The organism is Polaromonas sp. Polasp52, from assembly GCF_059491565.1.
Genome location: NZ_CP168513.1, coordinates 953,703 through 1,009,805 on the forward strand (window position 1 = coordinate 953,703; position 56,103 = coordinate 1,009,805).

The 56,103-nt window shown below is 64.2% G+C and carries 50 protein-coding genes; 27 read left to right on the forward strand and 23 right to left on the reverse strand.

From position 1 onward, the window contains the following. Positions 1–37 precede the first annotated feature (37 nt). Complete coding sequence (locus ACEN9P_RS04525) at positions 38–1,090, forward strand: CDP-6-deoxy-delta-3,4-glucoseen reductase (RefSeq protein WP_495621215.1); 1,053 nt, start codon at positions 38–40, stop codon at positions 1,088–1,090. Positions 1,091–1,221: 131 nt separating this feature from the next. Here the strand turns inward: ACEN9P_RS04525 and ACEN9P_RS04530 are convergent, their stop codons facing one another. Then, positions 1,222–1,590, reverse strand: coding sequence for a hypothetical protein (locus tag ACEN9P_RS04530; RefSeq protein ID WP_477661240.1), 369 nt, complete (start codon positions 1,588–1,590; stop codon positions 1,222–1,224). Positions 1,591–1,755: 165 nt separating this feature from the next. Here ACEN9P_RS04530 and ACEN9P_RS04535 point away from each other — a divergent pair, with 165 nt between their 5' ends. After that, positions 1,756–2,754, forward strand: coding sequence for a Bug family tripartite tricarboxylate transporter substrate binding protein (locus ACEN9P_RS04535; protein WP_477661241.1), 999 nt, complete (start codon positions 1,756–1,758; stop codon positions 2,752–2,754). 276 nt (positions 2,755–3,030) lie between these two features. On the opposite strand, the gene ACEN9P_RS04540 is transcribed toward ACEN9P_RS04535, so the two are convergent. From ACEN9P_RS04540 to ACEN9P_RS04560, 5 genes are all read right to left on the reverse strand, one after another. Then, a complete protein-coding gene (locus ACEN9P_RS04540; RefSeq protein WP_477661242.1) occupies positions 3,031–3,432 on the reverse strand; it encodes a DUF2845 domain-containing protein in 402 nt (133 codons plus the stop codon). A gap of 173 nt (positions 3,433–3,605) precedes the next feature. After that, positions 3,606–4,325: an ABC transporter ATP-binding protein gene (locus ACEN9P_RS04545; RefSeq protein WP_074578237.1), complete on the reverse strand. Its 720-nt coding sequence runs from the start codon at positions 4,323–4,325 to the stop codon at positions 3,606–3,608. A gap of 14 nt (positions 4,326–4,339) precedes the next feature. Then, positions 4,340–5,107: an ABC transporter ATP-binding protein gene (locus tag ACEN9P_RS04550; RefSeq protein ID WP_495621216.1), complete on the reverse strand. Its 768-nt coding sequence runs from the start codon at positions 5,105–5,107 to the stop codon at positions 4,340–4,342. A gap of 11 nt (positions 5,108–5,118) precedes the next feature. Then, positions 5,119–6,237, reverse strand: a complete 1,119-nt coding sequence (locus tag ACEN9P_RS04555; RefSeq protein ID WP_007863161.1) for an ABC transporter permease subunit — start codon at positions 6,235–6,237, stop codon at positions 5,119–5,121. Positions 6,238–6,271: 34 nt separating this feature from the next. Continuing rightward, complete coding sequence (locus ACEN9P_RS04560) at positions 6,272–7,201, reverse strand: branched-chain amino acid ABC transporter permease (protein WP_413329891.1); 930 nt, start codon at positions 7,199–7,201, stop codon at positions 6,272–6,274. 351 nt (positions 7,202–7,552) lie between these two features. Here ACEN9P_RS04560 and ACEN9P_RS04565 point away from each other — a divergent pair, with 351 nt between their 5' ends. Next, positions 7,553–8,446 (forward strand): LysR family transcriptional regulator, encoded by an 894-nt coding sequence (locus ACEN9P_RS04565; RefSeq protein ID WP_495621217.1) that lies wholly within the window; start codon positions 7,553–7,555, stop codon positions 8,444–8,446. A gap of 33 nt (positions 8,447–8,479) precedes the next feature. Here the strand turns inward: ACEN9P_RS04565 and ACEN9P_RS04570 are convergent, their stop codons facing one another. The 3 genes from ACEN9P_RS04570 to ACEN9P_RS04580 form a co-directional block, all read right to left on the reverse strand. Further along, on the reverse strand, positions 8,480–9,478 hold the full coding sequence (locus tag ACEN9P_RS04570; RefSeq protein ID WP_477661245.1) for an asparaginase: 999 nt from the start codon (positions 9,476–9,478) through the stop codon (positions 8,480–8,482). Positions 9,479–9,575: 97 nt separating this feature from the next. After that, entirely contained in the window at positions 9,576–10,715 is a 1,140-nt protein-coding gene (locus ACEN9P_RS04575) for a branched-chain amino acid ABC transporter substrate-binding protein (RefSeq protein WP_477715760.1), read from the reverse strand. A gap of 181 nt (positions 10,716–10,896) precedes the next feature. After that, positions 10,897–12,198 carry a replication-associated recombination protein A gene (locus ACEN9P_RS04580; RefSeq protein ID WP_495621218.1) on the reverse strand — a complete coding sequence of 434 codons (1,302 nt, stop codon included), beginning with the start codon at positions 12,196–12,198 and terminating at the stop codon, positions 10,897–10,899. Positions 12,199–12,328: 130 nt separating this feature from the next. On the opposite strand from ACEN9P_RS04580, the gene ACEN9P_RS04585 reads away from it, so the two are divergent. Then, on the forward strand, positions 12,329–12,709 hold the full coding sequence (locus tag ACEN9P_RS04585; RefSeq protein WP_495621219.1) for a nuclear transport factor 2 family protein: 381 nt from the start codon (positions 12,329–12,331) through the stop codon (positions 12,707–12,709). A 13-nt stretch (positions 12,710–12,722) separates the two neighbouring features. Here ACEN9P_RS04585 and lolA read toward each other — a convergent pair whose 3' ends face one another. The 3 genes from lolA to ACEN9P_RS04600 form a co-directional block, all read right to left on the reverse strand. Then, a complete protein-coding gene (lolA, locus tag ACEN9P_RS04590; RefSeq protein WP_495621220.1) occupies positions 12,723–13,367 on the reverse strand; it encodes an outer membrane lipoprotein periplasmic chaperone LolA in 645 nt (214 codons plus the stop codon). Between the two features lie 5 nt (positions 13,368–13,372). Next, positions 13,373–15,712, reverse strand: coding sequence for a DNA translocase FtsK (locus tag ACEN9P_RS04595; RefSeq protein WP_477661250.1), 2,340 nt, complete (start codon positions 15,710–15,712; stop codon positions 13,373–13,375). Positions 15,713–15,800: 88 nt separating this feature from the next. After that, on the reverse strand, positions 15,801–16,478 hold the full coding sequence (locus ACEN9P_RS04600) for a Crp/Fnr family transcriptional regulator (RefSeq protein WP_007863182.1): 678 nt from the start codon (positions 16,476–16,478) through the stop codon (positions 15,801–15,803). A gap of 174 nt (positions 16,479–16,652) precedes the next feature. On the opposite strand from ACEN9P_RS04600, the gene trxB reads away from it, so the two are divergent. The 3 genes from trxB to rpmG all read left to right on the forward strand — a co-directional run bounded on the left by trxB (position 16,653) and on the right by rpmG (position 18,175). Beyond that, positions 16,653–17,597 carry a thioredoxin-disulfide reductase gene (gene trxB / locus ACEN9P_RS04605; protein ID WP_477701097.1) on the forward strand — a complete coding sequence of 315 codons (945 nt, stop codon included), beginning with the start codon at positions 16,653–16,655 and terminating at the stop codon, positions 17,595–17,597. Positions 17,598–17,762: 165 nt separating this feature from the next. Beyond that, positions 17,763–17,996, forward strand: a complete 234-nt coding sequence (rpmB, locus tag ACEN9P_RS04610) for a 50S ribosomal protein L28 (RefSeq protein ID WP_413329935.1) — start codon at positions 17,763–17,765, stop codon at positions 17,994–17,996. Between the two features lie 11 nt (positions 17,997–18,007). Then, positions 18,008–18,175, forward strand: coding sequence for a 50S ribosomal protein L33 (rpmG, locus tag ACEN9P_RS04615; RefSeq protein WP_007863188.1), 168 nt, complete (start codon positions 18,008–18,010; stop codon positions 18,173–18,175). Between the two features lie 125 nt (positions 18,176–18,300). Here the strand turns inward: rpmG and ACEN9P_RS04620 are convergent, their stop codons facing one another. From ACEN9P_RS04620 to ACEN9P_RS04640, 5 genes are all read right to left on the reverse strand, one after another. Beyond that, the gene (locus ACEN9P_RS04620; protein ID WP_495621221.1) at positions 18,301–18,702 is read right to left on the reverse strand and encodes a diacylglycerol kinase family protein; all 402 of its coding nucleotides are present in this window, start codon (positions 18,700–18,702) and stop codon (positions 18,301–18,303) included. 127 nt (positions 18,703–18,829) lie between these two features. Next, positions 18,830–20,659, reverse strand: coding sequence for a linalool dehydratase/isomerase domain-containing protein (locus tag ACEN9P_RS04625; protein ID WP_495621222.1), 1,830 nt, complete (start codon positions 20,657–20,659; stop codon positions 18,830–18,832). 380 nt (positions 20,660–21,039) lie between these two features. Continuing rightward, the gene (locus ACEN9P_RS04630; protein WP_477661252.1) at positions 21,040–22,239 is read right to left on the reverse strand and encodes a DesA family fatty acid desaturase; all 1,200 of its coding nucleotides are present in this window, start codon (positions 22,237–22,239) and stop codon (positions 21,040–21,042) included. Positions 22,240–22,437: 198 nt separating this feature from the next. Then, entirely contained in the window at positions 22,438–23,691 is a 1,254-nt protein-coding gene (locus ACEN9P_RS04635) for an RsmB/NOP family class I SAM-dependent RNA methyltransferase (protein ID WP_495621223.1), read from the reverse strand. Positions 23,692–23,731: 40 nt separating this feature from the next. Further along, the gene (locus tag ACEN9P_RS04640; RefSeq protein ID WP_495621224.1) at positions 23,732–25,600 is read right to left on the reverse strand and encodes a M48 family metallopeptidase; all 1,869 of its coding nucleotides are present in this window, start codon (positions 25,598–25,600) and stop codon (positions 23,732–23,734) included. A 35-nt stretch (positions 25,601–25,635) separates the two neighbouring features. On the opposite strand from ACEN9P_RS04640, the gene ACEN9P_RS04645 reads away from it, so the two are divergent. Together ACEN9P_RS04645 and ACEN9P_RS04650 are read left to right on the forward strand one after the other, a co-directional pair. Then, complete coding sequence (locus ACEN9P_RS04645) at positions 25,636–25,890, forward strand: DUF1653 domain-containing protein (RefSeq protein ID WP_477661255.1); 255 nt, start codon at positions 25,636–25,638, stop codon at positions 25,888–25,890. A 25-nt stretch (positions 25,891–25,915) separates the two neighbouring features. Next, positions 25,916–27,532, forward strand: a complete 1,617-nt coding sequence (locus tag ACEN9P_RS04650) for a peptide chain release factor 3 (RefSeq protein ID WP_007863198.1) — start codon at positions 25,916–25,918, stop codon at positions 27,530–27,532. Positions 27,533–27,623: 91 nt separating this feature from the next. Here the strand turns inward: ACEN9P_RS04650 and ACEN9P_RS04655 are convergent, their stop codons facing one another. The 5 genes from ACEN9P_RS04655 to ACEN9P_RS04675 form a co-directional block, all read right to left on the reverse strand. Then, complete coding sequence (locus ACEN9P_RS04655) at positions 27,624–28,952, reverse strand: esterase-like activity of phytase family protein (protein WP_495622140.1); 1,329 nt, start codon at positions 28,950–28,952, stop codon at positions 27,624–27,626. A gap of 184 nt (positions 28,953–29,136) precedes the next feature. Continuing rightward, positions 29,137–30,267 carry an ABC transporter substrate-binding protein gene (locus ACEN9P_RS04660; protein WP_477661257.1) on the reverse strand — a complete coding sequence of 377 codons (1,131 nt, stop codon included), beginning with the start codon at positions 30,265–30,267 and terminating at the stop codon, positions 29,137–29,139. Positions 30,268–30,358: 91 nt separating this feature from the next. Next, positions 30,359–31,900, reverse strand: coding sequence for an amidase (locus ACEN9P_RS04665; RefSeq protein ID WP_495621225.1), 1,542 nt, complete (start codon positions 31,898–31,900; stop codon positions 30,359–30,361). A 2-nt stretch (positions 31,901–31,902) separates the two neighbouring features. Beyond that, the gene (locus tag ACEN9P_RS04670; RefSeq protein ID WP_477661329.1) at positions 31,903–32,889 is read right to left on the reverse strand and encodes a Bug family tripartite tricarboxylate transporter substrate binding protein; all 987 of its coding nucleotides are present in this window, start codon (positions 32,887–32,889) and stop codon (positions 31,903–31,905) included. Positions 32,890–32,929: 40 nt separating this feature from the next. Further along, entirely contained in the window at positions 32,930–33,946 is a 1,017-nt protein-coding gene (locus tag ACEN9P_RS04675; protein ID WP_477661330.1) for a 1-aminocyclopropane-1-carboxylate deaminase, read from the reverse strand. Positions 33,947–34,168: 222 nt separating this feature from the next. Between ACEN9P_RS04675 and ACEN9P_RS04680 the strand changes: the two genes are divergently transcribed. Together ACEN9P_RS04680 and ACEN9P_RS04685 are read left to right on the forward strand one after the other, a co-directional pair. Next, positions 34,169–34,633, forward strand: a complete 465-nt coding sequence (locus ACEN9P_RS04680) for an Lrp/AsnC family transcriptional regulator (protein ID WP_477661259.1) — start codon at positions 34,169–34,171, stop codon at positions 34,631–34,633. A 27-nt stretch (positions 34,634–34,660) separates the two neighbouring features. Further along, entirely contained in the window at positions 34,661–36,484 is a 1,824-nt protein-coding gene (locus ACEN9P_RS04685; protein WP_495621226.1) for a sensor domain-containing diguanylate cyclase, read from the forward strand. 29 nt (positions 36,485–36,513) lie between these two features. Here ACEN9P_RS04685 and ACEN9P_RS04690 read toward each other — a convergent pair whose 3' ends face one another. After that, complete coding sequence (locus tag ACEN9P_RS04690; RefSeq protein ID WP_413329932.1) at positions 36,514–36,987, reverse strand: Lrp/AsnC family transcriptional regulator; 474 nt, start codon at positions 36,985–36,987, stop codon at positions 36,514–36,516. 106 nt (positions 36,988–37,093) lie between these two features. On the opposite strand from ACEN9P_RS04690, the gene mdeB reads away from it, so the two are divergent. The 16 genes from mdeB to ACEN9P_RS04770 all read left to right on the forward strand — a co-directional run bounded on the left by mdeB (position 37,094) and on the right by ACEN9P_RS04770 (position 56,052). Next, positions 37,094–39,751 (forward strand): alpha-ketoglutarate dehydrogenase, encoded by a 2,658-nt coding sequence (gene mdeB / locus ACEN9P_RS04695; RefSeq protein ID WP_495621227.1) that lies wholly within the window; start codon positions 37,094–37,096, stop codon positions 39,749–39,751. Between the two features lie 380 nt (positions 39,752–40,131). Continuing rightward, complete coding sequence (locus tag ACEN9P_RS04700; RefSeq protein WP_495621228.1) at positions 40,132–41,823, forward strand: type IV pilus assembly protein FimV; 1,692 nt, start codon at positions 40,132–40,134, stop codon at positions 41,821–41,823. 124 nt (positions 41,824–41,947) lie between these two features. Then, positions 41,948–42,685 (forward strand): type II secretion system protein, encoded by a 738-nt coding sequence (locus tag ACEN9P_RS04705; RefSeq protein WP_495621229.1) that lies wholly within the window; start codon positions 41,948–41,950, stop codon positions 42,683–42,685. Between the two features lie 111 nt (positions 42,686–42,796). Beyond that, the gene (locus ACEN9P_RS04710; protein WP_495621230.1) at positions 42,797–43,531 is read left to right on the forward strand and encodes a type II secretion system protein; all 735 of its coding nucleotides are present in this window, start codon (positions 42,797–42,799) and stop codon (positions 43,529–43,531) included. Between the two features lie 19 nt (positions 43,532–43,550). After that, positions 43,551–45,446, forward strand: coding sequence for a type II secretion system protein GspD (locus ACEN9P_RS04715; protein ID WP_495621231.1), 1,896 nt, complete (start codon positions 43,551–43,553; stop codon positions 45,444–45,446). 14 nt (positions 45,447–45,460) lie between these two features. After that, positions 45,461–46,183 (forward strand): tetratricopeptide repeat protein, encoded by a 723-nt coding sequence (locus tag ACEN9P_RS04720; RefSeq protein ID WP_495621232.1) that lies wholly within the window; start codon positions 45,461–45,463, stop codon positions 46,181–46,183. Between the two features lie 20 nt (positions 46,184–46,203). Beyond that, the gene (locus ACEN9P_RS04725) at positions 46,204–47,889 is read left to right on the forward strand and encodes a GspE/PulE family protein (protein WP_477701100.1); all 1,686 of its coding nucleotides are present in this window, start codon (positions 46,204–46,206) and stop codon (positions 47,887–47,889) included. A 37-nt stretch (positions 47,890–47,926) separates the two neighbouring features. Beyond that, complete coding sequence (locus ACEN9P_RS04730) at positions 47,927–49,132, forward strand: type II secretion system F family protein (RefSeq protein WP_495621233.1); 1,206 nt, start codon at positions 47,927–47,929, stop codon at positions 49,130–49,132. After that, positions 49,119–50,624 (forward strand): hypothetical protein, encoded by a 1,506-nt coding sequence (locus ACEN9P_RS04735; protein WP_477661269.1) that lies wholly within the window; start codon positions 49,119–49,121, stop codon positions 50,622–50,624. The genes ACEN9P_RS04730 and ACEN9P_RS04735 overlap by 14 nt, the downstream gene beginning before the upstream one ends. Continuing rightward, a complete protein-coding gene (locus ACEN9P_RS04740; RefSeq protein WP_495621234.1) occupies positions 50,612–51,286 on the forward strand; it encodes a hypothetical protein in 675 nt (224 codons plus the stop codon). Before ACEN9P_RS04735 ends, ACEN9P_RS04740 begins: the two co-directional genes overlap by 13 nt. Further along, on the forward strand, positions 51,283–51,729 hold the full coding sequence (locus ACEN9P_RS04745) for a hypothetical protein (protein WP_495621235.1): 447 nt from the start codon (positions 51,283–51,285) through the stop codon (positions 51,727–51,729). The genes ACEN9P_RS04740 and ACEN9P_RS04745 overlap by 4 nt, the downstream gene beginning before the upstream one ends. Next, positions 51,726–53,003 (forward strand): hypothetical protein, encoded by a 1,278-nt coding sequence (locus ACEN9P_RS04750; RefSeq protein WP_495621236.1) that lies wholly within the window; start codon positions 51,726–51,728, stop codon positions 53,001–53,003. The genes ACEN9P_RS04745 and ACEN9P_RS04750 overlap by 4 nt, the downstream gene beginning before the upstream one ends. After that, positions 53,000–53,755 (forward strand): type II secretion system protein, encoded by a 756-nt coding sequence (locus ACEN9P_RS04755; RefSeq protein WP_477661273.1) that lies wholly within the window; start codon positions 53,000–53,002, stop codon positions 53,753–53,755. Before ACEN9P_RS04750 ends, ACEN9P_RS04755 begins: the two co-directional genes overlap by 4 nt. Beyond that, positions 53,752–54,567 (forward strand): hypothetical protein, encoded by an 816-nt coding sequence (locus tag ACEN9P_RS04760; RefSeq protein ID WP_495621237.1) that lies wholly within the window; start codon positions 53,752–53,754, stop codon positions 54,565–54,567. Before ACEN9P_RS04755 ends, ACEN9P_RS04760 begins: the two co-directional genes overlap by 4 nt. Then, complete coding sequence (locus ACEN9P_RS04765; RefSeq protein WP_495621238.1) at positions 54,557–55,273, forward strand: hypothetical protein; 717 nt, start codon at positions 54,557–54,559, stop codon at positions 55,271–55,273. The genes ACEN9P_RS04760 and ACEN9P_RS04765 overlap by 11 nt, the downstream gene beginning before the upstream one ends. Further along, entirely contained in the window at positions 55,270–56,052 is a 783-nt protein-coding gene (locus tag ACEN9P_RS04770) for an ABC transporter ATP-binding protein (protein ID WP_495621239.1), read from the forward strand. The genes ACEN9P_RS04765 and ACEN9P_RS04770 overlap by 4 nt, the downstream gene beginning before the upstream one ends. Positions 56,053–56,103: the final 51 nt, after the last annotated feature.

Below are 56,103 nucleotides of genomic sequence, written 5' to 3' on the forward strand. Positions count from 1 at the left end.
GGCCAAGTCGAGAACAGTTACCGCAAGGATACCGAATATGAGCTTTAACGTGACCGTGCAGCCCAGCGGCCGGACTTTCATCGCCCAGGTGGACGAAGCCCTGCTGGCCGCCGCCATACGCCAGGGCATAGGCCTGCCCTACGGCTGCAAGGACGGCGCTTGCGGTTCCTGCAAATCCAAAAAACTCGAAGGCACGGTGACCCACGGCGCGCACCAGGCCAAGGCCCTGTCGCCCGAGGAAGAAGCCGCCGGGTTCATCCTCACCTGCTGCGCCACGGCCCATTCCGACGTGGTCATCGAGTCGCGCCATGTGACCGACGAAAGCGCCTTCCCCGTCAAGAAGATGCCGGTGCGCATCAACAGCCTGGCCAAGGCCTCGCACGACGTGATGGTGGTGCGCCTGCAACTGCCGGCCAGCGACGTGTTCAAGTACCACGCCGGCCAGTATGTGGAGTTTTTGCTGCGCGACGGCGACCGCCGTGCCTATTCCATGGGCAATGCGCCGCACACCCAGGCCGACAACCCGGGCGTGGAACTGCACATCCGCCACATGCCGGGCGGCAAGTTCACCGAGCATGTGTTCGGCCCCATGAAGGAAAAGGAAATCCTGCGCATCGAAGGCCCTTTCGGCAGCTTCTACCTGCGCGAGGACAGCGACAAGCCCATGGTGCTGCTGGCTTCGGGCACCGGTTTTGCGCCCATCAAGGCGCTGATCGAGCACCTGCAGTTCAAGGGCATCACGCGCCCGGCCGTGCTCTACTGGGGCGGCCGCCGCCCGGCCGACCTGTACATGGACGAATGGGTGAAAACCAAGACCGCGGAAATGCCGAATTTGCGTTACGTGCCGGTGGTGTCCAATGCCCTGCCCGAGGACAACTGGACCGGCCGCACCGGCTTTGTCCACCAGGCCGTGCTGGAGGATTTCGCCGACCTGTCGGGCCACCAGGTGTATGCCTGCGGCGCGCCCATCGTGGTGGACTCGGCCCAGGCCGCCTACACCGCAGCCGGCCTGCCGGAAGACGAGTTTTATGCCGACTCTTTTGTGACCGAAAAGGAAAAATCCCAGGCGACCGTTCCCGCGCAAGCCTAAGAACCTGTTTATGGCCTAAACAGGTTCTTGCCCCCCAACAAACAAGAAGAATAAAAGAAGAAGAAAAAGAAACGCCCCGGCTGATGCATCAGCCGGGGCTTTTTTAATGCGCGGGCCAAGGGCGGCGAAGTTCAGCCGGCTTTGGCGGGTGCTGGTGCGACCTGCCGGTCATGCTTCTGGCGGCGGATGGCGGCGCTGGCGCGGTTTTCTTCGTGTTTGAGTTTGCGGCGTTCGGCCTTGGTGACCTTGCCGTCGGATTTGGCGGCCAGCTTGTCGGCTTCGATTTTGGTCTCGCGCTTGTCGAGCTTGGCCGTTTCCTTGGCAGTCAGCGCGCCCGAGCTGACGCCCTGGTCAATGCGCTTTTCCTGGTTGGCCTGGCGCTGGTCGATGCGGGGCGTGGCCAGCGGGTCTTTGGGCGCCGCGGGGGCGGCGGGCGCCTGGGCAAAGGCAAGGCCACCGGTAGCCATTGCAAGGGCGGCGACAAGGGTGTGAATCTTCATGGGGTTTCCTTGAGTTTGAGGTTGAGAAAACATGAAGCGGGCGCCTCATGACCCCCCAACGCGGCGCGGCCGCCGGGCGTCCATGTCTCGCAGGTAAAGATGCTGTAACCGTGATGTTCCAGACCGGGGGCGTGGCGCGTCAAACTTTTTTGCAACAATAGGGCAATGAATATTCGCCCCCTCACCCTCCCCTCCTTGCTGGCCAAAAGCCTGGCCGTTGTTTTCATGGCCGGCGCGGCCCTGTCGCCCGCCGCGGCACTGGCCCAGGCCAAGATCATGCGCATCATCGTGCCCTATGCGGCCGGCGGCCCCATCGACGCAACCGCCCGCCTGATGGCCGAGCGCGTGAAAGACTCGCTGGGCACCGTGATCATTGAAAACAAGCCGGGCGGCGGCGGCAACATCGGCGTCGACGCGATCGCCAAGGCCCAGCCCGACGGCCTCACGGTCGGCATCTCGGCGGTAGCCACGCATGCCATCAACCCCTGGCTTTACAGCAAGATGCCGTACAACGCGGCCACCGATTTCGCGCCCATCACGCAGATGGTGCGTGTGCCCAATGTGCTGGTGATGAACGCCGACACCGCGCGGCGCCTCAATATCAATACGCTGGCCGACCTGATCAAATACGCCAAGGCCAACCCGGCCAAGCTCAACTACGCCAGCGGCGGCAACGGCAGCGCGGGCCACCTGGCCGGCGAGATGTTCAAGGCCCAGGCCGGCATCTTCGCGCTGCACATCCCCTACAACGGCGGCAACCCGGCCCAGCTGGCGCTGCTCAGCGGCCAGGTCGACTACAACTTCGACAACCTTGCCACCGCCTCGGCCAACATCAAGGCCGGCAAGCTCAAGGCCCTGGCCGTGACCACGGCCAAGCGCAGCGCCATGCTGCCCGAAGTGCCGGCGGTGGCCGAGACGCTCAAGGGTTTTGAGATCGACACCTGGTGGGGCCTGGTGGCGCCCGCGGGCACACCCAAGGACGTGGTGACCAAACTCAACCATGCCTTTGTCGCCGCGCTGAACTCCCCCGAAGCCAAGTCTCGCTTCGCCACGCTGATGGCCGAACCCGTGGGCAGCACGCCCGAGCAGTTCGGCGCCTTCATGAAAAGCGAGCTGGCCAAGTATGAAAAAGTGGTGAAGGCCTCCGGCGCCAAGGTGGATTGATCCGAGGCGTTGAGCAATCCACCGCCTATGAAAAAGGCCAGCTCCCAGAAAGGGAGCCGGCCTTTTTTAATTGCCTTCGCTACGGACTCTTAAACCAGCAGGGGCCACGGAACCGGCTTTGCCGGGCCGTAGGCGCAGCGGCCCCCGAGGGGCTGGAGCCCGCGGCTCCAAGCCTGCCCGCGCAGGCCTGGACGGGCGACAGAGGTGAAGCGTCTCGCGAGCCGCGGCCTGCAAGGCCTCGGAAGCTACACGCAGTGAGCGACCGTGGGGGCCACGTTATCGGGTCACACGATCACCGTAACGGATGCTTTTGAGGGAGCCGCCCTCAAACAACAGCATGGTCATGAACTGCCCATAACCGGGGTTGTAAGTCCATTCCTCAACCTGCTGGCAGGTGTTGACCGTGACGTTGGCGGTGGCGCTGGCCGTTGCGCTGCCGGAGGTGCTGGGCACCGTCGGCGTGGTGACGGGTGCGCTGGAGACGGTTTCCTGCACGGGCTTGCAGAAGCTGTCTTTCATGACGGGCTCACCGCATTTTTGCAAAATGGTGCCCTTGGAGTTGCCGATCTGCGCAAGGTCGCCCTTGCAGCGCAGCGATTGGGCAGAGACGCCGGTGAATGCGGACGAAGCCAGGAAAGCCAGGGTGAAGGCGGCGGCGCGGACAATGATTGGATTCATTTTTTGTTTCCCAGGGTTCAGTAAAGATGCGCGTGCGGCGCACCCTTTGAACTTTATGCGCAAAGATTTGGCGCCGCAAGGCATTTGTGGCCCCGGGCCGGCCTGCCGGTGTTACGGCTGTAATGCGCGTCCCGCGGCGCCTTGCGGCGCGCGGGCTGGCGCAAAACAACGGCTTACTCGCCGAGGTAGGCGGCGCGCACGCGCGGGTCGCTGAGCAGCTGCTTGGCGTCGCCGTTCATGGTGACGTTGCCGGACTCCATGACGTAACCGCGGTTGGCGATGCCCAGCGCGCGGCTGGCATTCTGCTCGACCAGCAGCACCGTCACGCCGCGCGAAGAGACATCCTTCACGACCTCGAAGATCTTGTCGACCATGATGGGCGACAGACCCATGGAGGGCTCATCGAGCAGCAGCACCTTGGGCCGGCTCATCAGCGCGCGGCCCATGGCCAGCATCTGCTGTTCGCCGCCGGACATGGTGCCGGCCAGCTGGTCCTTGCGCTCACGCAGGCGCGGGAACAGCACGAACATCTTTTCGATGTCTTCGGCGATGCCGGCCTTGTCGCTGCGGATGTAGGCGCCCATCTGCAGGTTTTCGGTGATGGTCATGCGGGTGAACACGCCGCGGCCCTCCGGCACCATGGCCAGGCCTTCCTTGACCAGGTCCCAGGCGCCGCGGCCCTTGATGCTTTTGCCCAGGTATTCGATGTCACCGTCCAGCATCGGCAGGGTGCCGGTGATGGCCTTCATGGTGGTCGTCTTGCCGGCGCCGTTGGAGCCGATCAGCGTGACCAGTTCGCCGTCGTGGACTTCGAAGTCCACGCCCTTGACCGCCTGGATGCCGCCGTAGGCGACTTTCAGGCCGGTCACTTTGAGGAGTGTGTTAGCTGCCATGTTGTTGTTTTCCTTCAATGACCGGTGCCCAGATAGGCGGTGATCACTTTTTCGTCTTTTTGCACTTCGGCGGGCGCGCCTTCGGCAATCTGCTTGCCGTAGTCGAGCACGGTGACGCGGTCGCACAGGCCCATGACCAGCTTGACGTCATGCTCGATCAGCAGGATGGTGCGGTTGTCCTTGCGGATACGGTCTATCAGTTCGCGCAGCTGCACTTTTTCGGTGGCGTTCATGCCGGCGGCCGGCTCGTCGAGCGCGATCAGTTGCGGGTCGGTGGCCAGCGCCCGGGCGATTTCCAGGCGGCGCTGGTCGCCGTAGCTCAGCGTGCGGGCCTTGAAGTCGGCATATTTGCCGATGCCCACGTAGTCGAGCAGTTCCTGCGAGCGCTTGGCGATGGCGGCTTCCTCGTGCTTGAAGCCGGGCGTGCGGAACACCGCGCCCATGAGGCCGGACTGCGTGCGGATATGCCGGCCAACCATCACGTTTTCCAGGGCCGTCATGTCGGCGAAGAGCCGGATGTTCTGGAAGGTGCGGGCGATGCCGGCCTTGGCGACTTCATGCACGGCCGTGGGCTTGTAGGCCTTGCCGGCAAGTTCAAAAGTGCCGCTGTCGGGCGTGTAAAGGCCGGTCAGCACGTTGAAGAAAGTGGTCTTGCCGGCGCCGTTGGGACCGATCAGGCCGTAAACCTGGCCGCGCTGGATGTGGATACCGACATCGCTCAGGGCTTGCAAGCCGCCGAAGCGCTTGGAGACACCGGTGACTTTAAGAATGGTTTCGCTCATGTCCATTCTCCTTAGGGGTTGATTGACTGGATGGGGTCTTTGCCGACGACCTTGTTCAGCGACTTGCCGTGTTCGGCGGAGGGCCAGAGGCCGCGCGGACGCATCAGCATGATGGTGATCATGGCCAGCGCGATCAGCAGCTGGCGCAGGATGGCGGAGTCGAGGCGGCCGTCGGTCATGGCCTGCAGCGGGCCGGCCACATGGCGCAGCACTTCGGGCAGGGCGGCCAGCAGCAAGGCGCCCAGAATGACGCCGGGCAGGTGGCCTATGCCGCCCAGCACCACCATGGCGACGATCATGACGGATTCCATCAGGCTGAAGGATTCGGGCGACACAAAGCCCTGGAAGGCCGCGAACATCGAGCCGGACACGCCGCCGAAGGTGGCGCCCATGCCGAAAGCCAGCAGCTTCATGTTGCGGGTGTTGATGCCCATGGCCTTGGCGGCGATCTCGTCTTCGCGGATGGCCATCCAGGCGCGGCCTATGCGGGAGTTTTCCAGGCGGTGGCAGATGACGACCGAGACGATCACCAGCACCAGGAACAGGTAGTAGTACATGGATACCGAGTTGACCTCGATGCCGAAGAACTCATGCGGCTTGCCCAGGTCGAAGCCGAAGAACTTCATCGAGTCGATCTGGTTGATGCCCTTGGGACCGTTGGTCAGGTTGATGGGGCGGTCCAGGTTGTTCAGGAACACCCGGATGATTTCACCAAAGCCCAGCGTCACGATGGCCAGGTAGTCGCCGCGCAGCTTGAGGGTCGGGGCGCCCAGCACCACGCCAAAGAAACCGGCAAGCGCCGCGGCGGCCGGGATGATGGCCCAGATCGGCAAATGCAGCCCGTTCGGGAACTGCGCCGCGATCCAGGGGAAGGCATCGGCCAGGTGGGGTGAACCGAGCAGCGCGAACAGATAGGCGCCGACGGCGAAGAAGGCGACATAGCCCAGGTCCAGCAGGCCGGCGTAGCCGACCACGATGTTCAGGCCCAGCGCCAGCAGTACATAGAGCAGTGCCATGTCGACAATGCGCACCCAGGCATTGCCGCCCTGCTGCAGGATCAGGGGCAGCACCAGCAGCGCCGCCGCGACGACCAGGAAGGTCACCAGTTTTTTCGATTGTGTGGAATTCATCAATATTCTCCTTGTGTACCGGATGGCAGGGCCTTCAGGCCCGGTCCGCCACACGCTCACCGAGCAAGCCCGAAGGCCGCAGCGTGAGGACAAAAATCAGCACGATAAAAGCGAAGATGTCGGAGTACTGGCTGCCCAGCACGCCGCCGGTCAGCGGCCCGATATAACCCGCGCCAATCGACTCGATCAGGCCCAGCAGGATGCCGCCCAGCACCGCGCCGCCGAGGTTGCCGATGCCGCCGAACACGGCGGCCGTGAAGGCCTTGAGGCCGGGCAAGAAACCCATGGTGTGCTGCACCGTGCCATAGTTGGAGGCGTACATCACACCGGCCAGCGCCGCCAGGACGGCGCCGATGATGAAGGTGGCGGAGATGACGGTGTCGGGCTTGACGCCCATGAGCGCCGCCACGCGCGGGTTCTCGGCGGTGGCCCGCATGGCACGGCCCAGCTTGGTGTAGTGCACCAGCCACATCAGCACGGAGAGGGAGACGGCGGTGGCGCCCAGGATGAAGAGCTGGGTCACCGTGATGACGGCGCCGCCGACCTGGAAGGGCTCGGTGGGCAGCAGGGTGGGATAGGGTTTGTAGTTGGGTTTCCAGATGATCATGGCCAGCGTCTGCAGCAGCAGCGACATGCCGATGGCGGTGATCAGCGGGGCCAGTTTGGGGGAGTTTCGCAGCGGCCGGTAGGCGATTTTTTCAATCGCGAAGTTCAGGGCTCCGCAGACGACAAAGGCGATCAGCAGCGATATCAGCAAAATCAGCCAGCCCGGCGCGCCCGGCATGGCCTCCTGCATCCAGCGGATGATGGTCCAGCTGGTCAGCGCCCCCACCATCAAAACCTCGCCGTGCGCGAAATTGATCAGGTTGATGATGCCGTACACCATCGTGTAGCCCAGCGCGATCAGGGCATACATGCTGCCCAGGACCAGACCGTTGATGATCTGCTGTAGCAATACTTCCATAACTCACTCTCCCATGTAAATGAAATGCCAACTCAGTCTGGCGGCACCTGCCGCCGGGATCACCGGTGGCTGGCGCGAGTTAACAAAAAGCCCGCCCATCAAAGCCGGTTGGCTGCTGAATGGCGAGCTAATCCGCAAATTGTAGCCATCGGTGTTAAGCGAGAATCGGGCCAAGCAGGCGGTTTTCGCGGGGTTTACCCTTAACATTTGGTGAAACATCGATTTTTAACTTTTCATTAGTCAGTCTTATGTTGGTTACTCTTTGAAAATCCCACCTAATGCGACATCGAGCCGCGCCCCATTGCGGCAAACCCCTGATGCCCCGCAAGCCGTCCATTTTTAAAATCCGACATGCGATTCCATAAATACGAGGCCATCAACGCGGTATTTCTTTGCGGCACCGTCACCGGCGCGGCAAAGATGCTCAATCTCTCCCAGCCGGCCGTATCCCGCCTGATTTCCAGCGCGGAAACTGAACTCGGCTTTCTTCTATTTCACCGCCAGCAAGGACGCATGGCGCCGACCGACGAAGCCCAGCAGCTGCGCCCGGCGATCCTGAAAATCATGGAATGCATGAGCCATGCCTCCTCGCTGGCAGCCGGGCTGCGCAACGGAGGCATCAAGCAGTTGAGGATCGCAGCCGTGCCCTCGCTGGCCACAGCCGTCTTGCCCAGCGCCGTGAGGTCCTTCATCGAGCAATATCCCAAATGCAAGCTGACGCTGGAAACCTACCACTACGACTCTCTTGTCGAGGCGCTTCTGGCCGGCCAGGTCGATATCGGGTTTGTTTATGAACCGGTCGCGCACGCGGCGCTCGACACCACGGACCTGCTCCAGGCCCACTTTTGTTCAGTCTCCACATCGGGTTATTTTTCCAAATCCAAAAAATCCATCTCCATCCAGGACCTCGGCTCCTGCAACATCATTGGATTGAGCAAGGATGACCTCGTGGCCTCGCTGATTGCCCAGACGGACGGGATGGCCGACATTGCGCTCACCCGCAATGTTTCGGTCGAAACCAGCGTGGTCGCCATGCACCTGGCCATGCAAGGCCTGGGGGTGGCATTGGTCGACTCCCTGACCGGTGCGCTGGGCAAGGTGCTCGGAGCGCAGGTTTTGCCCTTTGCGCCTGAAGTACCCATCAGGGTCGCCGCGATGCGACTGGTCACACACCAGGCTGGCCTCCATGAAAGAAAGTTTATGGAACACTTCAAGGCCCAGGCGAGTCTGATTCACGGTGGCTGAATGAGCTGAGATGGTTGCCGACATCGGGGCGGGTCAGTAGCTGTCGAAATAGCGCTGCAGCTGCACCGCATCCTGCGTCAAGGTCAATGCCAGGCAGAGCAGCACGCGGGCTTTTTGCGGGCTGAGCGTGTCGGCGCCAACGCTGCCAAAGGCATCATCGTTCATCGCGCCATTGCGCGAGACAAGGCCGCTCCCGGTGCGGGAGCTCCGTACCACAGGTATGCCCCGGAGAATCGCCTCGCGATAAGCCGCCTGGTGAACACTGGAGATGGAACCATTTCCAGTGCCCGCATGCACCAGGCCGCGCGCGCCGTGGTTCAGGAATGCGCGAATACTTTCACAGCCGGCGCCGGCGTAGGCATAAACAATATCCACCTTCGGCAGGCTGCGCAGGCCGGCCACGCTGAAAGGCGAATCCACCGTGTGCTGACGCGACGGCATCCGGTGCAGCTTGACCTCGCCGTTTTGCATATAGCCGACGCAACCAAATTCCGGGCTCCCAAAACTGTCAATCGAGGAGGTGTGGGACTTGGTCACTTCACGGGCCGAAAAGATCCGCTCGTTTGCAACCACCATCACACCCAGGCCTCGCGCAAGAGGGTTGGCGGCCAGTTGCACCGCTCGCAAGAGATTCAGAGGACCATCCGCACTGAGGGCCGTTGCCGGCCGCATGGCCCCCACCACCACGACCGGCTTGGGCGTCTTGATCGCCAGGTGCAGAAAGTAGGCGGTCTCCTCCAGCGTATCGGTCCCTTGCGTCAGCACAAAGCCATCGGGAGCTTCGGTTTCCTCCAGCCGGGTCATCGCGTCAGCCAGGCCGAGCCATGTATCGGTGGAGAAGTTTTCGCTGCCCAGCTGGCTGATCTGGATCACGAGCAGCTCGACGTTCCCGGGCAAATAAGGCCTCAAAGGCGCCAGCGTGTCGGCCGCGGAGAGCTGTGAATCCTGGTAATTGAGTACGTCCGCCGCGGAATCGGCTTCGCCCGCGATGGTGCCCCCAGTTCCCAGAACGGCAATTTTTATTTTTGGCATCAATGTTCAGCAATTGCGTTAAGCGCACCAGGAAGACGGCGGCGAAATCGGCGCCGCAGTCTTTCAGGGGTGCGGGGACTTTCCGGGCACAGGCGCGTCACTTCATCGTGACAAGCGTGGTCTTGATGCCCTGGGGGTAGGTGGACAAGGTGACGGCGGCATTCTTGCGCTGGCCGGTTCCGTCAAACTCGATATGCCCGGTGATGCCCTCGTGCTTTGTCTTGCCGACATACGCCAGGTATTTCGCGGGCTCCGCCGAACCGGCCGCACGCATGGCATTGGCCAATATCATGACGTTGTCATAGGCATAAGGCGCATACACCACGACCTCGGCACCGTAAGCAGCCTTGTAGCGTTTTGCAAAACCGGGGCCGCCTTTCATATCCATCAAGGCCTCGCCGCCGTCGCCGCAAATAACGTTCTTCCCGACAGCCTGCGCACCCAGCTTGGGCAGATCGCCGGTGCAGACGCCGTCACCGCCCATGAAAGGAAGTTGCCCCATTCCCAACTGGGCCATCTGGCGAAGCATGGACCCAGCCTGCCCATCAAGCCCGCCAAAAAACACAGCCTGGGCTTTCTTGCCTTTGATCGTCGTCAGGATGGGCGAGAAATCGCTTGCCTTGTCATTGGTAAATTCACGCGCGACGACTTCACCGCCCAGCGATTTGAAGGTTTTTTCAAACTCATCCGCCAGGCCCTGGCCATATGCCGTGCGGTCGTCAATCAACGCGACTTTTTGAAGCTTGAGTTTGGTCGACGCAAACACAGCCAGGGCGCTACCGATCATCCCGTCATGGGCAATGGTGCGGAAGGTGGTTTTGTAGCCCAGCTGGGTGAGCTTCGGGTTGGAGGCCGCCGGGGTGATATGCGGAAGGCCCGCTTCGCTGTAGATGCGGGCGGCGGGAATCGTGGTGCCGCTGTTGTTGTGCCCCACAACACCGTTGACGCCGCTGTCCACCAGTTTTTGTGCAACGGCGGTTCCCTGCTTCGGGTCGGCCTGGTCGTCTTCGGACACCAGTTCAAACTTTACGGCCTTGCCGCCGATCTTGAACTGGCTGGCGTTGAGGTCGTCAATGGCCAGCTGCGCGCCACGCTCGTTGTCTTTTCCGTAGTTCGCCGCCTGGCCGGACAAGGGTCCGACGATGGCAATTTTGATTTTTTCCTGGGCGAAGGCCGAAGTTGCCGAAACAACTGCCAGCACCGAAAGAATGCTTTTTATGCAAGAACCTGACGACATACCGACTCCTGATGAATTGATGAGTTGGTAGTATCAAACGGGGATTTCTCCTCACGCATGCGCAGACGGGGCACGCCATGCAGAAAGCGTATGCGCTGTTTTGGGGAGCGCTGATCCGCATCGGCTGAGCCGCACCTCGCTGCCCGCCGGCAATCCTCCACCTCAACCCGCCGCGCGCGGCTTATTTCTTAGCGTCGTTCCTTGCCCGCAGCTGCTCGAGCTTTTCAGCGATTTTCATTTCCAGCCCCCTGTTGACCGGCCGGTAAAAGCCCGGGGCCTGCATGCCTTCGGGAAAGTAGTTTTCGCCGGCGGCGAAGCCGTCTTCCTCGTCGTGGGCGTAACGGTAGTTTTTGCCGTAGTCGAGCTGCTTCATGAGCTTTGTTGGTGCATTGCGCAAATGCAGGGGCACCGGGCGGGTGCCGTCCTTGCTGATAAACGCCTTGGCTTCGTTGAAGGCCTTGTAGACCGCGTTGGACTTGGGCGCCACCGCCAGGTAGATCACGCACTGGGCCAGGGCCAGCTCGCCTTCGGGGGAGCCCAGGCGCTCATAGACCTCGGCCGCGTCCAGTGCCAGGCGCAGCGCGCGCGGGTCGGCCAGGCCTATGTCCTCGCTGGCCATGCGCACCAGCCGGCGCGCCATGTAGCGCGGCTCGGCGCCGCCGTCGAGCATGCGCATGAACCAGTAGAGCGCGGCGTCGGGGTCTGAGCCGCGCACCGACTTGTGCAGGGCCGAGATGGTGTCGTAGAACTGCTCGCCGCCCTTGTCGTAGCGGCGCAGGCGCTCGCCCAGCACCTTGAGCAGCCAGGCGTCGGTGACTTCGGTGACCTTCTCGGCCTCGGCCGCCACGCTGAGCGACTCCAGCGTATTGAGCAGGCGGCGCGCATCGCCGTCGGCATAGGCCACGAGGCGGTCCACGGCCTGCGCATCGATGGCGGTGATGGCCGGCAGCGCGTTTTCGGCCAGCACCTTGTCCACGATCTGCTTCAGGTCGGCCTCCCCCAGCGGCTGCAGCACGTAGACCACGGCGCGCGACAGCAGGGCCGAGTTGACCTCGAACGAGGGGTTTTCGGTGGTCGCGCCTATGAAGGTGAAAAGGCCGCTCTCCACATGCGGCAGGAAGGCATCCTGCTGGCTTTTGTTGAAGCGGTGCACCTCGTCGACAAACACGATGGTGCGCCGCCCGCCCTGGGCCTGCCAGATGCTGGCCTGCTCCACCGCCTCGCGGATGTCCTTGACGCCGCCCAGCACGGCCGAAATGGTGATGAAGTGCGCGTCAAAGCTGCTGGCCATCAGGCGCGCGATGGTGGTCTTGCCCACGCCGGGCGGGCCCCAGAGGATGCAGCTGTGCGGCTGGCCGGACTCGAACGCGATGCGCAGCGGCATGCCTTCGCCCAGCAGATGCTGCTGGCCTATGACTTCGCCCAGGTTTTGCGGGCGCAGGCGCTCGGCCAGGGGCTGGTGGGTGGAGGACGCGGCTTTCACGGGCAGGTGGGAAACGGGAGATCAGGGGGTGGGGAACTGGGATGCCATGAGTCTAAGCCACGCGCGGGACCGGCTGCAGGCTTGGGGTAACTCGTGTACAACCCCATCACACCCTTTCAAAGGAAACCCCATGCCAAGCCGCGAAACCCTGGAACGATTTATCGCCCGCGTTGAAGAAAACGCCCATGCCCAGGCCATTGAAGAGTTCTACACCGAGAACGCGTCCATGCAGGAAAACCAGGCCGCGCCGCGCGTGGGGCGCGCCAACCTGGTTTTGGGCGAGCAGAAGGTCATGGAAAGGGCGAAGTCGTTGACCTCGACCTGCGTGCGCCCTGCCCTGCTCAACGGCGACCATGTGGTGATCCGCTGGATCTTCCGCTTTGAATGGCAGGACGGCAGCCGCACCGATATGGAAGAACTCGCCTGGCAGCGTTGGGAGGGCGAGCGCATCGCGGAGGAAACGTTTTTCTACGATCCCGCGCAGCGCCTTCCCAAACCCCCGGTGGCCTGAGCCCCGGCCTGGTTTACTGCCGGATCACGTCCGCGCCCTTGGGCGGCGTGAAGCGGAAGGTGTCCGCGGGCAGGCTGGGGTTGACCTCGACCTTGCTGAAACTCAGCACCGAGCGCTGGCCGAAGCTGTCGGTGATCTCGAGCGCGGCCAGGCCGGAGGATTTTTCACCGGGGCGAAAGCCCACGCGCACGGACTGCAGCTGGCCGTCCTTGCTCTTGGGCGTGGCCACCACCCATTGCAGGCCGTCGGCATCGGGCGCGGCGGCCAGCGTGAAATCGGCCTGCAGGGCGCGCAGGTCGGGCGCCGCGGCAATCAGCGCTGCGGGGGTGGAGCCCAGCACGCTGGACTGCTTGCGCGAGGTGACCTGGTTCAGGTCCACGTCGTGCAGCCACAAGGTCTGGCCGTCGGCCACGATGCTTTGCTCAAAGGGCTTCTTGTAAATGAAGCGAAAGCGGTTGGGCCGGGCAAACTCGAACGTGCCGGTGGAGGTCTTGCTGCGCGCGGCCTGCCCGTCCCTGGCCGGCGCGGTGACGACCTGGGTGAATTCAGCGCGGCCGCTGCTGACGGTCTTCACGAAAGCCTCCAGGCTGTCCAGGCCGTCGGCCCAGGCGGGGTGGGCGCAAGCCGCCACCAGCATCATTGCAAGGTATTTCTTCATGATCGTCACTCCGCCCTCGCGGGCACCAGGATGTCGCGCTGGCCGCTGCCGCTCATGGCGCTGACCAGCCCGGCTTTTTCCATGTCCTCGACCAGCCGCGCGGCGCGGTTGTAGCCGATCTTGAGGTGACGCTGCACCAGCGAAATGCTGGCCTTGCGGTTCTTCAGCACGACCTCCACGGCCTGGTCGTACATCGGGTCTTTCTCGCCGCTGCCGCCGTTGCCGCCCTCGCCCAGCAGGTCGCCGTCTTCCCCGTCGACCGTGCCGCCTTCGAGCACGCCGTCGATGTAATTGGGTTCGCCCTGCTGCTTGAGGTAGGCCACCACGCGGTGCACTTCGTCATCACTCACAAACGCACCATGCACCCGGATTGGAAAGCCTGTACCACTCGGCATGTAAAGCATGTCACCCATTCCTAACAAAGCCTCGGCGCCCATCTGGTCCAGGATGGTGCGGCTGTCGATCTTGCTGCTGACCTGGAAGGACAGCCGGGTCGGGATGTTGGCCTTGATCAGGCCGGTGATCACATCCACGCTGGGGCGCTGCGTGGCCAGCACCAGGTGGATGCCGGCGGCCCGGGCTTTTTGCGCCAGGCGGGCGATCAGTTCTTCGATCTTCTTGCCGACCACCATCATCAGGTCGGCCAGCTCGTCGATCACCACCACGATGTAAGGCAGGCGTTCCAGGGGTTCGGGCTGTTCGGGCGTGAGGCTGAAGGGGTTGTAGATGAATTCGCCCTTGGCCTTGGCTTCGTCGATCTTGGCGTTGAAACCGGCCAGGTTGCGCACGCCCAGCTTGCTCATGAGCTTGTAGCGCTTTTCCATCTCGGCCACACACCAGTTCAGGCCGTGGGCGGCCTGTCGCATGTCGGTGACCACCGGGGCCAGCAGGTGCGGAATGCCCTCGTAGACGCTCATTTCCAGCATCTTGGGGTCTATCAGCAGCAGGCGCACGTCGCGCGCATCAGCCTTGTAAAGCAGGCTCAGGATCATGGCGTTAATGCCGACCGATTTGCCCGAGCCGGTGGTGCCGGCCACCAGGCAGTGCGGCATCTTGGCCAGGTCTGCCACCACGGCGGCGCCGCTGATGTCCTTGCCCAGGCCTATGGTGAGCAGGGACTTGGCCTCGTTGTACACCTGCGAGCCCAGGATTTCGCTGAGCTTGATGGACTGGCGCTTGGCGTTGGGCAGCTCCAGTGCCATGTAGTTCTTGCCCGGAATGGTTTCGATCACGCGGATCGACACCAAACTCAATGCGCGCGCCAGGTCCTTGGCCAGGTTGACGACCTGCGAGCCCTTGACGCCGGTGGCGGGCTCAATCTCGTAGCGCGTGATGACCGGGCCTGGCGCGGCGGCAACCACACGCACCTCGACGCCGAAGTCCTTGAGTTTTTTCTCGATCAGGCGCGAGGTCATCTCCAGGGTTTCGGGAGCCACGGTCTCCTGGCGGCTCAGCGCGCCGTCGAGCAGGTCGACCTGCGGCAGCTTGGAGTCGGGCATTTCGCTGAAAAGCGGCTTTTGCCGCTCCTTGGCCACGCGCTCGCTTTTGGGAATGTCGACCAGCACGGGCTCGATCAGCACCGGCACCGGGTGGTGTTCCTCGATTTCGATGCGTTCGTCGATCAGGGTCTCCTCGCGCTCGCGGGCGGCCAGCTTGCCGAAGGCCAGGTCCTGGGCGATTTCGCGCTTTTCGCGGCGCGAATCGATCAGGTTGTCTATCCAGGCGCCTACACGAAGCGCCACATGGGCCCACGAAAAACCGAAGACCGCCGACACGGCAATGACACCCAGCGCGATAAACACCAGGCCGGAGCCGGCAAATCCCAGCCACTTCTCGCCCTGGGCACCGGCCAGGTAGCCCAGCACCCCGCCGGCATGGCCGGGCAGCTTGAATTCAAAGCGGTAAAGCCGCGACCACTCCAGCGCCGCGCTGGCCAGCAGCAGCAGCAGCAGGCTGAGCCAGAAGCGGATGCGGTGGGACTCCCCGGCCGCCAGGGGTTCGCCGCGCAGCCAGCGCGCCAGCGACCTCAGCCAGGCCTGGCCGCCCGCGGCCAGCGCCCACCAGACCGAAAAGCCCAGCAGGTAATAACTGGCGTCGGCCAGCCAGGCGCCCACGCGCCCGCCCCAGTTGAGGGTCGCGGCATGGCCGCCGGCCACGGCTTGCGCGGTGCCGGAGGTCGACCAGGCCGCATCCTGCGGCGAATAGCTGAGCAAGGCGGCCAGCCAGAAAACCAGGCCGAGCAGGCCCAGGATCAGGCTGACTTCATGGGCAAAGCGTTTGATGCCGCCGGGCGCGCCCGTGGCGGGGGAGTTTCTGGAGTTCAGAGTATCGAGTGAGTAAGTCATGGCTCACTTGAAGCTTACCGCAGTTGAGTGCAAGCCTTGAAGGAGCGCCACGGGCGCCAAATGGGTGGCGGGCGATCGGCCGGGCGTGTTAACCCAGGGTATGCAGGCGCTCTTTCACGAGGACGGAGCCGTCGTCCCGGGTTTCGATGAAGCCGCGCTCTTCCAGGTCTTTCATGACCCGGCTGACCATCTCGCGCGAGGCGCCGACCATCTTGGCCAGGTCCTGGCGCGAGACCTTGTCGCGGATCACGGTGTTGCCGGTGCCGTCGTCGCTGGCGAACTCCAGCAAGGCCCTGGCCACACGGCCGTACACGTCCATCAGGGCCAGCGATTCGATCTGCCGGTCGGCGTGGCGCAGGCGCTGCACCAGGCCCTTGAGCACGGCATAGGCCATGGAGCTGTTCTCGGGCAGGCAACGCGCGAATTCGAGGCGGCCCAGGATCAGGGCGTCGGTCTGGATCTCGGCGCGCACCGTGGCCGAATGCGGTTCGTTGTCGATCAGGCTCATCTCGCCGACGTAGTCGCCGGGGTGCATGGTGGCCAGGATGACCTCGCGCCCGCGGGCATCGGTGGTGACGACGCGGGCCCGGCCCGTCAGGATGATGGACAGCGCGTTGGACTTCTTGCCCTGCTCGACGATGGGCTCGCCGCGCTTGAAGCGGCGCTTGACCACCGTATCGGCGACGGAGGCGGCCTGGGCGGCCGTCAAAACGGAGAAAAGGGGTACCCGGCGAATCAATTCCAGGTTGGACACCATCGTCGTCATATCTGATATCTCCCAACCTCACAAACAACGGGACGTCGCGTGAGTTCTTACAATGGCACGTAATTTATAAAACCAAATGCCGCAAAAGTACTACCTCGACGGTTTTACCTTGCGCTGCGCTTATGCGGCACGACTCTACCCGAGTTCTTACACTTTCCCAATCAGTTTTTCAACATGAAACATTCAAGCGTCTTAATCCTCGGTTCGGGGCCTGCCGGCTACACCGCGGCCGTCTACGCGGCACGCGCCAACCTCAACCCGGTGCTGATCACCGGCATCGCGCAGGGCGGCCAGCTCATGACGACCACCGAGGTCGACAACTGGCCGGCCGACGTGCATGGCGTGCAGGGGCCGGATCTGATGCAGCGCTTTCTCGAGCACGCGGAACGCTTCAAGACCGAGATTATTTTTGACCACATCAACAAGGTCGATTTCAGCAAGCGCCCCTTCACCCTCACCGGGGACAGCGGGACCTACACCTGCGACACGCTGATCATCGCCACCGGCGCCTCCGCCAAATACCTGGGGCTGGAGTCGGAAAGCGCCTTCATGGGCCGCGGCGTTTCCGGCTGCGCCACCTGCGACGGCTTCTTCTACCGCGGCCAGGAAGTCTGCGTGGTGGGCGGCGGCAATACCGCCGTGGAAGAGGCGCTGTACCTGTCCAACATCGCCAGCAAGGTCACGCTGGTGCACCGCCGCGACAAATTCAAGGCCGAAGCCATCCTGATCGACAAGCTGCACGAGAAGGTCAAGGCCGGCAAGATCGAGCTCAAGCTGCACCACACGCTGGACCAGGTGCTGGGCGACGCCTCGGGCGTGACCGGCGTGCGCCTCAAAAGCACCCAAAGCGACGCCACGCAGGATCTCACGCTCAAGGGTTGCTTTATCGCGATCGGCCACCAGCCCAATACCGACATCTTTGCCGGCCAGCTGGAGATGAAGGACGGCTACATCATCACCAAAACCGGGCTGCAGGGCTTTGCCACCATGACCAGCGTGCCCGGCGTTTTCGCCGCCGGCGACGTGCAGGACCATGTCTACCGCCAGGCTATCACCAGCGCCGGAACCGGCTGCATGGCGGCCCTGGACGCCCAGCGTTTCCTCGAACAAGCAGAGTAAGCAAAAAATCCCTTATAATTCAAGGCTTTGCTAAATTTGACCCCAAAAGGGCCGGTTTGGCAGTCTCGGGTTACCGCCACCCTATTCTGGCGAGGTGAGGCAGGAATGACGACAGGCAGCAAGTGCCTTGCGACATGACTGCTGTTGAAAAGTACTGGAGTGCATATGGCACGCGTATGTGAAGTAACGGGCAAAGGCCCAATGGTCGGAAACAACGTTTCCCACGCCAACAACAAAACCAAGCGCCGGTTCCTCGTGAACCTGCAATACCGTCGCTTCTGGGTCGAGAGCGAAAACCGCTGGGTCCGCCTGCGCGTTTCGAGCGCTGCACTGCGCCTGATCGACAAGAAGGGCATTGATACCGTGCTCGCAGACCTGCGCGCACGCGGCCAAGCTTAAGGAGCACCATCATGGCAAAAGGCGCACGCGAAAAAATCAAGCTGGAATCCACCGCCGGCACCGGTCACTTCTACACGACCACCAAGAACAAGAAGACCACGCCCGACAAGATGCTGATCATGAAGTTTGATCCCAAGGCACGCAAGCACGTGGAATACAAGGAAATCAAACTGAAGTAATGGCTACGAATCCGTGCGTAGCCAAAAACTACCAGCTCGGTCAGTACATCCAGAAAAAGGACACCTCGGTGTCCTTTATTTTTTGAGGGCTTAGAAAGCAGAACTCCCGCAAAACAAGCAGGTTGCTACGCGGCTTGCCTGAATAAATAGGGCCAGAAGGTTATGACACCGGTTGCCGCTGCCGCACAAGCCGCAATTAACACGCCGCCGGCGGCAAGATCCTTTGCGCATTTGACCGCCAATGAATGTTGTGGCGACACAACATCGCAGAGCGACTCCACTGCTGTGTTCATGGCCTCTGCCATCCAAACCATGGCCATCGCGCCGATCAACCAGCGCCAATCGCCGGCGTCCACCCGGCACCAGCCGGCCAATCCCGTCACCAGCGTTGTGGCGATTAGATGCAGCCATGCGTTGTGCTGGGTTTTAAGCATCAAAGCCATCCCCTCGAAGGCATAACCAAAGCTCTTAAGGCGTGCGGCCAAAGTGAATCGCCGCGGAGCGCAGGCACGAGGGGCTTGTTTCATTTCCCATCCTTCTTATTTACCAACCGCCAAGCCTGGGCAAGACATGAACGTCGAGCAGTGCACACCTGCATAGCCTGCAACCCATACAAGCAGCCCCATACCGTGGCCATCAAAATACAGCAGCCCATCACAGTGCACCGGCCGGCTCTAGCGTCAAACAGGCGCGTCCAGCAAGCGGAACCTGCAAGCACACCTTTCCCAAATCGTCAGCCAGGACCTGCGTCAGACATGCACCTGTGACCCGATAGCGTGCTAACGGGCGCAAGCCCGACACGCTCAAGCTCTTGATGCCGTCGCCGGCTCCGCCGTACAGCACCGCTTGCAAAGAACTGCTTACAGCATCGGAGTGCGCGGCTGCAACCAGCACATCGGGGTAGGAATGGAGTTCCAACCTGGGACCTTGTGATGAAAGCGGGTGACTGGTCAAGTTTCGAAAACTGTCGCGCCCTCCGGAGCGCGCCATCAGCTCGACACCATGCGCCCATACCGAGGCCTTGCTCCTGTGGGCGACCCCATGACTGAGCGTAGTTGGACACTCGTGCTCCAGGGCATCCATGCAGTTTTGATACACACACTCATCGCCTAACTCTGCCGCCGCCAAGGCCGTCGCCGCGTAGGCACTGCCTCTTGAGAAACCATAGTTTCCTGTGTCGATGGGCCAGAATTCACTGCGTCGAAGTCGCTCACGGCTATCGAACAGCTGACGTCTCAACAACAGCCATTGGCGACGCGCCAAGTCAGGTTCCAACGCATTCAAAAAGTAGCACGGCATCGCCAGGGGCATTGCGCCACCAATGGCGGGTAAGGCCAATCCCGTATACGTAGAACGGCATGGCACATAGCGACCCATACCATCCAGAAACTCCGCGTCCAGATGCCGGCGAAACTCCGGCGCGTGACCGGCCCATTTCATCTGACCGTACTGCGCATCGTGGGCACGCAGCGCCGCAGCTCCCATTGTGTTGCACAGGGGGTAGACCCAGTTGGGCTCGCAGGCCATCAAATAGAAGGGTGAGCGTTCGTATTCTTTTTCCAACCTGGACAGCAAGGACTGGAAACTGTGTTCGTAGCGTTTCCCGTTCGGATGCACCAGCGTGAAGGCACCTTTTTTCGAAAATTCCTGACTTCCCGTGCTGGCCTGGAACAGGGCTATCTGCAGCGCCACGAAGCCCGTGTACATGATGTTTTCACGGGCCGTAGGGTCGGGGCTCCACCGGAAATTTCCCCACAGATTTTCCAGCGACCAGTAGGCCCACGCGCGGTGCTGTGCCTGCTTGTTCAGTAACCTGCTTTGCGCATCACTCATGTATCCGCCTAACGCGGGCGTGAAGCGTGCCTGCGTCAAGGCGATGCCATAAGCCAGAAAGTTGATTTGATACCGAAGTGCCGCCGTCTGAAACTGGTCGCGTTGCTCGAAGCCCGAAAATTCATCGAAAGGTTGTAGAGCTCGATCGAGTGCGAACCTCACACGATGCAGATGCGCCAACGACATCTCTGGTTTTTGCCTTGACGGTTGGGCTGTGAAGATAGTGCCCAATCGAGCCGTTTGTCGGACCAAGTAATCGTTATCGATGCGCCTTTGCCGGCCTGAAAACATGAACCAGGCCAGCATCGACAGGCAGCCCACTGCAGCAAACAGCGCGAGCACGCAGTACACATTGAGTACCACGCCTGGCTGAATTGCACCATGGTTCATGCTCGCGGCCCAAAACGCCGAACCAAGCCATACAAACGGAGGCAGCAACACATTGCCCGTGCCAAACCAGACCAACAGCGCAAATGCCAAGGCACCCACCGAACACAGCCAGGCGGCTACATGTCCTATGCCACTGCCTGTGCAGATATCAGCATGCGCCAGAAATCCGCCGCCCGGCACCATCAACCCCAAACCGAAAATCTGCAAGGCATCCTGATGCGCGAAAAGCAGCAAAACCGAGCCGCCCGCAACGAGCAGCATGTACAGCGTTAAAAGTCGGACAGTCTTTCTTGTCGTTACCGGACCGAAAATTCGCGTGTATGGCGGAAGAGTAGCGACGCTACGGATTGAACTCACAGACCGACCTTTCTTCGAAATGAAAACATCGGATTGATGCACCCGGATTTCGATAGGTGCAGTCTGATACGCGCCTGTGAGGTCTTGATGAGCTATATGAAGTTGGCGTGAAGTCGCCTGCTGGACGACCATTTACGTTGCGGAACATCGACCCGATAGCCCGTTTTGAGTTGCGGGCGGAGCTCGTACTTTGCGCCGAACAATAAAAAACCGCTCTCGGATTTCTCCGGAGCGGTGTTTTGAAGAGGTATCGGCCTGAGATCAGGCCGACATGTAACGCCAGATCAGGCGCGGGCGGCGCGCAGCTTCAGCGAGAACTCGCGCAGCGCGGCAATGCCGCTTTCTTCCGCGCGGTGGCACCAGGCCTGCAGGTCGGTCGCGAGCTGTTCGCGGGAGGCCGAGGTGCTCATCCACATCTGGCGCAGTTCTTCACGCATGGTGACCATCTTGTCGAGCACGGGATGCTCGGCGCGGGCCTGGGCCAGTTGCGGCTTGGCGGCCGCAGGCACCTTGTCGTCGTCGCGGTGCAGCCAGCGGTTGGCCGCGCGCAGCACGGACACGTCGGCTTTTTTGGCCTTCAGCACTTCGATTTCGGCCTTGCCGGCACGGCGCAGTTCGCGCGCAAAACCGGCCATCACTTCGTAGCGGTGGGCGATCAGGGCTTCCAGCGTTTTCTCGTCAGCCACGGGCTGGATGGAACCCAGCTGGAGCTTGGGCGGAACCTTCTTCACGGCGGCCAGGCCCATTTTTTCGAGGGCGCGGATGTAAATCCAGCCGATGTCGAACTCATAGGGCTTGACCGAGAACTTGGCCGAGGTCGGGTAGGTGTGGTGGTTGTTGTGCAGTTCCTCGCCGCCGATCATGATGCCCCAGGGCGAGATATTGGTGCTGGCGTCGGGCGCCTCAAAGTTGCGGTAGCCCCAGTAGTGGCCGATACCATTGATGATGCCGGCCGCCGTCACGGGAATCCAGGCCATCTGAACCGCCCAGACCGCCAGGCCGGCCGCGCCGAAGAAGGCCAGGTCGATGATCATCATCAGGCCCACGCCCTGCCAGCTGTAGCGGGTGTAGACATTGCGTTCCAGCCAGTCGTTGGGCGTGCCATGGCCGTACTTGGTCATGGTTTCCTTGTTCTTGCTTTCGGCGCGGTACAGCTCGGCGCCTTCCCAGAACACCTTCTTGATGCCGTGGGCTTGCGGGCTATGCGGATCTTCCAGGGTTTCGCACTTGGCGTGGTGCTTGCGGTGAATGGACACCCATTCCTTGGTCACCTGGCCGGTACCCAACCAGAGCCAGAAGCGGAAAAAATGCGAGGGGATCGCGTGCAAGTCCATGGCGCGGTGCGCCTGGTGGCGGTGCAGGTAAATCGTCACGCTGGCGATGGTGATGTGGGTGGTCACCAGGGCGTACAACACGATTTGCCACCAGCTGGCGGCGAGCAGGCCATTTGCCAGCCAGTCGAGGGCGGCATCAAACAAAATCATAAAAATCCTTTAAACAACCTGCACCAGCCGCCCATCCAAATTTGTCTCCAGGCGCTGCACCAGACAAGGTCTTATTGTAAGGCGAAGCCCTGCAAACACCAAGTCACCAGAGGTACAGGCGAAGGGGCAAATCAGTGCGAAAAATCACGAATAAATATGTAACATCAGCCTATCTGTCGTCTTTTGCTGGCAAAAATATCAGGACTTTTGCCATACTGCGGCGAAAAACCCGTCAGTCTGGTGCAAGTAGGGCCAGAGGCGAAGGTAGGGGCCGCGGCAGAGTTTTTCGGCATGTTCCACCCCCAAATGGGTCAACAAGGGCCCGGTTTCAAGGACGTTAAACCCTGTATTGGCCGCGCTGAAGGCTTCGGCAATCGCCTCGTTTTCTTCGCGCAGAACGCTGCAGGTGGCATAAACCAGCCGGCCGCCGGGCTTTAAAAGCCGCGCGGCGCTCTGCAAAATCGCGGTTTGTTTGGCCTGGAGCTCTTCGATGGCCTTGGGTGTCTGCCGCCATTTGAGGTCGGGGTTGCGCCGCAAAGTACCCAGGCCCGAGCATGGCGCGTCGACCAGCACCCGGTCTATCTTGCCGGCCAGGCGCTTGATGCGGTCGTCGCGCTCATGGGCGATGGCCACGGGGTGCACATTCGACAGCCCGCTGCGCGCCAGCCGGGGCTTGAGCGCATCCAGCCGGTGGCCGGAGGTGTCAAAGGCGTACAGGCGCCCGGTGTTGCGCATGGATGCACCCAGGGCCAGCGTCTTGCCGCCGGCGCCGGCGCAAAAATCGACCACCATCTCGCCGCGTTTGGCATCCACCAGCAGGGCCAGCAGCTGCGAGCCCTCGTCCTGCACCTCGATGGCACCGCGCGTGAAGGCGTCCAGCTTGGCCAGCTGGGGCTTGCCGTCTATGCGCAGGCCCCAGGGCGAATACGGCGTGGCAACGGTCTTGATGCCCGCCTTGGAGAGCTCTTTCTGGGTTTCGGCGCGCTTGTCCTTCAGCGTATTGACGCGCAAATCCAGTCCGGCCGGCGCATTGAGGCTTTCGACCAGCGGCCAGAAATCGTCACCCAATTGCTCCTTGAGCGGCTCGACCAGCCACTGGGGCAGGTTGTGGCGATGCAATTCCATCAGGTCGCCCGGCTTCACCTGGTCGCAGCGGGACAGCCAGTCTTTTTCCTGCTCGGTCAGCGCGCCCAGCAAAAAGTCGCGCTCGGCGGCAAAACCCAGGATCGCCAGGCGCCGCTCCAGCGGGCCGCTGCCGTGCTGGGCCAGGTAGGTATAGAGGTTTTTTTTGCGCAGCACGCCGTAGATGGTTTCCGCCACGGTGGCACGCTCGCGCGGGCCGAGCCGGTAGTCGCGGAAGTAGCGCGAAACCACCATGTCGGCGGGATGATCAAATTTGAGAACCTGCTTGAGAAGCTCGGAACAACTGTCGAGTAAGGCTTTGGGGTGCATGGCCCCATTGTCCCATCCTTGCCGCACGGCTCAATCCGGTTCAGTCCATGGTGCGCAGGTAGACGGCCTCAAAAGCGTTGCGTTCGATGTCCCCCAGCGTGGGCGAATAGCCGGCCCACAGGACCAGCACAGGGCCCGGCAGGTCCAGCGAGCGCTCCAGGTCACGGCACAGCACGTAGCGCGATTCATCGTCCAGACCCGGCAGTTCCAGGAACAGCAGGTAGCAGCGCCTGTGCGCAAACTCCTTGAGGTTTTTGCGCACCAGCCAGGCCCGCGCCACCGGCTTGCAACGCGCAAGCTGCGCCTGCAGCTCGCCCTGTTCAAAGTTGCTGAGGTCATGGCGCCCTATGGCCTGGAAAAACGGCGTTTCGGTCAGTTCCTCCCAGGCACGCCCCTCGGCTTCTTCCGCCTGCTTGAGCCGCTCGCGCCACAAGGCCAGGGCCTTTTCGTCAAAACTGCCGTCGACCGCGGGCTGCTCCATCTCGGCCACCGCCACCCGGCAAGCCCACCAGCGGTTGGCCGCGCTGTGCTCGAACAGCTGCCCCAGGCAATCCATGCGCAGCGCGCGTTCGGCGGCCGGCAGGCATTGCGCCAGGCCGCGCAAGGCCCCGGCATGGCCGGGCGTCATCTGCAGCGCGCGCTCATAGTGGCCGCGCACATCGGCCCGCGCGTCCAGGCGGCGCCGCAGGTTGCCCAGCTCGACCATTTCCTCGGCGTTGTTGCGCTTTTCGCTGGAAGCCAGGGCTTCGGCTCGGGCCCGCACCCGCCCCAGGTAGGCGTGGTGCTGCTTCCAGTCGCTGGCGTTGTCCCTGCACCATTGCTTGTCGAAATGCGCGATCCATTTGGCACCGCCGTCGCCCAGCAGCGCCAGCGCGGAGCGCGAAGAAGCAGACCACGCCGGCAGGTTTTTGCCGGCTTTCAGCGCCTCCAGCCGGTCGCGCAGGCCCGGGTGGGTGTCGTCCACATCGCTGATGCGGCGCAGGGCCTGACGCAGCGACTCGCGGGCGAAATCCCCGGGCGGCGCCAGTCCCAACAGGGGCCGCATGGCCGCGTACGGCCCCACCGGCAAGGGCTGGGCCGCGGCGGCGCTCCAGTGCTCAGGCCAGAACTCCCTGGCGACCCAGTCGCCCTTGACGGCCAGTTCGGTCAGCGCCGCGGCGGCCACATCCTTGCCCAGCAGCTTTCCGGAGATGCGGTCGGCCTCGTATTCGTCCTGGCGGGCCAGTGCAAAGGTCTTGGCCGAAAACCGTGGAAAGTACCAGCGCAAAAAGGCCTGCGTAGCCGCCGCCACCGGGCCTTCGTCGTTGCGCAGGCCGTGGTTGAGCATGGCCCAGCTCAGGCGCGTGCGGTAAATCCAGGCGGCGAAGCGGCCGTGGTCGCCGCGCAAATGGCCGTACTCATGGGCCAGCACGGCCAGAAAGCGCGGACGGTCCAGCGCCATCAGCAGCGGCAGGCCGATATTGAGGTAGTTGACGCCGCCGCCGAACAGGCCAAAGCGCGGGTGCTGCCGGATGCTGGCGTTGAAGTCCGCGTCCAGCCGCACGCGGTGTATGGGCGGGCCCTTGATCTTCTTGCGGATACGCTCCAGCGCCTCGAACAGGGCCGGCGCGTCGGCCGGCTGCAGCACCACGCCTTCCGGCTCGTCAAAACGGCACCACAGCGCCCGCAGGCAGGTCCAGAGCAATCCCCCGGCCGCGACGACCAGGGCGACATAAAAGCCCTTGATGCGCCCATGCATCATGGCGCTGGCGACCCAGGCCAGGATGCCGGCGGACAGCAGCAGGCAAGCGACGACCCAGGCATAACCGAGCGCCGCGAAAGCCGCCACGCTGCGGCGGTAGGCTTTGCTGTCGTCGGCGCTGGCATGCTCGCTCAGGCGCACCAAATGGATGAAATCTGCCCGCTCCATCAGCCCTCCCGTTTTTGTTGGCGACAATCTTACCCATGAACCCAGACCCCAACCTGCCGCCCCTGATTGAAACCCCGCCGGGCCTCTACCGCCACTACAAAGGCATGCTTTACGAGGTGGTCGGCACCGTACGCCACAGCGAAAGCCTGGAGCCCATGACGTTGTACCGCGCGCTTTACGGCGAAAAAGGCCTGTGGGTGCGGCCCGCCGCCATGTTCAATGAAGAGGTGGTGATAGACGGCGTCAGGCAGCCGCGTTTCGCGCTTCAACCCGGCCCGGCGCCCGAATAAGCGCCGTCACCGATAATCGTGGGTTATGTCCGAATCCACCGAAATCGAAAAACAGGTCAAACGCCGCCGCACGTTTGCCATCATCTCCCACCCCGACGCGGGTAAAACCACGCTGACCGAAAAGCTGCTGCTGTTCTCGGGCGCGATCCAGATCGCCGGCAGCGTCAAGGCCCGCAAGGCCGCGCGCCACGCCACTTCCGACTGGATGGAAATCGAAAAGCAGCGCGGCATCTCCGTGGCCAGCTCGGTCATGCAGATGGAATACCGCGACTGTGTCATCAACCTGCTGGACACCCCGGGCCACCAGGACTTCTCGGAAGACACCTACCGCGTGCTGACCGCCGTGGACGCGGCGCTGATGGTGATCGACGCGGCCAACGGCGTCGAGCCGCAGACGCGCCGCCTGCTGCAGGTCTGCCGCGCGCGCAACACGCCCATCCTGACCTTCGTCAACAAGATGGACCGCGAGGTGCAGGACCCGATGAGCGTGATGGACGAGATCGAGCGCGAACTCGGCATGACGGTCATCCCCTTCACCTGGCCCGTCGGCATGGGCAAGCTGTTTCACGGCGTCTATGACAGGCGCGAGGACCGCATGCGCGTCTTCAGCCCCGGCGAGGAAAAAGCCGGCGGCGACGACGAAATCCTGGCCGGCCTGGACAACGCCGAGGCCGCCAAACGCTTCGGCGCCGAATACGCCCAGGCCCAGGGCGAGATCGAACTGGTGGCCGGCGCCACGCCCGAGTTCGACCGCGCCGAATTCCTGGCCGGCAGGCAGACGCCCATGTTTTTCGGCTCGGCCATCAACAACTTCGGCGTGCAGGAAGTGCTGGACGCGCTGGTCGACCTGGCGCCCGCGCCCGCCGAGCGCGGAGCCATCCAGCGCGTGGTGCACCCCGAGGAGAAAAAATTCTCCGGCGTGGTGTTCAAGATCCAGGCCAATATGGACCCGGCCCACCGCGACCGCATCGCCTTCCTGCGCGTGGCCAGCGGCGAGTTCACGCGCGGCATGCGCCTGAAGGTGGTGCGCAGCGGCAAGGAGCTGCGGCCCAACACCGTGGTGAGCTTCATGAGCCAGCGCCGCGAGCTGCTGGACACCGCCTTCGCCGGCGACATCATCGGCATCCCCAACCACGGCGTGCTGCAGCTGGGCGACACGCTGACCGAAGGCGAGGCCCTGCAGTTCACCGGCCTGCCCTTCTTCGCGCCCGAAATGTTCCGCGCCGTCGAGGTGGCCGACCCGCTGCGCAGCAAGCAGCTGCGCGCCGGCCTCACCCAGCTCGGCGAGGAAGGCGCGATCCAGGTGTTCCGGCCGATTGCCGGCTCATTGCTGCTGCTGGGCGCGGTCGGCCAGCTGCAGTTTGAAGTGGTCGCCCACCGCCTGGAGCACGAATACGGCGTCAAGGCCCGCATCATGGGCAGCAACTTCAACCTGGCGCGCTGGGTCACCAGCGACGACGCCAACGAACTCAAAAAATTCATGGACGCCAATGCCCACCGCGTGGCACTGGACGCCGTTGATGCGCCCACCCTGCTGGTGGACCACAGCGCCACCCTGCGCGCCGTGGAGCAGCAATGGCCCAAGATCAAGTTCCATGCGCTGCGCGAGCACGCCGGGCTGGTGTTCCAGTCCAAGATGTAAGCGCTTTTCCGCTCACCTGCCCCAGACGCAAAACGGGCGCCAGAAGCTATCCGGTGGATAGCTTCTGGCGCCCGTGGCTTTTTGCGCTGCTTTATTTGGCGTTCAAAAGCTCGCCGACTTCGAGCAGGACCAGTTCGTTGTCGTCGGCCTTGTTAGGCTCGCGGCTGCTCGAAAACGGCAAGTTGTTGTCGTTGCCGACCACGATGTGAGTCGCATCCACCACGTCCACGTTCTCAATCGTGAAGAAAGGGAACTTGAGCACGCCGTCGTTCAGCGGTTTGCGCGCCAGTTTGTGGGGGTCGGCAATGTTGAGCAGGTCGATGTAGCCAATCTTGCGCACCGGCCCGCCCACATTGGCGTCCGTCATTTCAATCTTGTAGACACGCTTGAATTTGGCAATGTCGTGGAAGCAGTCTGTGCGCTTTTGGCCCTCGGGGCAGGCCTTGTCGGCCGTGCCTTCGCCGTTGTCGCGCTCGATGACCAGGCCCGTGGTGGCGTCGATCATGTTGAAGTCGCCGATGGCATTGCCGTTGGCTTCCAGCGGGTACATCCATGAGCGGCCGCTCCACTTGCCTGCCTGCACGTCGAACTCCAGCACGCGCAAGGCCTCCTTGCCGGCCACACGCTCATAGTCTTTGGCCTCGGCATTCCACACCGGGCCTTCGAGCAGCGCGTAGAGCTTGCTGCCGTCTTTCGACGAGGCCATGCCTTCAAAACCCTTGGAGCGTTTGACCTGGAAGTCGACCGTGCCGCCGGGCGCGGCTGGCGTGGTGACGGCGGGGTGGTCGGGTGAACGCACGACCTTGCCGTCCACCAGGGTTTCAAACACCGCCAGCACCTTGCCCTTGAGGTCGGCCTTGATCAGGAAGGGGCCGAACTCGTCGCCAATCCACAGCGCACCGCCGGCGAACTGAAAGCTCTCGGTGTCGAAGTCGCTGCCGGTCAGGTAGCGCTTCTTGCTGCCTTCATGGACGATGCGAAACGGCACTTTGCGGTCCGGGTCGTGCAGGAAAACCGTTTCCAGCCGCTTCATGCTGCCGCCCTTGAAGTCGACCTTGTAGCGGTTCAGGTAGAGCATGGCGTCGGGCGAGTTTGCCTTGGCGCCAAAGCCGTTGTCCGTGATGATCCAGAACGTGCCGTCTGCCATTTTTTTGATGCCGGAATGGCCTTGCAGCGGCTGGCCCTTGAAAGGCAGCGACATGCCAGTGGGGCGGCCCGCCGACAGGCCCGGCACCGTGCCCAGTGCCTCGGTGCGCTGGCCGTTGGTGAACTTGCCGCTGACCTGCAAGTCCTGCGGCGCATCCTTGGGCGCGGGGATAAAGGATTGGGCGGGCAGCACCGCGTGGCCTGCCAGCGTGGCCGGAAATGCCGCGGGCGACTGTGCCAGCGCGCACAAGGGGGAGGCCAGCAGCACCAGCATCAGGGAGGAAAGAAGGCCGGTCGGGCGCTTTGGCAAGGAACAGGCAGTGGCGCCAGAATCAGATAAGAACATGTGTCATCCGTGGTTAAAGGAAGACGCATGGTCGCCAACCGGTGTGACGTCGCGATGACACAGGGTGCTCGCCCCCCGGCCTCGGCAAGCGGGAAATCGCCCCTGCTTTGCCCTATTGCCGGATTCTTCCGTTCCCGCTGACGATGGTCATCTCCACGAAGCGCGAACCATTGCGCATCCCCGGGCGAAATCCGACGACATATCCTCCCAGGTCAAAACTGTCCAGTCCATCCAAAGCCGTGGCAAAACCTTCACGGGTCACACGCGGGCCCTGCCGCCGGGCGGCTTCAACAATCACCTTTGCCGCGATGAAGCCTTCCATCATGGCGTAGCTGATCGGAACGTCCTGCGCTCCGGCCGCTGCCGCGATGTCGTTGAACTCCTTGGAAAGCCGGTTTGTCAGTTTGTAGGGGCTGGGCGTGACCTGGGCGATCGCGATGCCTTGCATCTGCTCTTCAGAAAGCCGTTTCGCCATCTGCTCGATGTCCGCGCCTGAATGCGCAAACAGTTGGGCCGTTCCTCCGCCTGAACGGTATTTCTCAATAAAGCTGGAAGCAGCGCCCCCGCTCGCAATCATGATGATCGCCTGCGGTGATGCCTGCAGCATGGCGTCGGCGGCGGCGCTCACGCGGCTGGTTCCAGCGTCATAACCCGCCGTTTGGATGATCCTGGCCTTGGCGTTCGCCGCCGCTTCCTGTGCCGCGGCGATGAGCGGCGCGGCGCCGGGGCCATTTTCGTAAAACAAGCCGAGCCTGGTGATTCCGACCGTCGCCAGGTGCGCCGTGATTCTCGCCAGCTCGTCCCGCAGCGTGGCGCGTACGCCGTAAAGCTGCGGGGCTTCCAGATTCAGTTCGGTCGCGCGGAAGCCGACCAGTGCGATGCGCTCGCGTTCCAATACGCCCGCACTGACCAGCTGGGAGATATTGCGGCCTCCAAAGTAGCCGGCAAGCACCACGGGTTTGTCCTCGGCCAGAAGCGCGCGCGTTTGGGTGAGTGTTTCATCGGGTCGCCCGGCGTCGTCGCGGCGCGCCAGGATGAAGGTGTTTCCATTCACGCCGCCCGCCTTGTTCACGGCGTTGAAATGCAACTGCATCCCCGCCGCGTAGGCGCGGCCCTGGCTCGCGTCGATACCGGTCAAGGGCGCCACCTGGCCGACCACAAGCTGCGCGGCCAGTACGGATGACGTGATACCGCTTGCGATAGCCAGGCCGGCCAGGCGGCCGATCCATTGATTTTTTCTCATCTTCGCCCTCATCCTCGTTCTTATCTTCGTTGTTATCCTCGGTCCTCAACGACATCCAAATCGCCTGGACCGGCCATTGATTTTTCTTTGTTCACGCACCGGCACTGATGCGATGTCCGGCGCCGCCTGCCGTCGTCGGCGAGCCGACGGGGTGCGGCGGGGCCGAGACGATCGATGTCAGCGCCGGCTCGACGGCCCGCAGGCGGTCCAGCGCGGGACGCGGCCGCCGCAATTCATCAGAGCCGGCAAAAGCCTGCTCCAGGGCCGCCGCCACGCCAAGCACATGCTGGTCCGCGCGGAAGTGGCCGACGATTTGCAGGCCGAAGGGCATGCCCGCGTAGTCGACTCCGCAAGGCAGGCTGAGCGCCGGCAAGGTGGCCAGCGTCACGACATAGGTCAGGGCCAGCCAGCGGTAGTAGTTGGCTTGCGGCTTGCCGGCGATGGTGTCCGCGTGCAGCGTCGTCCAAGGGAAGGGCGACAGCGGCGTGGTCGGCGCCAGGATCACGTCATAACCCGCCATCGTGGCGTTGAAGCGGGCCAGGATGCGTGTCTGCTCGGCCTGGGCCCAGGCGCTGTCCAGCAGACTCATCGCCGCGCCTATCTCGTAGTTGGCGCGCGTGTTGGGCCCCAGGCTGGCGGGGTCGCGTGCGTAGGCGTCGCGGGTCGCGGCCACAAAGGCCTCCGCGCGCAGCACGTCAAAGCAGCGGTGCACTTCACCCAGGTCGAACTCCACCTTTTCACAACTGCGAAACAGGTGGGACATGGCGCGGACCTTGCGGCCGAAGGTCTCCCGTATCAGGGGATCGACATCGCAGGCGCCGAAGTCCTCGGTCCAGCCTACGCGCAGGCTACCGAGGTCCAGCGGCGGCGGATTCAGAAAACCGGCCGCATCCACTGGATAGCTGAGCGGGTCGCCCACGGCGGCGCCGGCCGAGGCGGCCAGTTGCTGGCAGGTGTCGGCGACGGTGCGGCCCATGGGGCCCACCACGGAGATCGGCGTCCAGCCCAGCGGCTTGCGCGAACTGGGCACCAGGCCCGGCGAGGGCCGAAAACCCACCACGCCGCACAGGGCCGCCGGTATGCGCAGCGACCCACCGGTGTCCGAACCGGTACATACCGGAAGCATGTCGCAAGCCAGCGCCGCCGCCGAGCCGCCCGACGAGCCGCCGGCATTGAGCCGGGGGTCAAAGGGGTTGCCGGTGGCACCCCAGACCGCATTGCGAGTGTTTGCGCCGGCCCCCAGCTCGGGCACATTGGTCTTGCCGACCACGATGGCACCGGCGGCGCGCAGCCTCGCCACGAGCACGTTATCGGCCGCGGGCACATGGTCGCGGTACAGCGCCGAGCCCAGGGTGGTCAGCAGGCCCTCGGTGGCCTCCAGGTCTTTCACGCCCATGGGCAGGCCGTGCAGCAAGCCCAGCGGGCGGCCCTGCATCACCGCGCGCTCGGCGTCCTTGGCCTCGGCGCGCGCGCGTTCAAAGCAGGTAGCCGTCACGGCGTTGACGAAAGGGTTGACCGCCTCGATGCGCTCGATGCAGGCTTCCAGCAGTTCGACGGGCGATACCTGCCTGGCCTCTATCAGGCGCCGCAGCTCCACCGCCGAGAGAGCTACCAGTTCCTTGCGGCTCGCCACCGTCAATCAATCCGGATGTTGGAACGCAGGGCGATCACGCGCATGCGGGGCAGCTCGTTTTCGATGCGCGCGGCGACCGCGGCAGCGGGCTCCCAGGCGGACTCGAGTCCGTTCGCGACGAGTTTTTCGCGAATTTCCGGGTCCTTCATGGTGTCAGCCAGCGCCTTCTGCAGCTTGGCTTTGACATCCGCCGGCACCCCCTTGGGCGTGGCAATGGCCAGCCAGGAATCGGCCGAGAAACCTTTGAAGCCGCTCTCCGCCACGGTCGCCACCGTGGGCATTTGCGTCGCGCGGCTCTCGCCGGTGACGGCGATGGCCTTGATCCTCGGCTTGGCCGCCTTCAGCTGCGGTAGCGCCGCCGCGACGGTGTCAATGGTGAAAGGGATTTGCCCGGCCATCAAGTCGTTCATCGCCGGCGCGCTGCCCTTGTAGGCGATGTGCTGCAGCTTGATGCCCGTGGTGCTCCACAGCATTTCGCCTGCGAAGTGCCCTGTGGTGCCGTTACCGAACGAGCCATACATGTATTTGTCCGGTGCGGCGCGCACTGCCGTGATGAGTTGCTTCAGGTCGTTGATCGGGACATCGACGTTGGCCAGCAAAACAAGGGGAACGCGTGCCACCATCCCGACAGGCTCAAAACTCTTGATCGGGTCGTAGGGCAGTTTGGGCATGAGCGCTGGATTCACCGTGAAGGTGGAACCAGAGCTGATCAGCAGCGTGTAGCCGTCCGGCGCGGCCTTGGCGACAAAGGCCGCACCGACGACGGTGCCGGCGCCCGGGCGATTGTCGATGACGATCGGCTGCCCCAGGCGCTCGGCCAGTTTCTTGGCGACCAGCCGCCCGGCGATGTCGGTGGCGCCACCCGGCGGAAACGGGATGACCAGCTGGACCGGCTTGGACGGATAGCCCTGCGCATGGACGCCGGTCCAGGGCGCCAACAAGGCCAGCGCCATGGCCAGGAAGAAGCGCTTCTCATACCTTGGTTTCATCATCGTAGTTCCCTCTTTGTTGCAGCGCGAGCCGCGTTGATCAACCGTTGCGAAACAGGAAGCTGTAGGCATTGAGCGCCGGCACGCCACCCAGGTGCGCGTACAGCACGCGCGAGCCGGCCGGAAACTCGCCGCGCCTGACCTTTTCAATCATTCCGTGCATGGACTTGCCCTCGTACACCGGGTCGGTCAGCATGCCCTCCTGCCGCGCGCACAGGCGGATCGCCTCCAGCGTGCCTTCATTCGGCAGGCCGTACTCGGGGCCGCCGTAGCCGGTGTCCAGCACCACGTCTTTTGCGGTGATGGGGCGGCCCAGCTCCACCAGCTTGGCGGTGTTCTGCGCGATGCGCAAAATCTGCGCATGGGTTTTCTCGGGCTTGGCCGACGCATCGATGCCGATCACGCGGTCGGCCCGGCCGTCGGCGGCAAAGCCCACCACCATGCCGGCCTGCGTGCTGCCCGTGACCGAGCAGACCACGATGTAGTCGAACTGGAAGCCGAGTTCGGCCTCCTGCGCGCGCACCTCTTCGGCAAAACCGACAAAGCCCAGGCCGCCATAGGGATGCTCCGAGCAGCCCGCCGGAATCGGGAAGGGCTTGCCGCCGGCCTTGCGCACGTCGTCCATGGCCTGTTCCCAGCTGGGGCGTATGCCGATGTCAAAACCGGCCGCGTCCAGGCGCACATCGGCGCCCATGATGCGCGACATCTCGATATTGCCCACACGGTCATACACCGCGTCGGAATAATTGACCCAGTTCTCCTGCACCAGCACGCACTTCATGCCCAGGTGCGCGGCCACCGCCGCCACCTGGCGCGTCTGGTTGGACTGGATGCCGCCTATGGACACCAGCGTGTCGCAGCCCTGGGCCAGGGCCTCGGGAATCAGGTATTCCATCTTGCGGGTCTTGTTGCCGCCGAAGGCCAGGCCGCTGTTGCAGTCTTCGCGTTTGGCAAAGAGTTCGACCTTGCCGCCCAGGTGGGCGCTCAGGCGTTTGAGCGGCTGGATGGGCGTGGGGCCGAAGGTCAGCGAATGCCTGGCGAACTTCTGGAGCTGCAGCGGGTGTTGAAGAGGATGCTTGAGCGAAGTGGACATGAAGGGGGTTCCCGGTTGAAAGTGAAACTGAAGCTTGAAGCGACGATGAATCAAATCGTAGCCAGGCCCTCCTGCAATGAGTTGCTTAAACACCCCATCAAACGGACTCAATAATCTTCCTTTCATGAATTTATGTAATTAATTCCATAAATTCGCCTTTCTAAGCAATATTTGTAGAATCCTCCCATGGAACACACGCTGGACCGCATTGACCGCAAGCTCCTGAAGCTGCTGCAGCAGGACGCCTCCCTGCCCAATATCGAGCTGGCCGAAAAGACCAGCCTGAGCCCGCCCGCCTGCTCGCGGCGGGTAGCCAGGCTCAAAGAGGCCGGCCTGATCCGCAAGACGGTGGCGCTGGTGAACCCGCGCGCGCTGGGCTACAACGGGCTGGTCATCATCGGCGTGGTGCTGGACCGCTCCACCACCGACTCCTTCGCGGCGTTTGAAAAAGCCGCGGCCGGCCTCAGCGGCTGCCTGGAAGTGCAGCTGGTGACCGGCGAGTTCGACTACTTCGTGAAGCTGCGCATCCAGAGCATCGACTCCTTCAACGAACTACATGCGGCGCAGCTCATAGGCCTGCCCGGGGTGCGGCAGATCCGCACCTTTGTCTGCCTCAAGGAGGTGTTCGAGACCACGGTGATTCCGGTTTAGGCCGGGCTTTTGCAATAAGCTATGCGCATGTCGCCCAAAGCCAGCCTGTGTCGCCGTTTCTTCCTGATGCTGCTGTGCGCCTTCTGCGGCGCAGGCCACGCACAGGTGTTTGATCGCCTGTATGAAAGCAGCGCCCAGATCACCCTGGCCCAGCCGCTGCAATGGATCGCGGTGCCCAGGGATTCCATCGCATCGCCCGATGCTTTCGCCACGGGCGAATTCGCGGCCACCGCAAAACGCGCCTTCCAGCCTTACACCGACGACACCATTCTTCCCACTTCCGATACGCAGGAAGTCTGGGCCAGCTTCGCCCTGCCCACCACGGAAACCCTGCAGACCTGGTACATCCGGCTGGCGGGCCAGGCGGTCTACAAGGTAAGCCTTTACTCGCGCGACGCGCAAGGCGGCTGGCAGGTCCATTCCGCCGGCGAGGCGATCGCCCCCGCCTACTGGGCGCTGCGCACCCGCGTCCCGAGCTTTGAGCTGCAATCGCACACCGACCAGCCGCAGACCTACTACCTGCGCTTCGAACACCGCCGGCCCATCACCGAGCGGCCCATGCTGCTCACGCCCGTCGAGTACATCGACGGCGCCTCGCGGGTCGGCGTGGTGATAGGCCTGATGTGGGGCATGTTCAGCGTGCTGGCCGTGCTGTGCCTGGCCGCTTTCAGCATGTCGCGCAGCAAAGTCTTCCTCTGGTTCGGCGCCGTGGTGGTCACGCTGATGTTCACGCAACTGGTGCTGATCGGCTACGGCGGCTGGCGCATCTGGCCCTACAGCGTGCACCTGAACCAGGTCATGGGCTGGGTGTCGGCCACGGTGACCATGGCCGCGGCCGCCTGGTTCTGCGCCCAGGCCAGCTATGCGCGCGACGGCCATCCGCGCGTGTACCGGCTGCTGGCCGGCGTCACGGCGGGCAGCCTGCTCATGGCCTGCGCGTTCATGGTCCGCCTGGACTTTGTGCCGCGCGACCTGCGCAACCTGTGGCTGGCGCTGGCCACCGTGGCGATACTCGCGAGCCTGGTCTGGATATCGCTGCGCGGCCAGGCCTGGAACTTTCTTTTATTGATAGGCGCCGCGCCCATAGGCGGGGCCGCGCTGGCCCGGCTTTCCTATAACGCCGGCTGGGTGCTCAATGTGGAATCGGCGCAGGCCGCGGGCGTGCTGTCGGCCATGGTCGGCCTGCTGTGGATTTTCGGGGTGCTCGCCTGGCGCAGCCGGGCGGCGCTGTTTTCCAACCACCGCGGCGCGGCCCTCTCGACCTACGATGCGGCCAGCGGCCTGATGCTGCCGCGCATCATTGAGGCCAGGCTGCCGGCAATGCTGCTGCGTGGCCGCCGGCAAAAGCTGGCCTGCGGCGCGATGATGCTGCACTGGCTCAACCAGGCGCCCAGCCATGACGAGGTGGGCGACCTGAAACGCGGCGCCGCACTGTCGCGCATCGGCGAGATCCTGCGCCGCGCCGCGCGCGACGTGGACACCGTGGCACGCTGCGACGAAAACCATTTCATGGTGCTGGTCGAAGGCCCCGTCAGCCGCGCCGTGCTTTCCGAAATTTCCACCAAGATCCTGGCGGACTGCATACGCGCCTCCGAAAAGCAGGGCGAGGGCGACGCTTTCACCCTGCACATCGCCATATGGCACGACACGCCCCGCGCGCAAACCGCCGCGGAGGTGACCGACCTGCTCAAGATACGCCTGCACCACATGGCCTCCGGCACCAAACGGCCCGTGCAGTTTGTCGACTCGCCGCTGGAGCCGGGCAGCGCCGCGGCCGAAGAAGCCAGCCGGCGCGAAGACCTGCTGGCCAAGATCAACGCGATCGAGACCTCGCATCCCACGCTGGGGTGACGGCAGCCCTCGTTGAGGCGCCGCGCCGGTCAGCGGCCGGGCAAAGGCAAGGGCAAGGCTGTCTTGTACCGGACCTGCTTGAGCGCAAAACTCGAGCGGATTTTTTCGATCCCCGATATCGGTGACAGCTGCTCGAGGATGAATTTTTCCAGCGCGCCTATGTCGGCCACCGCCACGCGTATCAGGTAGTCGCTGTCGCCCGACATCAAATAACACTCCATCACCTGGTCGTGCTCGGCGATGCGCCGCTCAAAATCGGCCAGCGACTCCTTGCTTTGCGTACGCAGGCTGATGGAGATAAACACATTGAGGCCCAGGCCCAGGGCCGCGGCATTGGCAATCGCCACATAACGGTCAATCACGCCGCCGGCCTCCAGCGCCTTGACGCGGGCCAGGCAGGGCGAAGGGCTCAGGTGCACACGCCGCGACAGCTCCACATTGGACAGCGAGCCGTCGCGCTGCAGTTCGTCGAGGATCTTTAAATCGAGGGCATCAAGCTGCATCATCTGTAAAAACCGGTTTTCACAGAATTTTATGCCTCTTAACGGCCAAATACCACGATATTGAGGCTACAACTTCTGGGCAAACCTGCGTACAGTCATTTTTGCCATGAACCATTCCACCCCCCATCATTTGCTGGCGCAGGCCGACATGCCCGCCGATACCGATCCGCAGGAAACCGCTGAATGGCGTGAAGCGTTCGAAGCCCTGGCCCTGACCCACGGCCCGGCCCGCGCACGCCACATGCTGGGCGAATTGAGCCGCGTTGCGCGCAAGCAGCGCATAGGCTGGCAGCCCGAGCTGGCCACGCCCTATATGAATACCATCGCGGTGGACGAGCAGCCCGTGTTCCCCGGCGACCTCGCGCTGGAAGAGCGCCTGGCCTCGCTGATGCGCTGGAACGCGCTGGCCATGGTGGTGCGCGCCAACCAGGCCGAAACCGGCGGCTCGGCCGAACTCGGCGGCCATATCGCCAGCTACGCCAGCGCGGCCGACCTGTTTGAGACCGGCTTCAACCATTTCTTTCACGCGCGCGAAGGTGTGGCTGAAGGCCAGCACCGCGGCGACCTGGTGTTCTTCCAGCCGCACAGCGCGCCCGGCGTCTATGCGCGCGCCTACCTCGAAGGCCGGCTCAGCGAAAAAGACCTGGGCTTTTACCGCCAGGAACTCAGCGCGCCCGGCCAGGGCGCGCAAGGCCTGTGCAGCTACCCGCATCCCTATTTGATGCCGGATTTCTGGCAGTTCCCGACCGGCTCCATGGGCATAGGCCCCATCAGCTCCATCTACCACGCACGCTTCATGCGCTACCTCACGCACCGGCGCTTGCTCGACTGCGCGGGACGCAAGGTCTGGGGGGTGTTCGGCGACGGCGAGATGGACGAGCCCGAATCCATGAGCGCGCTGACCCTGGCCGCACGCGAAGGCCTGGACAACCTGGTCTGGGTCGTCAACTGCAACCTGCAGCGCCTGGACGGCCCGGTGCGCGGCAACGGCCGCATCATCGACGAGCTCGAAAAGCTGTTCGCCGGCGCCGGCTGGAATGTCATCAAGCTGGTCTGGGGCAGCGACTGGGACGGCCTGTTCGCGCGCGACCTCACCGGCGCGCTGACACAGGCCTTTGCCCAGACGGTGGACGGCCAGATGCAGACCTTTGCCGCCAAGGACGGGCGCTTTAACCGCGACAACTTCTTCGGCCAGAACGCCGAACTCGCGCGCCTGGCCCAGGGCATGACCGACGAGCAGATAGACCGCCTCAAACGCGGCGGCCACGACCTCGTGAAAATCCATGCCGCCTACGCCGCGGCGGCGAACCACCAGGGCCAGCCCACCGTGATCCTGGCGCACACCAAAAAAGGCTATGGCATGGGCAGCGCCGGCCAGGGCCGCATGACCACGCACTCGCAAAAGAAGTTCGACGGCGAGGACCTCATCGAATTCCGCAACCGCTTCAACCTGCCACTGTCCGACGAGCAGGCCAAAAACCTGGCCTTCTACAAACCCGCCGCCGACAGCGCCGAGATGCAGTACATGCACGCCAGGCGCGCGGCGCTGGGCGGCTATTTGCCGCGCCGCGAAACCGCGGCCGATGCCGTGGCCATCCCCGCCCTGCCCTCCTACGCCCAGTTCGCGCTGGCGGCCGACGGCAAGGAGATGAGCACCACCATGGCTTTTGTGCGCATGCTGGGCGGGCTGCTCAAGGACACTGCGCTGGGCCCGAAGATCGTGCCCATCGTCGCCGACGAGGCGCGCACCTTCGGCATGGCCAACCTTTTCAAGCAGGTCGGCATTTATTCCAGCGTGGGCCAGCGCTACGCGCCCGAAGACATAGGCTCGGTGCTGAGCTACCGCGAGGCGCTGGACGGCCAGATCCTCGAGGAAGGCATCAGCGAGGCCGGCGCCCTGGCCAGCTGGACGGCCGCCGCCACCAGCTACAGCGTGCACGGCCTGGCCATGCTGCCCTTCTATATCTATTACTCCATGTTCGGCTTCCAGCGCGTGGGCGACCAGATCTGGGCCGCCGCCGACCAGCGCGCACGCGGATTCTTGCTGGGCGCCACCTCCGGCCGCACCACCCTGGGCGGCGAGGGCCTGCAGCACCAGGACGGAACCAGCCACCTGGTCGCCGCCACCATTCCCAACTGCAAGGCCTATGACCCGGCCTTCGCCGGCGAACTCGCCGTGATCCTGGACCATGGCATGCGGGAAATGATGGTCGAGCAGAAAGACGTCTTCTATTACGTCACGCTGATGAACGAAAACTACGCCCAGCCCGACCTGCGGCCCGGCGCCGAGGCCGACATCATCCGCGGCTGCTACCGCTTTGACAGTTTCCTGCCCGACGGCAGGAAGGCCGAGGGCGAAGTGACCCTGATGGGCTCGGGCGCCATCCTCACCGAAGTCATCAAGGCCGCGCGGCAGCTCGCCCAGCAGGGCATCGCCGCCACTGTCTACAGCGTGACCAGCTGGAGCGAACTCGCGCGCGACGGCGCGGCCTGCCAGCAAGCGGCGCTCAACGCTGAAGCGCATGCTGAAGCCTTCGTCGCGCAGCAGCTGAAGGCCAGCACCGGCCCCATCATCGCCGCCACCGACTATGTGCGCGCCGTGCCCGAAAGCATCCGCGCCTTCCTGCCCGAAGGCCGGCGCTACCTGACCCTGGGCACCGACGGCTTCGGCCGCAGCGACACGCGCGCCGCGCTGCGCGCGTTTTTCAGCGTCGATGCGCAAAGCATCGCCAAGGCCGCGCTGCACCTGCTCAAGCCGGCCTGAGGCTCTTCGCCGGACAGCCGGGCGGCCGGGCCATAGCGGCCGCCCCCGCGTGCTTGCGGGCACGCTTTCACGCATCCACCCTTCTTCGCGACTTCGCGCGGGCTTAAGCCTGCCCGCAACGAATGCTTGCGCCTCGCATAGGGTTCATGGATACAAACAAAAGAAGTAAGAACATCACACAAAGATTGTCCGCACAAAGACTATCTCTCCCCTCTTCGAAGGAGGTGCTCAGTAAGCTTCAAAACATTCTGTATCGCGAACTACTACTGGCTGCTGATCTCCCTCATCACCGCAACATGAATTGCCCCCGAGCCACGCCACCCAAGATGGCACTTTCCCACACCATCACGCTGACGGCGGCTGGCAACAGGGCCTGAACCATGATCGCTGGCAACATCAGCTACAGCCACGGCGCCGCCATCGGGTTTGAATGCTCCGCCGCCATGATGACCGTCCTGATGGTGTCCCGGCGCTGGCCCTGCCGTTCAGGGTTCGACAACCCCAGCCAGGCCCGCCTCGCCCATCGCTCCCGCCAGATCATCCGCATGATGCTTGTCGCGCTGATGGGTTGCTCGCTGCCTTGCGGCGCGGTCAGCCTCGGCGACGCCACGCTGCTGTCCGGCCCGGCCCAGCCGCTGCGCGTGGAAATTGAACTGGCGTCCGACATCCAGTCCGGCTTTCAGGTCAGGCTGGCCTCCGAGCAGGCCTTTCGTGAAAACGGCATCGCCTACCCGGCCTGGCTAGGCAATGCGCAAGTCTCCCTGCTGCAGGCGCAGGGCTTGCGCCGGCGCGCCGCGCTGCTGCTGCAAGCCCCACAGGCAGTGCAAGCGCAACTGGTCGAACTGGTGCTGGAATTTTCCTGGCCTGCCGGCAGCAGCCAGCAACTTTACGTGCTGATGCTGGACGCCCCGGCCCAGTCGAGGGACAAAAAAGAAGTTGCCGACGTACCGGTCACCGCAGTCACCGCCGCACTGGCGGACAACACCGCCGGACCTGTTCCCGACAGCGCTGAATCCACCCCGGCTGCCGATGCAAGGCCGCCCGGCCTGCCCAAAGGCATGACGTTCGAAACGGCGCTGCGCTTTCCTTTCAAAAATCGCGAGCATGCCGGCGTAGTCTCGGCGCGCAACGGCAAACCATCCTCTTCCCGGCCAAAACAAGACCGGCTGCGGCTCGAAAAAGCCAAATCCGCCCAGGCCGACCGCATCGCGCAGGAGCGCCGTGAGGCCGACCAGCAAGCGCGCTTGCGGGAGCTGGAACTCAACGCGCGGCAAATGCGCGAACTGGCCGACCAGGTCACGGCCGCAGCGCCGAAAGCCACGGCATCCGCCGCGGAACCCGCACCAACCCCACCCGCATCAGTCGCAGCAAGCCCATCGGCCGTGACGACTGCACCCAAAACCGCAAGCCCGCCACCCAAAATCCCCACGCCCCATGACAAGCGAAGCTCCGTCTGGCTCTGGCTGCTTGCAGGGATCACCGTGCCGCTGTTTATCGTCTGGGCCCTGCGATTTTGGCTGGCCCGCCGCCGCCCTGAGTTCACCGACAGCATGGGCGCAGCGGCATCGGTCTTTGAACTCAGCCCGGCGGAGGCCGAGCAGGCCTACACCAGCTATATGCAACATCGGCAGGTGCCGGCGCGGTCGGATGCGCCGAATGTGGAAGATGCCCGCGCCCTGTTTACCCTCGGCCAATTCGCCGATGCGCAGCAGCTGCTGGGCACATTACTCAACGAGAACCCCCGCAGCCATGAAGCCTGGTTCCTGCTGGCACGCGTGCTGTGCGCCCAGGGCGACAGCACCGGCCTTGCGCGGCGCATGCCCCAGCTGCGGGAACTGACCGGCGCAACCGGCGAGCTGTGGGAGCGCGTGCTGGTGCTCGGCCACGAACTCGACCCCGGCAATCCGCTCTACCAGGCGGCCCTGCTCCAGCAAGCGCCAGAACATCCCGCGGCACCCGCAACGCAGCCGTCGCCACCAGGCATTCACAAACCGCCCACGCCATCCACCGCCAGCAGCGCCGTCGACGACGCACTGCGCATGGCCACGGCTTATGGAGCACGCCCGGCATGAACCGCGCCCCTCCTCCCTGTCCACATCGGGCGCGCGGCCCGGCTTGCCGCCGCCTGAGCATTTTCCAGTCTCTGGTTTTCCCGTCAGCCCCTTTCTAGGCAAATATTTATAGGAGCCAAGCATCATGAGACATCAAGCCAATACCCGCCACCAACGCGGCTTTACCCTCGTCGAAATCGCCATTGTGCTGATGATTGTCGGCCTGCTGATAGGCGGGATACTGCGCGGGCAGGAGTTGATCCAGTCGGCGCGCGTGCGCAACATCGTTGACCAGAAGTCGGCCGTCCAGACGGCTTATATCGGCTTTTTAGACCGCTATCGCATGCAGCCAGGAGATTTATCGGCGAATCAAGCTGCGGTCGTCGGAAACAATGCGGTGCCCACGACCCTGAACCCTGTAGGTGATGGAATCATCACCTGGGACAGCGAGGGAATATTGTTTTTTCAGAATCTCACGGCAGCAGGGTTTCTTTCCTGTGGTGCTTGCATGACGGTGACGGCTGCGACAGGAAACGGCGCCGCAAACGTCACCAACAGTCCTACCAACGTATATGGTGACTTTCTCAATATTGGGTTTCAGGCTAGCACCATCGCAGGCAACGGTACTTCCTGGTTCGACCCAACAACTGGCGGCCTTAACCGATTGGTGATGACCACAGGAGGCACCGTTCCTTCGCAGGTTTTGGCTGAAGTTGATCGCAAGGCCGACGATGGATCGCCTGGAACTGGCCAGCTCCGGTTTTCTGTTTCAGCTAATCAAACAGCGAACCTTGCCACCTGCGCCCCTATTCCTACGGGTGGCACCGTCAATACCTGGGCCAATCCTAGCCAGAGCAATTGCCAGGGCTCCTGGCTGTTCTGATCCTCAGAAGATCCGCACTGAACATTCGGGAGATGTGGGCGTCGGAATGGCCCTGCCGCCCCATTGACCGCCTTCGTCATGGATATATCAATCAACAAGGAGCCCAGAATCATGAAATCCAATTCAAATATCCACCGCCAGCGCGGCTTCACCCTCGTCGAAATCGCCATTGTGCTGATGATTGTCGGCCTGCTCATTGGCGGCATCCTGCGCGGCCAAGAATTGATCCAGTCAGCGCGTGTACGCAACCTTGTCGACCAAAAATCGGCTATTCAGACCGCCCACATCGGCTTCCTGGACCGTTACCGCATGCTACCGGGTGACTTGACAGCGGCCCAAGCCATCGTCGTCGGAAACAATGTGGTGGCGGCTACGGTTGGAGGTAACGGACTGATTGCGATCGGTACCGACTCCACGGTGTTCTTTCAGAACCTCACGGCCGCGGGCTTTATTTCATGTGGTGCTTGCATGACCGTGGTAGCGCCCGCAGGGGCAAATATCGGCAACAGCCCGAGCAACGTCTATGGCGACTTTCTCACGGCCGGCCATGTGAACAGCGACCCAACCGCAGCTGCACGCTGGTTTGATCCAGCCCCCGCCCCCGGCATCACCCGCATGGTGATACACACCGGAGGAACCATTCCTTCGCAGGTGCTGGCGGAACTGGACCGCAAGGCCGACGATGGACTTCCCGGCACCGGCCAACTTCGTTTTGGCATGGGCGCTGGCGGAGCCGTTAATGCAGGCACAGATGCAACTTGCGCGCCCGGAATGGTCGGAACCCCGACCACAACAGGCTGGGCCAACCCAAGCCAGGCCAATTGCCAGGGCACCTGGCTGTTCTGAGCATCGGGACAGATTCGCCATGACAGCCGCCCGCATCAAAACTGCCAGTTTGGCCGCTGCGCTGCTGGCCGGCTGCACCGTGGCACCGCCGGCCCCCAGCACACAACACATAGGCATGGCCGAACCGGCGCGAGCGCCGGCCCCTGCGGCCCTACGAGTGGTGCGGCTGCCGGCCCTGCCGGCGGCGCCGCAGCCACAAACGCAGCAGGAATTGTTCAGCGTGGTGGTCAGCGATGTGCCTGTCAAAACCCTGCTGTTCGCGCTGGCGCGCGACAACCGGCTCAATGTGGACGTCCATCCCTCCATCGCAGGCCAGGTCACGCTCAATGCGACCGACCAGACCCTTCCGCAGCTGCTTGAGCGCATTGCGCAGCAGGCCGACCTGCGTTATGAAATGATGGGCAACACGGTTCGCCTGCAGCGCGACACGCCCTATCTGGCCCACTACGCGGTGGACTATGTCAACCTGAAACGGCAATCGTCCAGCCAGACTTCCGTGTCCTCGCAGCTCGGCACCGGCAACACGGCAGGCTCCTCGAATGCCAATATCAGCAATGCCACCGACAACCAGTTCTGGGACACGCTGATCAATAACGCCTGCCTGATCGTCGGTGCGGCGAATCTTGAGTTCAAGCAAAAAGACGACGTGGCCCAAAAGCAGGACCGCGAGCGCGAGCGCGATGACAGGCTGCGCATCGCCATGGAGCTGTCCCGCGCGGCACCGGCCAGCGCCACCGGCACGGCGGCTTCAACACCCTTTATGACCAATGCCGGGACCCCGGACCTGCTGAAACAGGTCCTGGCCACCAAGGATGCCGTGGACAAGGTTGAATGCGGCAGCGCTTCATCGGGCTCGGCCACAAGTTCCTCTACATCCAGCTCTGGTTCCAGCGCCAATAACATCGTGGTGAACCGCGAAACCGGCCAGCTGGCTGTCTACACCACCTCACGCGGCCATGAGCAGTTCAGGCAGTTCCTGGACCGCATCAGCGCCAGCGCGCGGCGCCAGGTGCTGATAGAGGCCACGATTGTCGAAGTGACGCTGTCCAACGCCTCCCAGCAGGGCGTCAACTGGCAAAAAGTGGTGCAGGGCGGGCTGCTGCGCGGCTTGAGCTTCCAGATGCTGCCCTCGGGCACGGGCGCGTTTTCGGGAACTCAGGACGCCGCGCTGCTGCGCATGAGCTACACCAGCGGCAGCGGCGACTGGAGCGGTATCCTCACCTTGCTCGAATCCTTTGGCCAGGCGCGCGTGCTCTCCAGCCCCAAGGTCTCGGTGCTCAACAACCAGACGGCGGCCCTCAAGGTAGTGGACAACTATGTGTATGCCACCATTACTTTCACGCCAGGCACATTCGCACCCAATGCCGCTGGTCAGTTGGCGCGGGCCTCGCTCGACAGCTACACAACCAACCTCAATTCAGTGCCCGTGGGTTTTGTGATGACCGTGACGCCGCAGGTGGCCGAGAGCGGCGAAGTGACGCTCAATGTGCGGCCAACGATCAGCCGCGTGGTGCGCGAAATCATAGACCCCAACCCGCAGTTGCTGGGCGCGACGCCGCCCATCATCAACCGCATTCCCGTGGTGCAGTCGCGCGAACTCGAGTCCGTGCTGCGCGTGCAAAGCGGCGAAATCGCCGTGCTGGGCGGCCTGATGCAGGACGCCAGCAACGACGGCGAAGACGCGGTGCCGGGTGTCAGCCGCATCCCGCTGCTGGGCGAAGCCTTCAAGCAGAAACAGCAAACCCGCAGCAAAACCGAGCTGGTGGTGTTTTTGCGGCCTGTGGTGGTGGGCGATGCCTCGCTCAACGGCGACTACAAGGCCTACAAGCCGCTGCTGCCTACATCCAGCTTCTTCAAGGATGCGGCACCGGAGGCCCTGGGCCGAAAACCGCTTGATGCCTCGCCAACCCGCTAATCCGACGGAAACCCATGAAACCCCTCCTTAGCGTTCTACCCTTGCTGCTCTGCGCCGCCACCCTGGCATGGGGCCAGGCCAAGCCAGGCGCCGCCGCGCCGGCCCAGGCCGCGGCCGCGTCGCGCGAACCGGACATCCGCATCACCCGCCGCAAGCCCGCGCCCGTGGTGGACGTGGACGTCAAGCGCGGCTACGAAGCCCTGCAGGCCGGGCGCTACGGCGAGGCGCGCAGCGCTTATGAGCAGGCCTTGAAGCGCGACGGTGCCCTGCGCGACGCGCTGATAGGCCTGGCCTGGTGCCTGGAAGGGCTGGAAGACCACCAAGGCGCGCAGGCAGCGCTGCGCCGCCTGCTGGAGCTTTATCCGCGTGACGCCGAGGCGCTGGCCGCGCAGTACCTGGTAGGCGGCGGCATCCCCGGCGATGCCGCGGCCCGCTTCAAGCAGCTGGCAGAGCGCAGCGAGCGCAACGCGCCCTTGCATTACACGCTGGGCGTGATCCATGCCGAACAAGGCCGCTGGGCCGAGGCGCGGCTGGCCTTTGAGCGCGCGGCGGCGCTGGAGCCCGGCCAACCCGACTACCTCTACAACTTCGCGCTGTCGCTGGACCGCCTGGGCCAGGGGCCCGAAGCCATGCGCCAGTACGTCAAGGCCTTGAACCTCTCTTTCCGCCAGCCTGCGGCCTTCAACCAGGAAGCCGTGCGCAACCGCCTGCGCGCGCTGGCCGCGCCGGCCTCTTGACCTCAGGACGATAGCCGCCCATGTCCCTGGCACCACCTCCCCATCTGCAGGACCCGCCGGTGGCCATGCGCAAGGCGGAGCGCGAACTGGCCGAAGCCCTGCTCCAGCAGCGGCGGCTCACCTCCTCCCAGCTGGCCATCGCCCTGGCCGAAAAGCGGCTGCGCGGCGGCAGCCTGCATGCGCAGCTGGCCGGTTTGGGTTTTGTGGGCGAGCTCGAGCTGCGCGCCTTGCGCGCGCAGCTGCACCAGCTGCCCGAAGTCGACCTGCTGACCCGCCGGCCCGACCCGACCCTGCTGCAACTGCTGGCCGCGCCCCTGGCGCGCAAGCACGGCGTCCTGCCCGTGGAGATGACGGCCCAGGGCGAGCTGCTGCTGGCCGTCGACGAGACCGACAACCTGGTGGCGCTGGACCAGATCAGCGCCCACCTGCGCGCCAAGGGCATTCCCCGTGTGCGCCTGGCACTGGCGACGCCGGACGAACTGATACGCGAGATCGACCGGGTCTACGGCGAGCGCCCCAGCGTGGACGCCCTGCTCGCCGCCAGCGGCAAGGAGCCGCCCGTGGACAAGCTGATCGAGGCCATCGTCCACAATGCCTACGACAGCCTTGCATCGGACATCCACTTCGAACCCGAAGAGCATTTGCTGCGCGTGCGCATACGCGTCGACGGTGTGCTGATCCAGGCGCACCTGCTGCACGCCTCGATGTGGCCGGCCCTGGCGGTCAAGCTCAAGGTTATGGCCGGCATGAACATCGCCGAAAGCCGCGCCGCCCAGGACGGGCGTTTTGCCATGGAACTGGGCGCGAGCCAGATCGACTTCCGCGCCGCCTGCCTGCCGACGGCCCATGGCGAAAACATCGTGCTGCGCCTGCTGGACCGGCGCCGCAGCATAGTCCCGCTGGAACGCCTGCAGCTCACCCAGACCATCATGGACAGGCTGCACGCGCTGATGAGCCGGCCCGAGGGCATTGTGCTGGTCACCGGCCCCACCGGCAGCGGCAAGACCACCACGCTGTATTCCATGCTGGCCGAGATCAGCACCGAAGCGGTGAACGTCATGACGCTGGAAGACCCCATCGAATATCCACTGCCGCTGATACGCCAGACCCAGGTGACCGACAAGATCGGTTTCGCTGAAGGCGTGCGCGCCCTGATGCGGCAAGACCCGGACGTGATCCTGGTCGGCGAGATCCGCGACTCCGAAACCGCCGAAATGGCTTTTCGCGCCGCCATGACGGGGCACCAGGTGTTCGCCACCTTGCATACCAACTCGGCCCTGGGCGCGGTGCAGCGCTTGCGTGACATCGGTGTGTCGGCCGAAATCCTGGCGGGCAACATGATAGGCGTGATAGGCCAGCGCCTGGCGCGGCGCCTGTGCCCGCACTGCAAGGTGCGCCGCCCGCCCACCGCGCACGAAAAAATCCTGCTCGAGCTGCCCGACGACGAACACCCGCTGTACCAGGCCGTGGGCTGCGCGCACTGCAGCCAGCGCGGCTTTCTGGGCCGGGTGCTGCTCATGGAAGTGCTGTGCTTCGACGAAGCCCTGGACCACCTGGTGGCCAAGCATGCCAGCCACATCGAACTGGCGCGCCATGCGCGCGCCGAGGGCTTCACCTCGCTGCGCGACGACGCGATCCGCTACGTGCTGGCGGGCCACACCACGGTCGAAGAGGTCAGCCGCGTGGTCAACCTCGCGGCGCATTGACGGACAGCGACAAAGAAGGAAGAGGACAGGGACCGTCATGCCGCGATACAAATGGACCGCCCTGGCCGCCGACGGCGCGCGCGTCAGCGGCCAGACCGCCGCGACGGACGAAGGCGCGCTGGCCGCGCAGCTGGAGCAATCAGGCCTGCTGCTGGTCAAGGCGCGCGCGCAGGGCGGCTCGCTGCGCCTGATGCGCGCCCGCATCCGCCTGCTGGACCTCGTCAACTTCAGCTTCCAGGCGACCATGATGCTGCGCGCCGGCGTGCCGCTCATGGAAGCCCTGCATGACATGGAAAGCGCCGAAGGCAACCCGGCGCTGCGCCAGGTGATCAGCGGGCTGGCCGAGGGCCTGAGTTCGGGCAAGACGCTGTCGCAGGCCATGGCCGATCATCCGCTGGCCTTCGACGAGGTGTATGTGAGCCTGGTGCGCGCCGGCGAGAGCAGCGGCCAGTTGCCCGAGGTCTTCGCCAAACTCACCGAGACGCTCAAGTGGCAGCATGAAATCGCCTCGCAGACGCGCAAGGCACTGATCTACCCCTGCGCCGCGCTGGTCATCATCACCGCCGTCACGCTGTTCCTCATGAGCTACCTGGTGCCCCAGGTCGCCAGCCTGCTCAAGGTCATGCGCATAGAGCTGCCCTGGCAGACGGTGCTCATGATCAAGATCTCGGAGGTCGTCGAAGCCCATGTGGGCAAGATCGTGGCGGGGCTGGTGTTGTCGGTCGTGTTGCTGCCCACGCTCGCACGCATACCCGGCCCCCTGCGCGGCGTGGTCGACGGCATCAAGCTCAAGCTGCCCGTCGTGGGGCCGGTGCTGCGCCAGATCGCGCTGGCGCGCTTTGCCTATGTGCTGGCGCTGCTGTACGCGGCCGGCATCACGGTGGTGGAAGCGCTCAAGGTGGTGGAGATCGCCGTCGGCAACCGCGCCGTGGCGCAGGCCGTGGCCGTGGCGCACGGCAGCATCGTGCAGGGCCGGGGCCTGAGCGCCGCGTTTTCCGGGATGACCATGTTTCCGCCCATGGTGGTCAGCATGCTGCGCGTGGGCGAAGCCACCGGCTCACTCGACGCGGCGCTTGAAAACGTCAGCTATTTCTACACCCGGCAGGCCCGCGAATCCGTCGAAAACCTGCAAGCCACGCTGCAGCCCGTGCTCACCGTCGTGCTGGGGCTGATGCTGGGCGCCGTGATCTTCTGCACGCTGGGCCCCTTGTACGACTCGGTGATCACCAATGCGAAGTTCTGAAGCCGTCCCCGCGCCGCTGCGCATCCTGCACCTCGAGGGCGAGCAGCCGCGCGTCTATGCCGTGGCACGCCACGGCCTGGAGGAAGAAACAGGCCCGCAACAGGGATGGTCGCAGCCCGAAGCGCTGGCCGACCATGCGCGAAGCGCCCCTGCCTGCCGCTGGCTGGTGCTGGCCGACTACGCCGAAGAAGAATTCTGGGGCGACGTGATGCCGCCCCTGCGCGGCGCGGCGCGCAAGGCCTGGCTGGTGCGCATGCAGCAGCGTTTTGCGATGGAGTCGCCGTTTCGCTGGATATCCCTGCAAGGCGCAAGCCGCTCCCGCCCCGGCAAGCTGCGGGTGCTGGGCTACAGCCTGGGCAATGCCGGCCGCGTGATGCCCTGGCTGGAGGCGCTGGAAGGCGCGCAGGCCCGGCTGGGCGGCGTCTACACCCCCATCATGCTGGCGGCTCCGCTGCTGCGCCGGCTCAAGCTGCCCCGCCGCGGGCCGGTGGTGCTGGTCACGGCCCATCCGTCCGGGCTGCGGCAATGTGTGGTGATAGACGGCCGGCCCTGCTTCTCGCGCCTGGCGCTGCGCGCCGACGCCGCCGGCGCGGGCTGGCTGCCCGCCGTGCGCGAGGAGACCGAGCGCCTGAAGGAATACCTGTTCGAAAACGGCATCCTCATGCGCGACAAGACCCCGCTGCACGTGGTGAGTGTCGGCCCTCCCGGCATGGACAGCCAGGCCGCGTCCGGCCCTGATGGCGCGCACAACATCCATCACCTGCTGCGGGCCGACGCCGTCGCCCGGGCGCTCAAGCTGCCGCCGGCCTGGGCCGATTCGCCCGAGCTGTCCCGGCTGCTGTTCGTGCTGGCCCTCGCCCGCGGCACACCGCCCGACCAGTTGGCGCCGCCCGCGCTGCTGCGCATCGACTGGGTGGCGCGCATGGCGCAAAACACCCGGCGCGCGGCTTATGGCATTTGCGGCGCCTGCCTGCTTTATGCGGCCGGTGTGGCCGCCTCGCTGTGGCCGCTGGCCGGCCAGCTCAATGAAGCCGCCGCCAGCACCCGAAAATTCGATGCCCGCTACCAGCGCGAAGCGGCCACCTTTCCCGAGTCCCCGCTGAAGGCGGACGAACTGCTCGCGCTGGAGCAAAAAGCCAAGGCCCTGGAAATCTCACCGCCGGGCCCGCGCGCGCTGCTCGCCGCGGCGGGCGGCGTGCTGGCAAAACATACCGAGCTGCAACTGGACCAGTTGCGCTGGGAGCGCGACAACGCGGGACGCGCGGGCCCACCCACACTGCAGATACGCGGCGCGGTGCAAGGCCTGCAGCCCGACGACCTGCGCGGCGCGCGCGATGCCATGGCGCGCTTCACCGCCAGCCTGGTTTCCGCGGGCCTGGCGGCGGAGGCCATCAAGGTGCCGCTGGACCTGCAAAGCAGCGCCAGCATCAACGGCTCGGGCCAGCAGGACAAGGCCGAACTGGGTTTCGAGGTCAAGGTATGGAGCAAGTAGGCCTGCGCCAGGCCTGGCGCCCCAGCACATGGCCGCGGCCTTTGCGCCGCGCCGCGCAGCAGGCCAGCGCCCTGGTGGTGCTGGGTCTGCTGCTGGCGGGCGTTTTCCACTGGTGGCGCGGCGACCTGTCCGGTCAGCTGGAGCGCCAGCTCAAACTGGAACAGGCCAGCCGCCAGCGTTTTCAAAACAGCGGACGCGAAAGGAACGACATCGAGCGGCTGCTGCCGCTGCTGCGAAACCTGCAGTCGCAAGGCCTTTACGGCGAAGAGAAGCGGCTTGAATGGATAGAACGCCTGCGCGGCATGGAAAGGCGCTGGCCCGGCCTCAAGCTGCAATACACGATTGAAGCCCAGGCCGTGCAGCCCACCGAAAAAGCCGGCGCGGCCGGCCCCGCCGCCCTGTCCCCGCTTGGTGCGGCGGGAGGCGGCCGGCGCATAGAGCTGTTCGCCACCCGCATGCGCCTGACCATGACCCTGGTGCACGAGGAAGACATGCTGCGTGTGCTGGACGACCTGGCCGGCGCGCAGCTGGGCCGTGTCAGCGTGGAGCGCTGCGAGATGAACCGCGCCAACGGCGCGGCCATCAAGGCCGAATGCAGCCTGCTCTGGAACACGCTGCGCGCTTACGATCCGCCGGCACGCGCAACAGGGGCCCGGACATGAAGGCGCTCACCAAGGCCCTCATGCTGGGCGGCTGCATGCTCCCGCTGTTTGCCGCCGCCGCGCCGGACGGCTTGGGGCGGCTGTTCTACACCGCGGCCGAGCGCGCCGAGATGGAAGCCAGGCGCCACGGCCAGCCCGCGCCGCAGGAAGCGGCCGCGCGCGCGCTGGCCTCCATGTTGCGCATAGACGGCATCGCGGTCCGCCCGCAGGACAAAACCACTGTCTGGATCAACGGCACACCCTACCTGGAGCGCGACCTGCCCTACGGCCTGCGCGTGCGCCGTGATTCGAAGGGCCGCGTGCTGGGCGTCGAAATGCCGCTGCAGGACGGCGACCTTGAGCGCGCGGCGATTGGCGAGACCCTGATGCGGCCGCTCAGCAGCGCGGCCGCCGCGGCTTCGGCGCCGTCGGCGGGCAAGGCGAGACCGGAGACGGTGAAATGAAGCGGCAGCGGGGCTTTGTGGCGCTGCTGATGATCGTGCTGATCGCGGTCGGTGTTTTTGGCGCGATGGCGGCCTGGGTGGCGAGTGAGCCGCCGCCATCAAAACAAGCGATCAACCAGAAGGTCTTGATGCAGGCGAGGGAGGCGCTGCTGGCGTATGTTGCGTTAAGCAGTGACGCCACCAATGCGCTAACGCTAAAAACACGGCTCCCCTGCCCAGACATGGACGGCGATGGTGCAGCCAATACGGCCGCGGACACCAGCAATTGCGGCGTCGCGCGGCAAACCGCACTCGGACTTCTGCCGTGGAAAACGCTTGGCTTGCCACCGCTGCGTGATGCCGATGGCGAATGCCTCTGGTATGCGGTCAGTGGTGACTTCAAGGATGCCGCGGACCCGGCGGCGACAACAGCCGTCAATGCCGATACCGACGGGGTGATCACGGTGGCCGATGAAGCCGGAAGCAGCCTGGCAACAAAACTTGTCGCGGTGGTTTTCGCGCCAGGCGCGAAGCTGGGATCCCAGGTGCGCGCCGACCCCGCGATGCTCAGCGCGGACAAACCGTGCGCCACGCTTACCGGCAGCGCGGTCACCAATGCTGACGGCTACCTGGAGCGCGGCAACGAACGGCCTTCGACTGCAGCCGGGGATCCCGTCACTTTTACTCAAATGACAGGGACCGTTGACAAGCAATCGCTGCTCAATGACCAGCTCGCCTGGATTACAGCGGACGACTACGCGGCCCCCGCCACCCAGCGCAACGCCAAGGCACTGATAAAAGCATTTTCATCGGCCGTCGCGGCTTCTGCCGCCGATGGACGATTGCCTTTTGCCTCTGACACGCCCGGTGGCCCGTGCAAGCAGGACCAATATAGCGGCTTCCTGCCGGGGAGCTGCTCCTATACCTATTTCGACACCACGAGCAGCATGGAGGTGACACGCACATTCACCTTGGCCGATTCCGATGATTGGCGAAAACTGACCTTCTACGCGCTCTCGCCGGGTTGCAACTCCCCTGGCTGCGTTGCTGCATTGAATTTGCCCGGCAACCGCACAGCCAAGGCGGTGCTGCTCATACGCGGCAGGCCGCAAGTGAATCAGGCCTGTCCATTGACCTCAGCCACAGAAACCATCACCGATCTCAACAAATGGTTGCCTTGCATTGAGAACCAGGCCAATCGGGACGCGCTGCTCGACTCGGCTTCACAGGCAAGAACCTTTGTCGCACCCGACAAGTGGCCTACCTCCAATGACATCTTGAAGGATTTTCCATGACCCCCCTCAGGCGATGCAGCAGCCCACGCCAGCGCGGATTTACCCTGGTGGAGCTAGCCTTGGTGGTCGGCATCGTGGCGATATTGCTCGGAGGCTTGCTGGTTCCACTGAGCCGCTCCATCGAGCAAAAAGCGGTGGCCAACACGCAGGCATCCCTTGAAGCGGCCCAGCAGGCCTTGCTGGGATACGCGCTCATCAATGGGCGCCTGCCATGCCCCGATACGGGTACTCAAGGATTAGCCTCGGCCGCCGACGCAAGTGGATGCACCACCGCAAGCGTCGGTCGCCTGCCCTGGGCCACGCTGGGTGTCCAAGGCGTTGATGGTTGGGGTAACCGGCTGGATTATGCCGTCTATGCACCTCTGGGTAAGGACGTCTCCACGGTGACGGCAAGCAATCTGGAAATCTGGTGCACAAAAATGACGTTGACGGGGATTCCTGGGGGCATTCCAGCTTGCCTCACAACAGGAGGCGCCGTGGTCAAACCCTCGACGTCAACAAGCTTTGTTGTCTATTCGCATGGCAAGAACGGCTTGGGCGCAATTCGACCGGATGGAACAGCCAGCAGCGCCACCCCTCCGAGCACCGTGGATGAAGTACAGAACCAATCCGGTACCGGGGGCATCTTCATCTCCCGATCCCAAACCGACACCAACAGCACCGCCGGTGAATTCGACGACCTCATGGTCTGGATGCCTTCCGCCCTACTGACCGCCAAACTGTTCGCCGCCGGAAGGTGGTCCCCCTCATGACGACATTCACGCTCTCCAGGCTTCCGCGCCAGCTCTCCCCCCTCTCCGCCCTCACCCGCCTCACCCTCATCGAAGCCTGGCGCGGCCGCAGCGCGCGGCTGTTGCTGCTTTTCCTCGCGGCGGTGTATGCGCTGGGCGCCTTTGCGGCGTCCATGGCGGTCACCGAGGGCCAGGAAACCCGGCTCGCACTGGCCGCGCATCTTTACCGCCTGGGCCTCGTGCTGGCGCTCGCGCTCATTGTGGTCTCCAGCACGGTGCGCGACATGGAGGGCGGCTTCTTCCAGGTGCTGCTGGCTTTTCCCTTGTCGCGCGCGCAGTTTGTGATGGGGCGCCAGGCCGGCTACATGCTGTTGGCCTGGCTCGCGGCGGCGGGGGCCACGATGGTGATGCTGGGCATGGCCGTGCCGGGCGGCCGCGCCGGGGTGCTGGCCTGGGGTGCCTCGCTGGCGCTGGAGCTCAGCATCGTCGTAGCGGCCGCCTTGTTCTTTTCATTGGGCCTGCGCCGTGTGCTGCCCGCTTATGCGGGCTGCTGCGCTTTTTACCTGTGGGCGCGGCTGCTGGACGTGGCGCGCTTTATGGCCGCGCACCCGATCGGGCAGGATGCCGGGTCATGGGACGTGCTGGCGGGCCGGGCCGTCTTTGACCTGCTGGGCTGGCTGCTGCCGCCGCTGGCGGGTTTTGCGCCCTCGCCCTGGGCGCTGGGCGGGCCTGTGCAGGGCGCACTGCTCGCGCTGCAGCTCGGCTGGGCGCTCTGGTATGCGGCACTGTGCGCGGGCGCCTCCTTGATAGACCTGTACCGCCGTGAAGTTTGAATTACGCCGCACCGGCACTACGCGCCGCGCGCCCACGCGCGTGGTGGCCGTGTTCTCGCTGCTGCTGGCGGGCCAGGTGGCGCTGGCGTTGTGGCGCGGCGTGCCCGAGGCCGGCGCGCAGCCGCTGGGCCGCCCGCCCAGCCTCACCGCATCGCGCCTCGCCTCGCTTGACGATCCCGTGCCGCTGGCCAAGATGCTGGACTTGTACCTGCAAGCCCACGACGTGCAGCCGGGCCTGAGCCTGCCCTGGCGCGAGCTCGACTACGGCGAAGTCGTCGCCTGGCTGGAGCACATCCTGCAGCTCGACCCGCAGGGGCAGTACCCGCTGCTGGCCGCCGCGCGGCTCTACACCCAGGTGTCCGATACGCAGCGCCAGCGCCTGATGACCGACTTCGTCGCCGGCCAGTACCCGCAAGACCCTTTGCATCGCTGGCGCTGGATGGCGCATGTGGCCTATGTGGCCAAGGTGCAGATGAAAGACCCGGAGCTGGCCGTGCGCTATGCCGCCGAGCTGCGGCAGTACGCCGAGGGTTTGCCGCAGGTGCCGGCCTGGGCGCGGCAGATGGAAATCTTTCTGCGCATGGGCCAGAACGACCTCGAAACCGCCAGGGCGCTGCTGGGCGCGCTGCTGGCCAGCGGGCAGATCCACGACGACAACGAGCTGCGCTTTCTGACGCAAACCTTGAAGGAGCTGGAGCAGAAATGAAGGCCCCGCAACAACCACATCCGGCGCTGCAGGCCGGCGAGGTGCACAAACGTTATGGCACATCCAGGGCGCGCGCGGCGCTGGCCGGCGTGTCGCTGCAAGTCCATCCCGGCGAATGCCTGGCCTTGCTGGGCATGAACGGCGCGGGCAAGACCACCTTGATCAAATGCCTGCTGGACCTGGCCGCGCCGACCTCGGGCACGCTGACCCTCTTCGGGCAGGACCATAGCCGGCCGCTTTCACGCGAGCAGCTCGCTTACGTACCCGAGCGTTTCTCGCCGCCGGGCTGGCTGCATGCGCGCGACTATTTCCGGCTCGCGGCCCGTTTGCATGGCCTGCCGTTTCCGCAACTGGGGCTGTCCGGCATGTTGGCCGAGCTTGACCTGGAGGAAAGCGTGCTCGATAGGCCTATCCGCGAATGCTCCAAAGGCATGGCGCAAAAAATCGGCCTGGCGGCAGCCTTCCTGGCGCGGCGCCGCCTGCTGGTGCTGGACGAACCCATGAGCGGCCTGGACCCGCTCTCGCGCATACGCGTGCGCGAGCAACTGCGCCTGCAGCGCGGCGCCGGCTGCGCGGTGCTGATGAGCACCCATTCGCTCGCGGATGTGGAAGACCTGGCCGACCGCGTCGCCATCCTGCACGCGGGCAGCCTGCGTTTTATCGGTACCGTGGACGAGTGGCTGACCCGGCATGGGACTGGCGGCATGGAAGCGGCTTATGTGTCGGTGGTGCAAGCAGCCCGGCTGGCGCCAACAGAGGCATTGCATCCGGCAAGCTGATACCGGCCGGCAGCGGGCGCAACAAGGCCCGCGCACAGCCATGCCACGCGC

Bases quoted from the DNA above. Each gene is read 5' to 3' on its own strand.
- ACEN9P_RS04525 (WP_495621215.1), top strand. From the start codon at position 38: ATGAGCTTTAACGTGACCGTGCAGCCCAGCGGCCGGACTTTCATCGCC.
- ACEN9P_RS04530 (WP_477661240.1), bottom strand. From the start codon at position 1,590: ATGAAGATTCACACCCTTGTCGCCGCCCTTGCAATGGCTACCGGTGGC.
- ACEN9P_RS04535 (WP_477661241.1), top strand. From the start codon at position 1,756: ATGAATATTCGCCCCCTCACCCTCCCCTCCTTGCTGGCCAAAAGCCTG.
- ACEN9P_RS04540 (WP_477661242.1), bottom strand. From the start codon at position 3,432: ATGAATCCAATCATTGTCCGCGCCGCCGCCTTCACCCTGGCTTTCCTG.
- ACEN9P_RS04545 (WP_074578237.1), bottom strand. From the start codon at position 4,325: ATGGCAGCTAACACACTCCTCAAAGTGACCGGCCTGAAAGTCGCCTAC.
- ACEN9P_RS04550 (WP_495621216.1), bottom strand. From the start codon at position 5,107: ATGAGCGAAACCATTCTTAAAGTCACCGGTGTCTCCAAGCGCTTCGGC.
- ACEN9P_RS04555 (WP_007863161.1), bottom strand. From the start codon at position 6,237: ATGAATTCCACACAATCGAAAAAACTGGTGACCTTCCTGGTCGTCGCG.
- ACEN9P_RS04560 (WP_413329891.1), bottom strand. From the start codon at position 7,201: ATGGAAGTATTGCTACAGCAGATCATCAACGGTCTGGTCCTGGGCAGC.
- ACEN9P_RS04565 (WP_495621217.1), top strand. From the start codon at position 7,553: ATGCGATTCCATAAATACGAGGCCATCAACGCGGTATTTCTTTGCGGC.
- ACEN9P_RS04570 (WP_477661245.1), bottom strand. From the start codon at position 9,478: ATGCCAAAAATAAAAATTGCCGTTCTGGGAACTGGGGGCACCATCGCG.
- ACEN9P_RS04575 (WP_477715760.1), bottom strand. From the start codon at position 10,715: ATGTCGTCAGGTTCTTGCATAAAAAGCATTCTTTCGGTGCTGGCAGTT.
- ACEN9P_RS04585 (WP_495621219.1), top strand. From the start codon at position 12,329: ATGCCAAGCCGCGAAACCCTGGAACGATTTATCGCCCGCGTTGAAGAA.
- lolA (WP_495621220.1), bottom strand. From the start codon at position 13,367: ATGAAGAAATACCTTGCAATGATGCTGGTGGCGGCTTGCGCCCACCCC.
- ACEN9P_RS04595 (WP_477661250.1), bottom strand. From the start codon at position 15,712: ATGACTTACTCACTCGATACTCTGAACTCCAGAAACTCCCCCGCCACG.
- ACEN9P_RS04600 (WP_007863182.1), bottom strand. From the start codon at position 16,478: ATGACGACGATGGTGTCCAACCTGGAATTGATTCGCCGGGTACCCCTT.
- trxB (WP_477701097.1), top strand. From the start codon at position 16,653: ATGAAACATTCAAGCGTCTTAATCCTCGGTTCGGGGCCTGCCGGCTAC.
- rpmB (WP_413329935.1), top strand. From the start codon at position 17,763: ATGGCACGCGTATGTGAAGTAACGGGCAAAGGCCCAATGGTCGGAAAC.
- rpmG (WP_007863188.1), top strand. From the start codon at position 18,008: ATGGCAAAAGGCGCACGCGAAAAAATCAAGCTGGAATCCACCGCCGGC.
- ACEN9P_RS04620 (WP_495621221.1), bottom strand. From the start codon at position 18,702: ATGAAACAAGCCCCTCGTGCCTGCGCTCCGCGGCGATTCACTTTGGCC.
- ACEN9P_RS04625 (WP_495621222.1), bottom strand. From the start codon at position 20,659: ATGCTGCTCGTTGCGGGCGGCTCGGTTTTGCTGCTTTTCGCGCATCAG.
- ACEN9P_RS04630 (WP_477661252.1), bottom strand. From the start codon at position 22,239: ATGATTTTGTTTGATGCCGCCCTCGACTGGCTGGCAAATGGCCTGCTC.
- ACEN9P_RS04635 (WP_495621223.1), bottom strand. From the start codon at position 23,691: ATGCACCCCAAAGCCTTACTCGACAGTTGTTCCGAGCTTCTCAAGCAG.
- ACEN9P_RS04640 (WP_495621224.1), bottom strand. From the start codon at position 25,600: ATGGAGCGGGCAGATTTCATCCATTTGGTGCGCCTGAGCGAGCATGCC.
- ACEN9P_RS04645 (WP_477661255.1), top strand. From the start codon at position 25,636: ATGAACCCAGACCCCAACCTGCCGCCCCTGATTGAAACCCCGCCGGGC.
- ACEN9P_RS04650 (WP_007863198.1), top strand. From the start codon at position 25,916: ATGTCCGAATCCACCGAAATCGAAAAACAGGTCAAACGCCGCCGCACG.
- ACEN9P_RS04655 (WP_495622140.1), bottom strand. From the start codon at position 28,952: ATGCTGGTGCTGCTGGCCTCCCCCTTGTGCGCGCTGGCACAGTCGCCC.
- ACEN9P_RS04660 (WP_477661257.1), bottom strand. From the start codon at position 30,267: ATGAGAAAAAATCAATGGATCGGCCGCCTGGCCGGCCTGGCTATCGCA.
- ACEN9P_RS04670 (WP_477661329.1), bottom strand. From the start codon at position 32,889: ATGAAACCAAGGTATGAGAAGCGCTTCTTCCTGGCCATGGCGCTGGCC.
- ACEN9P_RS04680 (WP_477661259.1), top strand. From the start codon at position 34,169: ATGGAACACACGCTGGACCGCATTGACCGCAAGCTCCTGAAGCTGCTG.
- ACEN9P_RS04685 (WP_495621226.1), top strand. From the start codon at position 34,661: ATGTCGCCCAAAGCCAGCCTGTGTCGCCGTTTCTTCCTGATGCTGCTG.
- ACEN9P_RS04690 (WP_413329932.1), bottom strand. From the start codon at position 36,987: ATGCAGCTTGATGCCCTCGATTTAAAGATCCTCGACGAACTGCAGCGC.
- mdeB (WP_495621227.1), top strand. From the start codon at position 37,094: ATGAACCATTCCACCCCCCATCATTTGCTGGCGCAGGCCGACATGCCC.
- ACEN9P_RS04700 (WP_495621228.1), top strand. From the start codon at position 40,132: ATGATCGCTGGCAACATCAGCTACAGCCACGGCGCCGCCATCGGGTTT.
- ACEN9P_RS04705 (WP_495621229.1), top strand. From the start codon at position 41,948: ATGAGACATCAAGCCAATACCCGCCACCAACGCGGCTTTACCCTCGTC.
- ACEN9P_RS04710 (WP_495621230.1), top strand. From the start codon at position 42,797: ATGAAATCCAATTCAAATATCCACCGCCAGCGCGGCTTCACCCTCGTC.
- ACEN9P_RS04715 (WP_495621231.1), top strand. From the start codon at position 43,551: ATGACAGCCGCCCGCATCAAAACTGCCAGTTTGGCCGCTGCGCTGCTG.
- ACEN9P_RS04720 (WP_495621232.1), top strand. From the start codon at position 45,461: ATGAAACCCCTCCTTAGCGTTCTACCCTTGCTGCTCTGCGCCGCCACC.
- ACEN9P_RS04725 (WP_477701100.1), top strand. From the start codon at position 46,204: ATGTCCCTGGCACCACCTCCCCATCTGCAGGACCCGCCGGTGGCCATG.
- ACEN9P_RS04730 (WP_495621233.1), top strand. From the start codon at position 47,927: ATGCCGCGATACAAATGGACCGCCCTGGCCGCCGACGGCGCGCGCGTC.
- ACEN9P_RS04735 (WP_477661269.1), top strand. From the start codon at position 49,119: ATGCGAAGTTCTGAAGCCGTCCCCGCGCCGCTGCGCATCCTGCACCTC.
- ACEN9P_RS04740 (WP_495621234.1), top strand. From the start codon at position 50,612: ATGGAGCAAGTAGGCCTGCGCCAGGCCTGGCGCCCCAGCACATGGCCG.
- ACEN9P_RS04745 (WP_495621235.1), top strand. From the start codon at position 51,283: ATGAAGGCGCTCACCAAGGCCCTCATGCTGGGCGGCTGCATGCTCCCG.
- ACEN9P_RS04750 (WP_495621236.1), top strand. From the start codon at position 51,726: ATGAAGCGGCAGCGGGGCTTTGTGGCGCTGCTGATGATCGTGCTGATC.
- ACEN9P_RS04755 (WP_477661273.1), top strand. From the start codon at position 53,000: ATGACCCCCCTCAGGCGATGCAGCAGCCCACGCCAGCGCGGATTTACC.
- ACEN9P_RS04760 (WP_495621237.1), top strand. From the start codon at position 53,752: ATGACGACATTCACGCTCTCCAGGCTTCCGCGCCAGCTCTCCCCCCTC.
- ACEN9P_RS04770 (WP_495621239.1), top strand. From the start codon at position 55,270: ATGAAGGCCCCGCAACAACCACATCCGGCGCTGCAGGCCGGCGAGGTG.